At 70.7% G+C, this 42,929-nt stretch carries 35 protein-coding genes and 2 pseudogenes (1 of these 37 only partly in view); 28 read left to right on the top strand and 9 right to left on the bottom strand.

Features of this window, described 5'->3' with window-relative positions; translation table 11 throughout:
• The 3 genes from BKH32_RS01675 to ppdK all read left to right on the top strand — a co-directional run.
• Nucleotides 1-17: the end of an MFS transporter gene (locus BKH32_RS01675; protein ID WP_075248335.1), read on the top strand. It extends 1,396 nt beyond the left edge of the window; the window shows 17 of its 1,413 coding nt (coding positions 1,397-1,413); its start codon lies off the left edge, out of view; its stop codon occupies nt 15-17.
• Between the two features lie 28 nt (nt 18-45).
• On the top strand, nt 46-501 hold the full coding sequence (locus tag BKH32_RS01680) for a universal stress protein (protein WP_034472004.1): 456 nt from the start codon (nt 46-48) through the stop codon (nt 499-501).
• A 706-nt stretch (nt 502-1,207) separates the two neighbouring features.
• The gene (gene ppdK, locus BKH32_RS01685) at nt 1,208-3,913 is read left to right on the top strand and encodes a pyruvate, phosphate dikinase (protein ID WP_075248336.1); all 2,706 of its coding nucleotides are present in this window, start codon (nt 1,208-1,210) and stop codon (nt 3,911-3,913) included.
• Between the two features lie 66 nt (nt 3,914-3,979).
• Here ppdK and BKH32_RS01690 read toward each other — a convergent pair whose 3' ends face one another.
• Together BKH32_RS01690 and BKH32_RS01695 are read right to left on the bottom strand one after the other, a co-directional pair.
• Nucleotides 3,980-5,452, bottom strand: a complete 1,473-nt coding sequence (locus BKH32_RS01690) for an alpha/beta hydrolase (protein ID WP_075248337.1) — start codon at nt 5,450-5,452, stop codon at nt 3,980-3,982.
• Nucleotides 5,445-7,955, bottom strand: coding sequence for a bifunctional lysylphosphatidylglycerol flippase/synthetase MprF (locus BKH32_RS01695; protein WP_075248338.1), 2,511 nt, complete (start codon nt 7,953-7,955; stop codon nt 5,445-5,447). The genes BKH32_RS01690 and BKH32_RS01695 overlap by 8 nt, the downstream gene beginning before the upstream one ends.
• A gap of 411 nt (nt 7,956-8,366) precedes the next feature.
• Here BKH32_RS01695 and BKH32_RS01700 point away from each other — a divergent pair, with 411 nt between their 5' ends.
• Nucleotides 8,367-10,388 carry a hypothetical protein gene (locus tag BKH32_RS01700; protein ID WP_075248339.1) on the top strand — a complete coding sequence of 674 codons (2,022 nt, stop codon included), beginning with the start codon at nt 8,367-8,369 and terminating at the stop codon, nt 10,386-10,388.
• Between the two features lie 34 nt (nt 10,389-10,422).
• On the opposite strand, the gene BKH32_RS01705 is transcribed toward BKH32_RS01700, so the two are convergent.
• Nucleotides 10,423-11,493, bottom strand: a complete 1,071-nt coding sequence (locus tag BKH32_RS01705; RefSeq protein WP_075248340.1) for an alpha/beta hydrolase — start codon at nt 11,491-11,493, stop codon at nt 10,423-10,425.
• Nucleotides 11,494-11,659: 166 nt separating this feature from the next.
• On the bottom strand, nt 11,660-12,619 hold the full coding sequence (locus BKH32_RS01710) for an alpha/beta fold hydrolase (RefSeq protein WP_075248341.1): 960 nt from the start codon (nt 12,617-12,619) through the stop codon (nt 11,660-11,662).
• Between the two features lie 222 nt (nt 12,620-12,841).
• Between BKH32_RS01710 and BKH32_RS01715 the strand changes: the two genes are divergently transcribed.
• From BKH32_RS01715 to BKH32_RS01760, 10 genes and pseudogenes are all read left to right on the top strand, one after another.
• Nucleotides 12,842-13,081, top strand: a complete 240-nt coding sequence (locus BKH32_RS01715) for a hypothetical protein (RefSeq protein WP_075248342.1) — start codon at nt 12,842-12,844, stop codon at nt 13,079-13,081.
• Nucleotides 13,082-13,229: 148 nt separating this feature from the next.
• Nucleotides 13,230-13,313 (top strand): annotated as a pseudogene (locus BKH32_RS14675) (HigA family addiction module antitoxin); the annotation flags it as partial.
• A 142-nt stretch (nt 13,314-13,455) separates the two neighbouring features.
• Nucleotides 13,456-14,280 (top strand): class I SAM-dependent methyltransferase, encoded by an 825-nt coding sequence (locus BKH32_RS01725; protein WP_075248343.1) that lies wholly within the window; start codon nt 13,456-13,458, stop codon nt 14,278-14,280.
• Nucleotides 14,281-14,334: 54 nt separating this feature from the next.
• On the top strand, nt 14,335-14,784 hold the full coding sequence (locus tag BKH32_RS01730; protein ID WP_075248344.1) for an RpiB/LacA/LacB family sugar-phosphate isomerase: 450 nt from the start codon (nt 14,335-14,337) through the stop codon (nt 14,782-14,784).
• 177 nt (nt 14,785-14,961) lie between these two features.
• Complete coding sequence (locus BKH32_RS01735) at nt 14,962-15,348, top strand: VOC family protein (RefSeq protein ID WP_075248345.1); 387 nt, start codon at nt 14,962-14,964, stop codon at nt 15,346-15,348.
• A 275-nt stretch (nt 15,349-15,623) separates the two neighbouring features.
• Entirely contained in the window at nt 15,624-16,280 is a 657-nt protein-coding gene (locus tag BKH32_RS01740) for a TetR/AcrR family transcriptional regulator (protein ID WP_075248346.1), read from the top strand.
• Between the two features lie 96 nt (nt 16,281-16,376).
• The gene (locus BKH32_RS01745; protein ID WP_075248347.1) at nt 16,377-18,041 is read left to right on the top strand and encodes an MDR family MFS transporter; all 1,665 of its coding nucleotides are present in this window, start codon (nt 16,377-16,379) and stop codon (nt 18,039-18,041) included.
• A gap of 19 nt (nt 18,042-18,060) precedes the next feature.
• Nucleotides 18,061-18,555 (top strand): methyltransferase family protein, encoded by a 495-nt coding sequence (locus BKH32_RS01750; protein ID WP_075248368.1) that lies wholly within the window; start codon nt 18,061-18,063, stop codon nt 18,553-18,555.
• A gap of 83 nt (nt 18,556-18,638) precedes the next feature.
• Nucleotides 18,639-19,706 carry an LLM class flavin-dependent oxidoreductase gene (locus BKH32_RS01755; RefSeq protein WP_075248348.1) on the top strand — a complete coding sequence of 356 codons (1,068 nt, stop codon included), beginning with the start codon at nt 18,639-18,641 and terminating at the stop codon, nt 19,704-19,706.
• Between the two features lie 846 nt (nt 19,707-20,552).
• Complete coding sequence (locus BKH32_RS01760) at nt 20,553-21,911, top strand: PAS domain-containing protein (protein WP_075248349.1); 1,359 nt, start codon at nt 20,553-20,555, stop codon at nt 21,909-21,911.
• A 95-nt stretch (nt 21,912-22,006) separates the two neighbouring features.
• On the opposite strand, the gene BKH32_RS01765 is transcribed toward BKH32_RS01760, so the two are convergent.
• On the bottom strand, nt 22,007-23,287 hold the full coding sequence (locus BKH32_RS01765; protein WP_075248350.1) for a M48 family metallopeptidase: 1,281 nt from the start codon (nt 23,285-23,287) through the stop codon (nt 22,007-22,009).
• A 362-nt stretch (nt 23,288-23,649) separates the two neighbouring features.
• Between BKH32_RS01765 and BKH32_RS01770 the strand changes: the two genes are divergently transcribed.
• On the top strand, nt 23,650-24,369 hold the full coding sequence (locus tag BKH32_RS01770; RefSeq protein WP_075248351.1) for a peptidyl-tRNA hydrolase: 720 nt from the start codon (nt 23,650-23,652) through the stop codon (nt 24,367-24,369).
• Nucleotides 24,370-24,627: 258 nt separating this feature from the next.
• On the opposite strand, the gene BKH32_RS01775 is transcribed toward BKH32_RS01770, so the two are convergent.
• Both BKH32_RS01775 and BKH32_RS01780 read right to left on the bottom strand, forming a co-directional pair.
• Nucleotides 24,628-25,191 carry a GtrA family protein gene (locus BKH32_RS01775; protein ID WP_075248352.1) on the bottom strand — a complete coding sequence of 188 codons (564 nt, stop codon included), beginning with the start codon at nt 25,189-25,191 and terminating at the stop codon, nt 24,628-24,630.
• 96 nt (nt 25,192-25,287) lie between these two features.
• Entirely contained in the window at nt 25,288-25,941 is a 654-nt protein-coding gene (locus BKH32_RS01780) for an HAD-IA family hydrolase (RefSeq protein ID WP_075248353.1), read from the bottom strand.
• A gap of 82 nt (nt 25,942-26,023) precedes the next feature.
• On the opposite strand from BKH32_RS01780, the gene BKH32_RS01785 reads away from it, so the two are divergent.
• On the top strand, nt 26,024-27,409 hold the full coding sequence (locus tag BKH32_RS01785; protein ID WP_178384527.1) for a M18 family aminopeptidase: 1,386 nt from the start codon (nt 26,024-26,026) through the stop codon (nt 27,407-27,409).
• 2 nt (nt 27,410-27,411) lie between these two features.
• The gene (locus BKH32_RS01790; protein WP_075248354.1) at nt 27,412-27,867 is read left to right on the top strand and encodes a YchJ family protein; all 456 of its coding nucleotides are present in this window, start codon (nt 27,412-27,414) and stop codon (nt 27,865-27,867) included.
• A gap of 30 nt (nt 27,868-27,897) precedes the next feature.
• Here BKH32_RS01790 and BKH32_RS01795 read toward each other — a convergent pair whose 3' ends face one another.
• A complete protein-coding gene (locus BKH32_RS01795) occupies nt 27,898-29,004 on the bottom strand; it encodes an NADH:flavin oxidoreductase/NADH oxidase (RefSeq protein WP_075248355.1) in 1,107 nt (368 codons plus the stop codon).
• A 117-nt stretch (nt 29,005-29,121) separates the two neighbouring features.
• Between BKH32_RS01795 and BKH32_RS01800 the strand changes: the two genes are divergently transcribed.
• A complete protein-coding gene (locus BKH32_RS01800) occupies nt 29,122-30,114 on the top strand; it encodes a patatin-like phospholipase family protein (protein ID WP_075248356.1) in 993 nt (330 codons plus the stop codon).
• Here BKH32_RS01800 and BKH32_RS01805 read toward each other — a convergent pair.
• Nucleotides 30,090-30,656 (bottom strand): NUDIX hydrolase, encoded by a 567-nt coding sequence (locus BKH32_RS01805; protein WP_075248357.1) that lies wholly within the window; start codon nt 30,654-30,656, stop codon nt 30,090-30,092. The two genes, BKH32_RS01800 and BKH32_RS01805, sit on opposite strands and share 25 nt — an antisense overlap.
• Before the next feature lie 388 nt (nt 30,657-31,044).
• On the opposite strand from BKH32_RS01805, the gene BKH32_RS01810 reads away from it, so the two are divergent.
• From BKH32_RS01810 to BKH32_RS01855, 10 genes and pseudogenes are all read left to right on the top strand, one after another.
• Nucleotides 31,045-32,070 carry an alpha/beta hydrolase gene (locus BKH32_RS01810; RefSeq protein ID WP_075248358.1) on the top strand — a complete coding sequence of 342 codons (1,026 nt, stop codon included), beginning with the start codon at nt 31,045-31,047 and terminating at the stop codon, nt 32,068-32,070.
• A 131-nt stretch (nt 32,071-32,201) separates the two neighbouring features.
• The gene (locus BKH32_RS01815; protein ID WP_075248359.1) at nt 32,202-32,786 is read left to right on the top strand and encodes a biotin transporter BioY; all 585 of its coding nucleotides are present in this window, start codon (nt 32,202-32,204) and stop codon (nt 32,784-32,786) included.
• 116 nt (nt 32,787-32,902) lie between these two features.
• Complete coding sequence (locus tag BKH32_RS01820) at nt 32,903-34,018, top strand: LLM class flavin-dependent oxidoreductase (RefSeq protein ID WP_075248360.1); 1,116 nt, start codon at nt 32,903-32,905, stop codon at nt 34,016-34,018.
• Nucleotides 34,019-34,182: 164 nt separating this feature from the next.
• Nucleotides 34,183-35,829, top strand: coding sequence for an ABC transporter substrate-binding protein (locus BKH32_RS01825; RefSeq protein ID WP_256690415.1), 1,647 nt, complete (start codon nt 34,183-34,185; stop codon nt 35,827-35,829).
• Nucleotides 35,822-36,751 carry an ABC transporter permease gene (locus BKH32_RS01830; protein WP_075248361.1) on the top strand — a complete coding sequence of 310 codons (930 nt, stop codon included), beginning with the start codon at nt 35,822-35,824 and terminating at the stop codon, nt 36,749-36,751. Before BKH32_RS01825 ends, BKH32_RS01830 begins: the two co-directional genes overlap by 8 nt.
• Complete coding sequence (locus tag BKH32_RS01835) at nt 36,744-37,733, top strand: ABC transporter permease (RefSeq protein WP_075248362.1); 990 nt, start codon at nt 36,744-36,746, stop codon at nt 37,731-37,733. The genes BKH32_RS01830 and BKH32_RS01835 overlap by 8 nt, the downstream gene beginning before the upstream one ends.
• The gene (locus BKH32_RS01840) at nt 37,730-39,598 is read left to right on the top strand and encodes a dipeptide ABC transporter ATP-binding protein (RefSeq protein WP_075248363.1); all 1,869 of its coding nucleotides are present in this window, start codon (nt 37,730-37,732) and stop codon (nt 39,596-39,598) included. Before BKH32_RS01835 ends, BKH32_RS01840 begins: the two co-directional genes overlap by 4 nt.
• 32 nt (nt 39,599-39,630) lie before the next feature.
• Nucleotides 39,631-40,326 carry a hypothetical protein gene (locus tag BKH32_RS01845; RefSeq protein ID WP_256690416.1) on the top strand — a complete coding sequence of 232 codons (696 nt, stop codon included), beginning with the start codon at nt 39,631-39,633 and terminating at the stop codon, nt 40,324-40,326.
• Between the two features lie 168 nt (nt 40,327-40,494).
• Entirely contained in the window at nt 40,495-42,417 is a 1,923-nt protein-coding gene (gene typA / locus BKH32_RS01850; protein WP_075248364.1) for a translational GTPase TypA, read from the top strand.
• A gap of 15 nt (nt 42,418-42,432) precedes the next feature.
• Nucleotides 42,433-42,929, top strand: a pseudogene (locus BKH32_RS01855) (VanW family protein); the annotation flags it as partial.

The following is a 42,929-nucleotide window of genomic DNA, read 5'->3' on the forward strand; positions in this document are numbered from 1 at the left end:
AGACTGCCGTGGCCTGACCGGGTGCCCCACGAAAGGATGTCATCCGTGACCTATACCACCATTGTCGCCGGAGTCGGCGATGTCGAGGCGAACACCCACGTCATCGATCGCGCCTGCGAGATGGCTCGCCTGTGCGACGCCGCTCTTCTCCTCGTCGCCGGCTTCGACCCCGTCTCGGCGCGGGACAAGGCTCGCATCAACGAGTTCGCCCCCGTCGCCGATGTGCGGGTCGTCGAGGCTCGGCTCACCGAGGACCAGGCCTACGCCGTCGTCGAGAAGGCGCGTGATACCGCCGTTGAGCGCGGCGTCGCCCTCGCCCAGGGCGTCGTCGTCGAGGGCACGGCGGTCGATGCCGTCACCCTCGTCACCTTGGAGACCGAGGCGGACCTCGTCATCGTCGGATCCAAAGGCGTCGATTCGCTGTTCGGCCGCATCTTCGGAGCCGTCTCCGTCCAGGTGCTCCGCAAGTCGAAGTGCGACGTCCTCGTCGTCGTTCCCTAGTCGCCGGATAGACGTCGGACGCACGCGTCGGATCCTGCGCGATCGGACCGGCGGCGGATGCCCGCCACGCGGAAGTGTGGCGGGCATCCGCCGCTATGTTTTGAGGTTCTTCGTGTGTGAGGGCGTGGTCGGGGTGAGCGGGTGCCGGTGGTTCGGCGTCTCGGGGTCCTGCGCGGTCGTACTCGGCGTCGCGCGGTCGTACCTTAGAGGGGCTCTAAGGTACGACCGCGCGGTTTTACGTACGACCGCGTGCGCTGGGGGTACGACCACGCGGTTTTACGTACGACCGGGTGGGATCGCGTACGACCACGTACCCCGAGACCCCGACGAGGAAAGCCCCGCACAACCCCATCCCCACGACACGAAGAACCCGTTTTGAGCAGTTGTCGTAACTCCTGTGATACGTGGGGCCGGGCTGGGCGCATGGTGGCGCTGCGTCTGCCCGGGTGGCCCCGCGCCCCGACCCGCTCCGGGACGCGGCGCTCGGCGTTCCCTGAATCTCCTCCCCTCGACGTCGGCCGCCCATGCCGCCGAGCCCCGCGGCGTCGGCGGGCGCGCCGGGAGGAGGCGCGCTGGAGTCGGCGTGTTTGGTCTAGGACTGAAGTCACACTAGAGTCATATCGTGAACGACGCGTCGCCGCGTCACGCCTGCATCAGGACGATCTGAGGCAGACCCGAGAACGACCCGAATCAGAAAGGGGCATCGATGCCCAGGTACGTGTACCGCTTCAGCGAGGGTGACAAGGACCAGAAGGAGCTCCTGGGAGGCAAGGGAGCGAACCTGGCGGAGATGACCCGCCTGGGTCTCCCCGTTCCCCCCGGCTTCACCATCACCACCGACGCCTGCCGCGCCTACCTGGCCAGCGGCGAGGTCCCCGAGGAGCTCTCGGTCCAGGTCACCACGGCCCTGCGCGGCGTGGAGGAGGAGCTGGGGCGCGAGCTCGGCGCCGCCGAGGACCCCCTGCTCGTCTCGGTGCGAAGCGGCGCCAAGTTCTCCATGCCCGGCATGATGGAGACCGTCCTCAACATCGGTCTCAACGACGTCTCCGTCAAGGGCCTGGCCGCCGCCAGCTCCGATGAGCGCTTCGCCTGGGACTCCTACCGTCGCCTCATCCAGATGTTCGGCAAGACCGTCCTGGACATCGACGGCGACCACTTCTCCGACGCCCTGGACGCCAAGAAGGCCGCGCGGGGCGTGTCCATGGACTACGAGATCCCCGTCGACGCCCTCCAGGAGCTGGTCGAGGAGTACAAGGCCATCGTCAAGGACCACGCGGGCATCGACTTCCCGCAGGACCCCCGATCCCAGCTGGACATGGCCACCGAGGCCGTCTTCCGCTCCTGGAACACCGAGCGCGCCCACATCTACCGCCGCCGCGAGAAGATCCCCCACGACCTGGGCACCGCGGTCAACGTGTGCACCATGGTGTTCGGCAACATGGGGGAGACCTCCGGCACCGGCGTGTGCTTCACCCGCGACCCCTCCACCGGGCGCACCGGCGTCTACGGCGACTACCTGGTCAACGCCCAGGGCGAGGACGTCGTCGCCGGCATCCGCAACACCCTGTCCCTGGCGGACCTCGAGCGCCTGGACAAGGCCTCCTACGACGAGCTGCGCTCCATCATGCACCGCCTGGAGACCCACTACCGCGACCTGTGCGACATCGAGTTCACCATCGAGCGCGGCAAGCTGTGGATGCTCCAGACCCGCGTGGGCAAGCGCACCGCCGCGGCCGCCTTCCGGGTGGCCACCCAGCTCGTCGACGAGAAGCTCATCACCATGGACGAGGCCCTCACGCGCGTCTCCGGTGAGCAGCTCACCCAGCTGATGTTCCCCCAGTTCGACGACGACTCCAGCCGCGACCTGCTCACCCGTGCCATGCCCGCCTCCCCGGGTGCCGCCGTGGGCCACATCGCCTTCGACAACGACGAGGCGGTCTCGCGCGCCGAGAAGGGCGACTCCGTCATCCTCGTGCGCCGTGAGACCAACCCCGACGACCTGCCCGGCATGGTCGCGGCCGCCGGCGTGCTCACGGCCCGCGGCGGCAAGACTAGCCACGCCGCCGTCGTCGCCCGCGGCATGGGCAAGACCTGCGTGTGCGGCGCCGAGGCCCTCGAGGTCGACGCCGCCGCCAAGACCCTGCGCATCGCGGGGCGCGAGGAGATCCTCACCAGTGAGGACATCATCGCCATCGACGGTACCACCGGCGAGGTCTTCCTCGGCGAGGTCGGCGTCGTCGACTCCCCGGTCATGACCTACCTGCGCCGCGGCCTGAGCGATGCGCTCGAGGCGGCCGGCGACGACGACACCCGCGAGCTCGTCACCGCCGTGGACCGCCTCATGGGCCACGCCGATGAGGTCCGCCGCCTCCAGGTGCGCGCCAACGCCGACACCCCCGACGACGCCCGCCACGCCATCCACCGCGGCGCCCAGGGCGTGGGCCTGTGCCGCACCGAGCACATGTTCCTGGGCGAGCGCAAGCAGCTCGTCCAGAACCTCATCCTGGCCTCCTCCGACGCCGAGCGCGAGGCCGCCCTGGCCGCCCTCCTGCCGCTGCAGAAGGGCGACTTCATCCAGATGTTCGAGACGATGAACGGCAAGCCCATGACGGTGCGCCTCATCGACCCGCCCCTGCACGAGTTCCTGCCGGACCTGACCGAGCTGAGCATCAAGGTGGCCGTCGACCGCGAGCGCGGCGAGCTGGACCCGGCCGACGAGGAGCTCCTGGCCGTGGTGCGCAAGAACCACGAGGCCAACCCGATGCTCGGCCTGCGCGGGGTCCGCCTGCTGCTGACCATGCCGGGCCTCATCGAGCTCCAGGTGCGCGCCATCGCCGAGGCCGCCGTCGAGCGCCTCAAGGCCGGCGGCGACCCGCACCCCGAGATCATGATCCCGCTCATCGGATCGGTGCGTGAGCTCCAGCTGGCGCGCGAGCGCGTGGAGCACGTGCTGCAGGAGGTCTCCCAGGCCTCCGGCTACGCGCTCGACTTCCCGGTGGGCTGCATGATCGAGCTGCCGCGCGCGGCCGTCACCGCCGCCCACATCGCCGAGGAGGCCGACTTCTTCTCCTTCGGCACCAACGACCTGACCCAGACCACGTGGGGCTTCTCGCGTGACGACGTCGAGGGCTCCTTCGTGGGCCGCTACATCGACGACGGCATCTTCGGGGTCTCCCCCTTCGAGACCATCGACGCCGACGGCGTGGGCGGCACGGTGCGCCTGGGCGTCGAGGGCGGTCGCTCCACCAAGCCGACGATGAAGATGGGCGTGTGCGGCGAGCACGGCGGGGATCCCGAGTCCATCGGCTTCTTCCACCGGGTGGGCCTGAACTACGTCTCCTGCTCGCCCTTCCGGGTGCCGGTGGCCCGCCTGGAGGCCGGGCGCGCGGCCGTCGAGGACAAGGCCGAGTAACCGAGTAACCGGGTAACCGAATAGCGAGGTCCGCGGACCAACGGCGTCGTGGGGGCCGGGCTGGGATCAGGAGACCGGCGACGGCGAGGCGATACCCAGGCGCCCGCCCAGCCAGTCGAGCTGGTCGGCCAGCGCCGGCCCCCACACGGCCCAGGTGTGGGCGCCGTCGTACTGGCGGGTGCTCACCGTCATGCCGGACTTCGTGGCGGCCTCGGCCAGGACGGGCACGGCCCCGCGGTAGCCCTTGTCCTGGCGGCCCACCGACAAGATGCCGGCGATGCCGTCGTAGCGGCCGGGTGGGGCGGTGGACATCAGGGAGATCGGGTCGTTGGCCTCGTAGGCGGCACGGTCCCCGCCGAAGCCCTCGGAGATGGTGCGTTCCACGCCGCCCAGCGTGGGGTGCTCCTCGGCACTGATAGCCAGGAAGGTGCGGTAGACGCCCGGTGAGCGGGTGACGACCTGCATCGCGCAGGTGCCCCCGTTGGACAGGCCGGCCACCGCCCAGTGGGTGGGGTCGTCGTCGACCTGCAGGTTCGCCCTGATCCAGGCCGGGACGTCCTTCTCCAGGTAGGTGGCCGCCTTGCCGCCCGCCTCGGTGTCGGAGCACAGGGGATTGACGTACGGGCTGCCCAGGAGGTCGGCGACGACGACCACCGGGGCCAGGCCGTGGTGGTCGGCCGCGTAGGCGTCCATCGTGTCCTTCAGGTTCCCCAGCTCGAACCAGTCCGACGGGCTTCCCGGCTGCCCGGTGAGCAGGACGAGGACCGGAAGGGCCGGGCGCTGTGAGCCCAGGTAGGCCGGCGGCAGGTAGATGAAGGCCCCTCGCGGTGCGAAGCCCTTCGTCCCGGACTGGTCACCGGCCGGGATGTCGGCGGTGACCGCCTCACCGCGCACGGGCATGTCCGACGGCGGCCTCCAGGTCTCCTCCAGCGTCCCGCGTCCGCGTCCGCGTACGGGTGCCGGTGACCGGGCCGCGGCGCCCTGCAGGCGGTTGAGCGGCGTGGTCGCCACCCCGCAGCCCAGGACCGATGCCAGGGTGGGGTAGGAGGCGAAGAAGGTGTTGATCGCCAGCAGGCAGGAGGCCACCACGGCTACGAGGCTGGAGGCGGACTCAGTGGCGCGCACCAGGCGGCGGTTGCGTGAACGCACCGCCTGGTGACGCCCCTCGGTGCGGTTGCCGGTGACCAGCTGGGCGATGACGAGGCCGATGACTCCCACCCAGGTCCACACGAACCAGCCGACGCCGTCGGCGATGGGATGCCAGATGACGTCCACGGCCAGCCAGAAGGTCACCGCGCTCACTGCTGCGGCAGCGGGTACGACGAGCTGCCGAGGCCAGGGCAGGTGGCGGGTGCGCCGCCACCACAGCCAGGCGATGACCACCACGGCGACGACCGCGCAGGCCGTCCCCAACCAGGGCTGGAGGATGTGGACGGCCTTGAGAGCGCCCACGACGCCGCCCGAGGCCTGCACGTCGGCGGTGCTGCCGGCAGTGACGGCGTCGGCGGTGGGCGCGCCAGCACCGCTGATCTCAGTCACGGCTCATCAGCACTTGGGCGAAGCGCGCCGTCTGGGAGGGCTTCAGACCGGGCAGGTAGGCCCGGGCGATGGCGATCCCCACCGTGGGCAGGTCCACCAGGTCGGGAACGGCCAGGTACATGGGCACCGCCCGCGGCTTGAACTTGCGCTTGTAGGCGTGCAGGGAGCTGAATCCGTAGGCCGGCTCCAGCACGGAGGCCAGCAGGTTCAGGAGGCGGTCGAAGGGGGAGGAGGCGCCGCCGTCGGCCGGTGCGGAGCGGGTCAGCGGCGCCCCGGACAGGGAGAGGATCTCCAGGCCCTCGGCCTGGGCGTCCTGGGCGGCGCGCCCGATGAGGTACTCCATGACGGGGCGGAAACCGCCCTCGCGGCGTCGCATGAAGTCCAGGGTCAGGCCGATGATGCGCCCGTCGCGGTAGACCGGCAGCCAGGAGGTGACGCCCTGGACGGTGCCGTCGGCGTCGATGGCCAGCAGCAGGCGCGTCTCGGCGTCGTCGAGCTCGGCCAGGCCACCCAGGGTGAAGCCCATCTCCGGCAGCGGCTTGTCACTGGCCCAGGCCTGGGAGATGGCCCGGATCTGGTCGCGCCGACCGGCCGGGCAGTCGCGGAAGGTGGTCCACACCGCCTCAACGCCCTCCTTGTTGGCGTGGTTGAGGGCGGTGCGCACGTCCTGGTAGGCCTTGCCGCGGAAGGCCAGGTCCGGCAGGTCCAGGACGGCCTCCTCGGCCACCTGCAGGATCGTCCAGCCCATGGCACGGGCTGCCTCCATCGCCGGGGTGTGCACCGAGTACAGGGCCGGGATGAGTCCGGCGTCGGTGGCGAAGTCGGCGAAGTCGCGCACCGCCTGGGCCACGTCGGCGTCGTCGGCGGCGGGGTCCCCGACCGTCAGGGCGACGTCGCGGCTGGGCCGGTAGGAGAAGCCGGCCGTGCCCGCCTCGTTGACCCAGGCCTCGTTGCCCTGCCAGGTGAGCATCCACCCCAGGGTCCCGGCGCCGCGGCTGCGCACCAGGTCGACGAGCTCCTCGCGGTCGGAGACCCGGGTGCGGGCGGGAGCGGACTGCGCCAGCCACACCCACAGGATCGTCAGGAGCCACACCAGGACCGGCACCCACGCGGTGAGCAGGTAGGACAGGGGGGTCAGGGGCTCGACGATCAGGCTCATGATGCCGCCGGTGCTGATGGGCAGCAGGTAGGACACGTAGGTCTCCAGCAGGGCGGGCCAGGTCGCGTAGGGGGAGAAGTCATGAGACATGAGCAGGCCCCCGGCGACGGTCAGGACCGCCCCACCCAGGAGGGTCAGGATCCAGGCGACGACGGCGCGGCGAATGACGCCGGGGCGCGACCCCAGGGTGAAGCGCCTCCTGGTCCACACCACGAGGCTGATGACCACGATGTTGAGCAGCAGCGGCACCAGCAGGTGCCCCGAGCGCAGCCAGCTGTGCAGGAGCCGGGCCGTGGTGGGACCGGACTCGGGCAGCTGCTCGCCGATCTTCTCCACCAGGGCGAACAGGGCCGCGCACACCCCCAGGAACACCTGCAGGGCGATGGTGCCCTGGACCGCCGAGCGGCGCCCCCGGCGCAGACCATCGGCCAGGACCAGCTGCAGGAGCGCAGGCATACACATCAGGAGCTGCTCGACGGGGTAGATGACGGCGTCCTTGGGCAGGATGGCGGGGGTCAGCCCGTAGCGGGCGTCGGCCAGGGGGCCGGCGGCGTTACTCACCACCGCCAGGGCGCAGCTCACGGCCCAGCAGGCCACCAGGAAGGCCACGAGCTCGCGCTCCACGCGCCGGGGCAGCTCCTGGGAGGGGGCCGTCTGCTGCCCGCGCTCCAGGACGATGCCCATGATGAGGCCGATGAAGCCGGCTCCCAGGCGGGCCAGGGCACCCACGGTTCCGGTCACGGCGGCCGAGACGATGAGGACGGCGAACACCACCAGGCGCGTGCGTCGCCGCCAGGACGGGCGCATGACGCTGGTGGAGGCCGCCACCAGGCCGGCAGTGGGCAGGCTGATGCCCTGGATCGGGGCGTGGATGAGGTAGGGGGACCAGGCTTCCCACACGCGGCCGATGAGGGGGTAGAGCGCCTGGGCCAGGACGATGCCCCCGGCGGAGGAGACGGCGGCGGTGGCCAGCCACCGTCGTGTGCCCAGGAGCCGCTCCAGCAGCACGCCGACGGACAGCAGCATGAGGCTTCCGGTCACCGGCAGCAGGTGGCCGGGGACCGCCCAGGCGGTCATCAGGGTCCACACCCGCTGGGGCTGGTGGATGTAGGCGGACAGGACGATCTGCCCCTGGGGCCCCCAGGGCAGCAGGGCGATGCTGATGGCGAGGGTCAGTACGGCACAGGTGGTCGCGGCCGGCGCCGAGGCCAGCCAGGTGCGCGTGGCCCGCCAGGCCCGGCGCCCGTAAGCGCTCAGATGCGAGGGCCGCGATGCGGGGGCCGCAGGCGAGGGCGCGAGCTCGGGTGCGTCCGGGGGAGTCGTGGTGGACGAGTCCGACGGCATGAACGCTCCTCAGACGGTAGGTGATGGGAAGGCTGGTGATGCGAAGGGGGTGGAAGGGCTCCCCGTCGGGAGCCGACCAGCCGACATTCTTATCCACTTCCCAGCCATCCTCATCCACCTCGAGGCGGATGTGACCATGAGACCGGTCTCTCCAAGATTCAGGGACAGCCCTAGGAGATAACCTCGATCTGGCCGTGTTATCGCGGTTTTCTCACTGCGTGCGGGCCGATGCCATGGGGTGGCGGCCCACTCCTTGTAGCCGTCATGAGATAGTCTGCCGTGTGCTGGTGGTCGTGACAGGATGGCTGGGCGCTGTGTTCGTGGGTGACTCGACTGTGAGCCGTCCATGCGCGCGCCCACCCGTGCTGGGGCCATCGCGGAGCAGGACGACGAGGAAAGGCGGCCCCATCCATGGCCATGTACGAGCTCGACGGCAACCACCTCCTGCCCGTGCGCCTGGGTCGCTCCGCTGACGCCATCACCCTGTCTCACAGCCTGGTCGCCATCCAGCGCCAGATCGTCGACGTCCTGCGCCGTCCGCTCTTCCCCCTGTCATGGGAGGAGCTCGAGACCGGAGCGAGCCTGACCGCCCTGGACGCCACCGGGCAGGTCGTCGTCGTCGAGGTCCTGGAGAGCGTCGACTCCACGGGACTGCTGGCCGCCATGTCGCGCCTGACCCAGGCCGCCACGGCGGGCCGCCGCGAGATCGCCAGCAGGTACGCCGGCGGGCTGGGGGCCTTCAGCCAGGACTGGAACGAGTTCCGCGAGGCGATGCCCGCCCAGGTCGAGGCCGGACCGAGGCTGACGATCCTGAGCGCCTCCCTGGAGCCGGACGTCGTCGGAGGGCTGGGAGTACTGGCCTCCTCCGGGCTGGAGATCCACGAGGTGGACGTGCGCATCGTGGACGAGTCGCGCATCGTCGTCGTGGTGGAGAAGATCTCCGGGATGGACGTGGCCGCCGGGGGACCGCTGCTCGTGGCCCGTGCGCCCCGCCCGGCCCTGGCCGGTTCCGCCTCCGCCGGTTCGAACGGCTCGCGGGCCGTTGACGCCACTGAGCAGGCCGAGCACATGAGCCCGGTCACCGGCCCCATCGAGATCGTCATGCCCTCCGAGCCGGTGCACGCCCCCGACGCCGAGGACACCGATGACGCCGGCGCCGCCATCCCGGCGGGAGCCTTCGCCGCGACGGGTGCCGCCGACGCGCTCTCCGATCTGTTCGAGCCGGTGGCGGTCACCACCGACCAGCCCCAGGTACATGCCCTCTCCGCCCAGGGCGGGGACGAGACCTCGCCCGAGGACCCCGACGAGGCCGGCGCCGCCCAGCCTGCCGGGCAGACCTCGCCCGAACCGGATGAAGACGCCGACGCCCCTGCCGACGACGCCCACGTCTCCGCCCCCGCACAGGGCCCGACCCCGGACGCCGCCGATGCTGTCACCGATGCAGCCACCGATGAGGCCGCGGCCGATGCCGTCCGCGGTGCCGAGGCCGAGCACGAGGCCCCGCAGAGCCGGCCCGAGCCGGACCCGGAGAGCTCCGCCGGCGCCGCAGGCAGTGTCGGCGGCGCCAGTCAGGAGCCGGCCGACATCCTCAGCGGGGACGCCGCGACCGTTCCCGTCGTCGTCGACCTGGGTGAGGAGCCCTCTGCCGACGACGCCGGCCACGGGGACCGACCCGGCTCCACCGATGACTCCAGCGCCGAGGAACGGGCCATCGCCGCCCTGGCCGGAGGCGTGGACATCCTCGGCGGGAGCAGCCTGTCCGGGGGAAGCGGCTCAGCGGCGTCGGCCGGATCGGCGCCTTTCGATGCTCCGCTCGGTGCCGTAGGAGCACTGCAGGGTGGCGATGCCCCGAGTGAGGCCGGTTCGCGCACCCGCATGGGGCGCCGCTCGCGGGCGGCGCACTCTGGGCATGACGCCTCCTCGGCCGCATCCGCCTCGCAGTCCGGCGCCTCGCGCGTCTCCCCGGAGGACGGGCACGGCGGACACTCAGTGCGGGCCGCGCAGGCCTGGTCCACCGTCGCCCCCAACGAGACCCGTCTGGAGGCGCCCACCGGTGCGGTGCCGCTCGTGTCCTGGGAGCCGCTGCGCGGGTCGGCCGACGCGCTCGACCCGGTGGCCGAGGCGCTGGGAGGGGACCCCTCGAAGTCCCTCCTGGTCCAGGAGACCGCCGAGCTGGCGGCCGTGGCGGCCTCGCTCGGCAAACCGACCCAGCTCATCTGGCAGCGGCTGCGTCGGGGCATCTACCACGAGGCGATCCTGTCGGTGGAGGGCGTCATCACCCTGTCCGACGGGCGCTCCTTCACTGACCCGACGTCGGCCGCCAACGCCGCCCAGGCCGTCACCGACGCCGACGGCTGGCGTGTGTGGCGCGTGGGGGTGCACGGCGCCCACCTGGGGGACCTGCGCGACGACCTGGCCGACCGCAGCTTCTGAAGCCCCCTGGCCTGAGCCGTCGGCCGAGCCAGGATCAGCGCAGCACGTAGGCGGACATCCAGCGGCGCAGGGCGGAGAAGACCTGCTCGCGCACGGGAGGCTCGGACAGGGTGAGGTCGTGGACACCGCCGGGGAAGCGGGCGATGGTTACCAGCTTGCCGAGCATGACGGCGCGACGGGCGGTGGCATCGGCGTCGATGATCGTGTCCGCGCTCCTGGACTCCGGCATCCACGTCACCCCGAGTCGAGTGGTGGCCGACCCCATTGACAGCACCGGGCAGCGGATGTCCAGACCCTGGGCGACGCGGTTGTGGCCCTCCATGACGGCCTGGAGCCAGCCCACGCGCACGGGTGCGGAGGGCTTGATCGACCAGGCCGGGTTGATGTCCCAGCCGGTCACGTAGGGGTCGTCGGCCCAGGCGGGATCGGGCAGCTCGCCGTCGCGCTCGGGCACCCAGCCGTCGGTGATGGAGAAGACGCGAGCCTGGTCGACCCAGCCGTCCAGAATCGACATGTGCGGGTCGCGCAGCGCCAGGGTGCGCAGCACCGGGTCGCCGACGGTGCGCACGAGCTCGGAGCCCTGGAGCGAGAGCCAGGCGGAGTTGAGGACCAGGGCGCGCAGGGCCCCCGGGTGGCGGTCGGCCCACAGGGAGGCGACGAGCCCGCCCGTGGAGTGACCGGACAGGACGACCTCGGTCTCCCAGCCCTGGTCGGCGCGGATGGTGGACAGGGCCAGGCCCAGATCCTCGTCGTAGTCGGCCAGCGAGGTGCACCAGCCCAGCATCTGGCCCTCGCGCCAGGAGCGGCCGTAGCGACGCAGGTCCAGGGCGTAGAAGGCCCCGCCCAGGCGGGAGATCTCGCGGGCCAGGTGGGTCTGGAAGAAGTAGTCGTTCCAGCCGTGCAGGTAGAGGTGGATGAAGGAGGGGGAGGAGGGGGTGCCCGGCAGGGCGCCGGGGTCGAGGGCCGGCAGGTGGCGCACCAGGGTGGCGACGGCGCCGTCGTCCTCGTCGTCGGGCAGCAGCTCCAGGGTGCGGGCCTCGAAGCCCGGGCCCAGGAAGTCCGGTCCCCAGGCGTCCACCGGTGCGTGCTCGGTCGTTGCGTTCACACTCCCATGATGGCACCGCGAGTCGGAACGGGGCGCCTCGACGGAATTCTCACTCCCCAACCAGAACTTCACAAACGACCCGGAGCCGCGTCGTTTGTGAAGTTCTGGTCGAAGTGAGGCCCGGGGCGACGTGAGGCCCCGTTGCCCCCCCCCGACGCGACCGGTGTCAGTCGGCGTGCTGGCCGATGAAGCGGAGGATCGCGTCCTCGACCTGGTGGCCGTGGCCGACGATGAGGTGACCGCCGGTGGGGAAGAGCGACGTCGTCAGGTCCGGGTAGCGGTGCATGGAGGACTGTACGTGCCCCGCCGGTGGAGCGAAGGGCGCTACTCGGTCGTCCCGGGCGTGCAGGAGCAGGACGGGCGGCTTGAGCTCCTCGATCGGATAGTCCTCGAAGTGCACCGCCATGTCCCGGTTCGTGATCGAGGCGTCGATGTCTGCCCCTGTCCTGCGCTCGGACAGGGGGAGCATGCCGTGGACGGTCTGGGGATCCATGCCCAGGACGGGCCCGAGGAATGGCGAGAGCAGCCACATGATCCAGTCGTGGTTCATGATCGCCGGTGGCCCCATGCGGCCGGGCGGCGTCGCGGGTCGAGACGGCCAGGGCGCGGCCGAGCTCAAGAGAATGAGCCCTGTGACGCGCTCGGGGTGGTTCAGGGCGAAGCGGATGGCGGGGGTCCCGCCGGCCGACGCTCCCAGGAGGAATGTCCGCTCGATCCCCAGGCGGTCGAGCAGCTCGGTGAAGACGGCCGCCTGGTCAGCCGGTGAGCCGTCACCCCGCACGGCGCTGCCGGGGTAGCCGAAGCGTGACGGCGCGAGAATCCTGCAGTGCTCGGGCAGGCTCCCGACGTTCTCGAGCGCCTGGTCGTATCCGCCGTACAGCCCGTGAACCGACAGGATCGTCTCGCAGCCGGAGCCGGAACCTGGACCGGTGCCGCCTCCCGAGGGCTGCGGCCCGCAGTCGATGTAGGCGACGTCGCCGTGACTGAGCGCCATCCTTCGCACCGGATGGGCTGCCAGCCGAGCTCGGGCGGCGGCGCGGGCTCGGCTGAGGCCGAGGGCCTGGGCTGCGCCGTAGGTGGCGATCCCGGCGCCGATAAGTCCCACGGCGGGCAGTGCGCGTCTCATGCCGGCCTCCTCAGACCTCCACCGGCGTGTGTGCTGTCACTGTGTTCACACCCCCATGATTCCACCGCTTGCTGGAAGGGGGCGCCACGACGCTTCTCTCACTCACCAACCAAAACTTCACAAACGACCCGGAGCCGCGTCTTTTGTGAAGTTCTTGTCGAAGTGAGGCGGAGTAGGGCGGGGAGAGACTGGAGGCACGGACCGAAGAAGGTGCACCATCCCATGACCACCACAGCCTCCCCGGGCCTCAAGGTCTCCTCCTCGGGCAGGCGGCCCAGTCCGCAGGCCCGTTCCACCGACGGCCGGCCGGGGCGCAACTATCTGTGCGCCGGATGCGGGGCCTTCTACTCCCACATCACTGCCGATCTGCTCGCCATGGTCAGGCTCCTGGGGGAGGGGCGCCCACCGGCCGACATCATGGACCCGGGCACCAGGCGCGCCCTGAGGCCCGAGGAGGAGTAGAGGAACGTGGCTGCGCTCGCGTGCCAGGGAGACGAGCCTGGTCTGTATGACGGCATGCGTCAACACTGCTTATGTGATGGGAACCGGGTCGGCGCTTGCCGCTGAGACGAGCAGCAAGTTCGCCCCTGTTCATCCGGGGGAGGTCCTCATGGAGGACTTCATTGAGGGATTCGGTATCACCCAGAACAAGCTGGCCGTCGCCATGGCCGCAGGCGTCCCCATCCGCCGGCTGTGTCATGCCGTGTCCGCCACCCCGCCTCTGGCGAGATCCGGTTGTGACTCATTGAGCGCCGCACCGGCGAGGCCTTCCACCAACAATAATGAATGTGATTGTCAGTATCGACATCTGTGGTGCCGTCTCCTAGGGTGGGGCCATGGTCGACGCAGGGGTTCAGGAGACTCTCTTCTTCCCGCTTCTGGGGCGGGCTCGTGCTGCGCGAAGCTGGCCGAGCTGCTTCCAAGACTCCTGGTCCGAGCGCCTGGTCTCGATGGTCTCCGCCCTCCGCCCCGGCGTCCAGGACATGGATATGGGCGAGATGCCCGCCGCCATCTACGCCTTGCGCCACCTTGCCGCCGTGACGGAGATTCGGCGCTATCTGGATGCCCGACCCGAGGCCGCCGTCGTCGACCTTGGCTGCGGACTGGATCGTCTCGTTGACGAGGTCGACAACGGTCGGGCGCTGATCTACAACCTGGACTTCCCCGACGTTCTCGAGTCCAGACGCACCTGGGCCGAGCCCCATGAACGAGAGCGGGAACTTCCCTTCTCCTTAACCGATCATCGCTGGATGGATGAGGTCGACGCCGGTGGCGGACTGATCGCCGTGGCCTCCGGGGTCTTCTACTTCCTGGAGAGCGGCTCGGTTCAGAATCTTGTCGACGCGATGGCCCGCCGCTTTCCCGGTGGCCGTCTGGTCTACGACGCCGAGTCCCCGGAGATGGTCGCGATGAGCGAGCAGGCCGTGCGGGATCGAGGAATCGATGCGGTCCCCATGCCCTTCCGAGCCGCCGACCCCTGCGCCGCACACACCTGGAGCTCCCACGTCTCCCAGGTCAGGGTGAACTTCGACCTGTCCTCCTACGCTACCGATCCCGCGGCCCTTCCTGCACAGGTACTCGATGGCTTCGCCCAGATGAGGGAGGGCCGGGCCCTCTATGAGGTCATCGCCGATTTTGCCGTCGCAGGGGAACCCCGCTGACACATTGACCGGGGCGAACTCGCCTTCCGCGACGAGGCCTGAGAGACTGGGCGCATGCGAATCGCCATCGGTGCCCCGGGCAATGGAGCCCTCCTGAAGGACGCTCTTGAGGAACGACTGGCCGAGGACGGGCGCGTGAGCGACGTCGTCGACCTGTCCACACCGGACATCACCTACCCGGAGGTCTCCTTCCAGGTCGCCGGGGCAGTCGCCGAGGGGCGGGTCGACCGCGGGCTTCTCATCTGCGGCACCGGCGTGGGAACCGCCATCGCCGCCAACAAGGTGCCCGGGGTGCGCGCGGCGACCGCACACGACCTGCTCACCGTGCGCGGCTCGGTGGAGAACTACGACGCCCAGATCCTGTGCATGGGGCAGAACGTCATCGCGGCCCCGGCCGCCTGGGCGCTCGTCGACATCTGGCTCGACCTGCGCCACGACTCCACCGGCAGCTACGGCCCCAAGGTCGGCGAGATCGCCGCCTACGAGGCGCGCCTCCACTCCTGACGGCGGCCCCGCGCGAGCCTCCTAACGCGGCGCGGGCCGCGCCGGAACTGTGCGCGCCGGCGCAGAGGCTCTGGTGTCGAAGCGTGTGCTGGCCAGACGGCGCTCCACAATCACTCGCCCCTCGGTAAGGAGGAGGCCCGCTGCGGTCAGTCCCAGAGGGTTTGGGACAATTGCTCGGTGCGTATCACTGGCATCGACCACATCGTTCTGACGGTCCGCTCCATCGAGACAAGCGTCGACTTCTATTCGCGGGTTCTGGGCATAGGGGTCATCACCTTCGGGCACGGGAGAACGGCCTTGCGTTTCGGGGACCAGAAGATCAACCTCCATGCCGCGGACGATCCGATTGCTCCGCATGCCACGCAGCCCATCCCTGGGAGCGCGGACCTGTGTCTGGTTGCTGACGGCACGATCGACGAGATTCGTGAGCATCTTGCTGCCAAGGCGGTCCCTGTGGAGCTCGGCCCCGTCAAGCGGACAGGCGCCCGTGGTGCCATCCGCAGCCTCTACGTGCGCGACCCCGATCGGAACCTCATCGAGATCGCTGTCTACGAGAGTGCCTGAGAACCGCCCAGGTGCCGCAAGAGGCATCCGTGTCCAAATCGGATATAAAGGAGTCCGAGGCCTGACATAGTCGCTGACTGAACCGCGGAATCGCGCGGTTTCTTTCTGCGCATCCGAACTGCGGGCGAGCCTTTGTGTCCGATTTGGACACCGCCCAACACATCGTGGCCGGTCGCGCTGTGCGTGGGGCCGCGATGTCCGGTGCACGACCTGCGTGAGGAACCTCGCGTCGAGCTGCATTGAGTGCAATGATGCACTGAGTGCAAGATGGGCGTGTGACCGGAGCCGACCTGCGCGCAACCCAGGCGCGACGCACTCGCGCCGCCATCCGCGCCGCCGCGCTCACCCTGACCCGGGAGCGCGGCTACGCCGCGATGACGGTTGATGACGTCGCCGCCCTGGCCGGAGTCTCCCGGCGCACCGTCTTCAACCACTTCTCCTCCAAGGCCGACCTCCTCGTCGTCGGTCTGGAGCCCCCGGCGCCCGCGGTTGTCGAGGCCTTCGTCAACGGCTCCGGAAGCCTTCTGGAGGACCTCGGCGCCCTGCTCGCCTCCGGCGCCGAGGCCGTCGAGTCCGAGCGCGGCTGGCTCCTGTCCTTCCCGGAGATCGTGCGGGACAACCCGGAGGTGGAGCGCGCCGTCCACGAGCGGCTGCGCATCGTCGCCCAGTCCTTGGCGGAGGCCGCCGGCCGCCGCCTGGGAGCCGAGCCCGACGACCCGCGCACCCGCGCCGTCGTCGCCTTGGCCATGGCCATCCAGCGCAGCTCCCTGGACCTGTGGTGCGGGCGCTCCCACCCCTGGGAGGAGGCCCGCCTGGTCGACGCCGTCCGCGCCATGGTCGAGGCGATCTCCGAGGTGGTCTCCCCGCTCCGCCCCGAAGCCGCGGCCTCCGCCGCTGCCGGCGACCCGACGTCGTCGAGCTCGCCGGGCTAGTCGCACGGGAGGCTCTCCCCGTCCTTCTCGCAACTGACTGAACCGACTGTTTCCGTCCTTCTCCATCCTTCGCCCTCAACCGACAAGGCCACACTGATGACTCAACGCACCTCGACGTCGGCCTCCGCCGGCCCCGCCCTCCACGAACCGGGGGCGGAGTTCCACCCCGACCGCCGCTTCTGGGCGGTCTACGCCTCGCTCCTGATCGTCATGTTCCTGTCCGCCATGGACCAGACGATCGTCGGCACGGCCCTGCCCACCATCGTGGGTGACCTCGGCGGCGCCGTCCACATGGCCTGGATCCTGACCGCCTACACCCTGGCCATCACCGTGGCCATGCCGGTCTACGGCAAGCTCGGTGACCTCGTGGGGCGCAAGAACCTCTTCCTGGTGGCCATCGCCCTGTTCCTGATCGGCTCGGCCCTGTGCGGCACCGCCGACTCCATGACTCAGCTCATCATCTACCGCTTCATCCAGGGGCTGGGCGGCGGTGGCCTCATGATCTCCTCCCAGGCGATCACCGGCGACCTCATCCCGCCGCGCGTGCGCGGCACCTACATGGCCCCCATGGGAGCCATGTTCGGTGTCGCCTCCATCCTGGGGCCCATCATCGGCGGCTGGCTGACCGACTCGGTCTCCTGGCGGTGGACCTTCTGGATCAACCTGCCGCTGGGCGTTCTGGCCTTCATCGCCATCCTCCTGGTGCTGCGCCTGCCCTCCGGGCGTCTGACCAGCCCCATTGACTGGTGTGGGCTCGCGTTCATGAACGCCGGCGCCATCGCCATCGTCCTCATGGCCACCTGGGGCGGCAACCAGTATGCGTGGACCGGCCCGGTCATCATCGGCCTGGGCGTCGCCGGAATGGTCTGCTGGGGGCTGTTCGGCTTCGTCGAGACGCGCGCCGCCGACCCCATCCTGCCCTGGACGATCCTCACCAGCCGCACCTTCCTCGTCTCCACGCTCGTCGGCATGCTCGCAATGGGCGGCATGATCGGCGTCATGAGCTACCTGCCCACCTACCTCCAGATGGTCTACGGCTACTCGGCCACCACCTCCGGCCTGCTCCTGGTACCCATCACCATCGGGATGCTCGTCTCCTCGATCCTCTCCGGCGTGCTCGTCTCGCGCACCGACCGCTACAAGATCTACCCGGTCGCGGGACCCCTGATCGCCGCCGGCGCCGCCTTCTGGCTCTCCCGCCTGACGACGACGTCGCCCGTCTGGCAGATCTCCGCGGCCACCTTCCTCATGGGGTCGGGCATCGGGCTGTTCTTCCAGCTCCTGGTCACCGTGGTGCAGAACGCGCTGCCGGCCAAGCACCTGGGCACGGCCACCAGCGGCAACAACTTCTTCCGCGAGGTCGGCGTCTCCCTGGGCGCCTCGCTCATCGGCGCGGCCTTCTCCTCCGGCCTGACCTCCAACCTCACGGATCGGATCGGCGCGCTGGCCCGCAGCGCGGACCCGGCCGTCCTGGGGGCGCTGGCCCAGTTCAAGGACGCCGACACCTCCTCGCTCACGCCCGCCCTGGTCAACCAGCTGCCTACCGTCCTGCACGACGCCGTGGCAAGCTCCTACGCCGACGCCCTCCTGCCGATCTTCGGCTGGATGATCCCGCTGTTCGTCGCGACCTCCGTCGTCGCCGTCTTCCTGCCCGAGGTGCCCCTGTCCCAGAAGACCGCGCTGGAGCAGGTCGCCGAGGCCGAGGGCGCGGCCGAAACCGAGGCCGGCGAGCCGACGGCGCTGAGGGGCGAGGCGCAGTAGGTGAGAGGATGGCCTGGTGATGGAACAGATCTTCAGACGACCGCCCCCCGCAGTGCTGCTGGCGATGGCGGGCGCGGCGCAGAGCGCCATGACTCGTGGTCGGACAGTGACACCGTCGTCGATGGCGGCGGCCGCTCCCGTTGTCGGGGGCTCGCTGTGCCTGCTCGCCGGAAGCGCGGGCAGCTTTCTTCGCCACCGCACCACGGTTGACCCGGTGAGGGTCGAGCGTGCCCAGCACCTCGTTGTGGACGGCCCCAACCGGCTGACGCGCAACCCCATGTACCTGGGCCTGGCGGGGCTGCTGCTCTCGCACGCGATCGCGCGCAGGAGCCCGTCCGCGCTGATCCCACTGGTCGGCTTCGTCTGGCTCCTCGACCGCCACCAGATCCCGGCCGAGGAGAAGGCCCTGGAGGAGAGGTTCGGGCAGGACTACCTCGACTACACGGAGGCCGTTCCCCGCTGGCTGGGCGTGCCGGGCGCTCGAGGATGCTGCCGAGCTCGCCGTCGGCGCTGACGGCGTGTGGCGCCTGAGGGCGGGGTGGCCCGGATCGCGCGGGCGGACGGAATGGTCCGACGGCGCCCGTAGTTGAAGGCTGCATGAAAGCATTCGGGTTCCTCAGCTTCGGACACTACGGACACGGTCGCGGCCCTGGCGACCCCGACGCCGGCCAGGCGCTCAAGGAGGCCGTTGAGATCGCCGTCGGCGCCGACGAGATCGGCGTCAACGGCGCCTACTGGCGCGTCCACCACTACGCCCGCCAGGCCGCGGCCCCCATCCCGCTGCTCTCCGCGGCCGGCGCCCGCACCCAGCGCATCGAGGTCGGCACCGGCGTCATCGACATGCGCTACGAGAACCCTCTCTATCTGGCCGAGGAAGTCGCCGCCCTCGACCTGCTCACCGACCAGCGCATCGCCATCGGCATCTCCCGAGGCTCACCGGAGCAGGCCCGCCGGGGCTGGGAGAGCTTCGGCTACACCGGCGGCACCGACCCGCGCGGAGCCGACGTCGCTCACGCCCACACCGCTCAGTTCCTCGACGCCGTCCGGGGCGTCCCGCAAGCGGACCTCGACGCCAGCAGCGCCATGGCGTCCGGCGCGAGCTCCCGCCTGCGCATCGAGCCGCACGCCCCCGGAGTGGACCGCCGCCTGTGGTGGGGCGCCGGCTCACGGGAGACCGCCGAGTGGACCGCCCGCCAGGGCCTGAACCTCATGAGCTCGACCCTTCTGACCGAGGCCACCGGGGAGGGCTTCTCCCACCTCCAGGCCGAGCAGATCCGCCGCTACCGCGAGGCGTGGCTGGAGGCCGGCCACGACTGGACCCCGCGCGTGAGCGTCTCGCGCTCCATCCTCCCAATCGTCTCCGAGGCCGACCGGAGGTTCTTCGCCCTGCGCGGCGAGGACTCCCGCGATCAGATCGGCGTCATCGACGGCCTGCAGTCAACCTTCGGGCGTACCTACGCCGCCGAGCCCGACGTCCTCATCGAGCAGCTCGCCCGGGATGAGGCGCTCCACGCCGCCGACACCGTCATGCTCACCATCCCCAGCCAGCTCGGCGTCGACTTCAACCTCCACATCCTGCAGGCATTCGCCGAGCACGTCGCCCCGGCGCTGGGCTGGCGGCCCAACACTGCCGGGCCGGTGACGGGCTACTCCCTGGAGGCGTAGGCGCTCGCCGCGGCCACAGCCCCCATCCGGCCTCCGGCTCGCACTCCACGAGGGTGGGGGTGCGCTGGCCGGGGCGGTGCGTACTGCACGAGCCCCCGGCCCCCGTGGAGTACACCCGAGCCTCATTCAGTAGCACCCCGCCCTCGTGGAATAGGTCTGGTGAGTTGACCTCGCCGTCATCGTGATCGGCGTCGGCCTTCTTCTCAGGCTTCACCGATAATCCGGAACCGGCGCTTTATCGAGATACCGGTGTGATGGGCAAGAGTGGAAATACTTTCTGCTCGGTGCCGGGATGTCGTGAGGAGAAGGGGGCATCAATAACGACGCGGCCTGTGGGGCTCGGAGATCTCCGAGCCCCACAGGCCCCTGTCGTTGAGGGCGCCATCGCCTCTGGATCCCATATTCCAGAGGGGACTCACCCTCCTTCGCCAGAGCGGCTCGTGCCGAGCTCCCTATCAGCTCGGGCGACCTCGAAAGCCGATCGGTCATCAGGCTCCCCAACCCTCGCGACCGGTTTCCGTCCGGCGGCGGTCACCATGTAACCCACTGCTCCTGAGGGAGCACTTCAATATACCTGAGAGTTGTCTGGGAATCTGTTCTCGGGATTTCTTCTGTTTTTCTGAGGCTGAATACTCTCTATTTCTGAAGGGGGTTAATGGCACTGATTTCTAGTGCATTTTAAACGTATAAGCAGCCCTATTGTGTTGATCTCCTTCGGGTCTTGTCCTGGAAACTGGGTGTACTGTTCAGCCGTCCAACCGTCGATCAACGGGCGGAAGGTGATGGTTGTCCGGCTCTGGGCGCCGGATGCCGCCGACCCTTGATCTCTCCAAGGAGCAGTTGCCTATGCCGCAGGTCACCGGAGCCGTTCATGAGGTGGGTGTCGACCAGCTCTTCTTCTCCACCACAGACGCGCGTGGCGTCATCCGCCACTCGAACAACGTCTTCATCGAGCTCTCGCGCTACCGGCGTGACGAGCTCTCCGGCGCCCCGCACAACATCGTCCGTCACCCGGAGATGCCCGGTGGCGCCTTCAAGGCCATGTGGGACACCCTTAAGACCGGCAGCCCCTTCGCCGCCTACATGCGCAACCTCGCCGCCGACGGCAGTGAGTACGACGTCTTCGCCACTGTCACCCCACTGTCCGACGGCGGCTACCTCTCGGTGCGCACCCGGCCGGTGTGCTCCGACCTGTTCGACACGGTCTGGGCCATCTACCGCGACGCTCGCGCCATTGAGGACCGGGCCATCAATGCCGGGGCCAACCGTCGGGCGGCGGCGGAGGAGGGGCTCGGCCGCATCGCCGAGCTGCTGACCGGGGCGGGACTGTCCTCCTACGAGGAGTTCCAGAACACGGCCCTGCCTGCGGAGGTGGTGCGTCGTGAGGAGCTCTCCGACGGCGTCCCGGTGCGCCCCGACGCCACCGGGGATCTGCGCGTCATGCTCGATTCGGTCACCAGGATCGCCGCTGGGCTCGACTCGTGGATGTCCGGCCAGCAGCAGCTCGCCGAGCTCTCCTCCTCCCTCAAGGCCGCGGGCAAGGGACTGACCCGGACTCTGGAGGACCCTCGCCTGAGCGCCGAGCACATCGCAGCCCTGGACCGCTCCGACCCCCGGGTCAAGCCCCTGGCCGACCTGCTGGACCTGTGGGCCCAGATGCAGGGCCTGGTCAGCCCCCTGGTAGCGCGGCTCGTCGACACCCTGGCTCAGCTCGACACCAATGGCGCCCGCACCCGCTTCCGCATCGCCCTGGCCCGTCTGCACGCCACCATCACCTCGCTGTTCACCGTCGAGCTCATCGACGGCGCCGGCGACCCGCAGTACTCGGCGCGGGCCATCCCCGACCTCGTCGAGTCGCTCCGTGACGGCATCGCCGAGATGGAGCGTCAGGCCCAGGCTCACAGAGCGCTCGCAGCCCAGACGGTCGCCTACATCGGCGAGGCCAGTCGCATGATGACGATCCCGCACCAGCTCCTCATGCTGTGGACCGGCTCCCCCGCGTCGAGCGACCCGGCGCTGCCCGCCACGGCCGCGGAGCTCTCCCGTGCGGCCTCCGGCGTGGCCGAGTCCGTGGGCTGTCGCCTGACCGAGCTCGACGAGCTCGCCGCCCGCTGCCGGGACACTCTTGTCACCGACAACGTCGCGGACCTGCGGGAGGCCCTCGAGTCCTTCACGACGGCGGCCAGTGCCGTCGCCCCGAGCTGAGACGGTTTGGCGCCGGTCGGCGAACGCATCCGTTCGCCGACCGGCGCCACTGCGCTGACCAAGTGCTGTCGGGGACGTCGAGACCCCGGCGGGTCTCAGTCCTGGTCGGGCCCGTCGCCCGGCCACTGCGGAGCCGAGGTGTTGGGGCCGGCTGTGTCGGAGACTCCCGTGGGCCCACTCACAGTGTCCGCGGACGGGGTGTATCCGTAGGGGTCGGGCTGCTGCGACCCGAAGGAGCCGGCCGCGTTCGGGGGCGCTGTGAAGGCTGCCTGCCCGAGAGCTGCGGTTCCCACCGGAACGGGAACGAGGGAGGCCCAGCGCAGCTCATTGCGGGGCGGCTCATAGGCCACGCCGGGGTAGCGGCCGAACTGCTCCTCGCTGGGCACGGCCGAGGAGGTGGAGTCCAGCGCCGCGAGCATCTGCTCCGGCGTCGGCCAGGAACCGGACCACCCGCTGCCGCTGGGAGCCGACGGCGGGAACCAGGCAGTGGACTCCGGCGGACGGATCATGATCCGTCCCGGGCGGCTGCGGTCGCGCAGGGCGTGGGCGCGCCAGGTGACGACCGGGTGCGTGGAGCGCCAGACGGACACGTGCAGCCACAGCCCCTTCTCCCGCGTGGCCCGATCTGCCAGGGCGTGGGTGTTGACCTCGGCCCCCAGGTACTTGCCGCCGGAGAGCACCCCCATGACCCCGGGCACGCCCTCAGGGGCGTAGGCGTAGCCGTGGTTGTCCGCCGTGTACTCCTGGGCCCGGCTCAGCGCGTTGCCCAGAAGCGGAACACTGCGGCCGAGGGTGACGAACAGCAGGCGCAGGAGGGAGATGTGGCCTGCGGCGAGGTGCCCGACCTCGTGCCCGATCACGAAGCGCAGCGCCTCGGGGTCGCGGGCCTGGCCGCCGATCTCGAACATGTCGGAGTGGACGGCCACGAAACGCCGGTAGCCGTGGCCGGAGGCGAAGGCGTTGATCCGACCGTTGCCCATGGTCACGTAGGCATCGGGAACCCGACGCAGGCCGAACTGCTGGGCCGCCTCGACGACCATCCGGTAGCCCTCCGGGAACTGGGTGGGACTCATCTGGACCGCGGTCGCGCGGAGCTTGGCGTACAGCATCGCGCGCACCACCCACAGGATGATCGGGATGATGGGGACCAGCAGGAGGAACTGCACGCCGCTGCTCTTCTCGCTGAGGAAGAAGTCGCGAACCTGAGCCCCCGGACCGGTCGGTTCGGGCACGGCGACCAGCCAGATCACCAGGGCGATCCACAGCAGATAGGCCAGTGCCGTCGCCACGCTGGTCGCGATCAGGAGCGGGATCTCGGCAGGGTGACGCAGCTCGCGGATTCCTCTGAAGCCGTGAACGGTCGCGCCGTTGAACATCCTCGGGCGGGAGGGCGGCACGGCCGACGGCGTCGTGCCAGAAGAACCGGGGACGGTGGATGGAACAGGTGGTCGCATGGCGGTAACCTAAAGGACTCGCCGCTGGAATCATCTCCTGCCCCAGGAGGATCTTCGCCTCCGACTTATCCGCCACCTGGTGGGAGATAGTGGCGGTCGATCATGCCCCCGAACGCTCCTGCGCCTCCAGCATCCCGGCAGGGGCCGGGGGAGCGGGCGGGACCTGACGGCGTCGATCGCGACCCCGTAGGCTCCTGCCCGTGCCGCACTCCGCATCGCCGTTCCTGCCGTCATCGCCTCTGCCCTCCCTGTCCGGGAACCCGGACCACACCGTGCCCTGGGGCATGCAGATCGCCGTGCGCTACGACAAGGTCCACCCGCCCCGGCGCATCGACGTCGCCGAGGCCGCCGCCCGCGCCGTCGTCTCCCTCCTGGCCTCACCTGCCGCCGCCCCCGGCGGGCCGTGGAGCTCGGCCGTCGGCTATTGGCGCGACGGGCGCATCCGCAAGCTCGTGCGCCGAGCCCGGGGCAAGCGCTGGGAGGAGGTCCAGGGCATCGACGGCGTCACCGTCACCCAGGAGGGCCCCACCGGCTGGGGGCAGGCGGCCGCCCGCGCCTTCGTCCCCGGACCGGTGCGCCCCCTGCCCGGGGCCCTGGCCAAGACCCAGGTGGAGGGCACCCACTTCCCGCCCGGTGACGAGATGCCCCCGCCGCCCGCCGAGATCACCGCGCGCGCCGCCAAAGACCCGGCCGCGGCCGAGGAGATCGCGCTCACGGCGGCGTCGGCCTCCGCCGGGGCCCTCGTGACGATCGAGGCCACGCCCCTGCACGAGATGACCTCGGGCAAGCTGGCCGCCCAGTGCGGCCACGCCGCTCAGCTGGCCTGGGAGAGCAGCGCCATGCCGCCCGCCCTGAGGCGGGCCTGGGCCGACGACGGCTACCGGGTGCGCGTCGTCGTACCCAGCCGGGAGCAGTGGGAGACCACCACCCGGCCCGTCAGCGTCACCGACGCCGGCTTCACCGAGCTCGACGGCCCCACCGAGACGACCCGCGCCTCCTGGTGAGGGCGCGGCGTCTGAGTGTCCCTCCGCAGAGGGGCACCGGCGACCCGCCAGGCCTCCTCCGTCAGCCCGCCATCGCCGCCGGGACGACCGGTCCCCGGACTCCCGCCCGAGCGAGCGTCTCAGAAGCCATGACACTCTGAATCGGGAACTGCGTTTCCCGTCCAGGACGTACTTCTCCTACAGATGACTGAGGTCGGACCCCAGTCATCTGGGGGACAACGCAGTCCTCGTCGGAGAAGTACGTCCCCGATCGGGTGCCTACTGGTGCTGCTCCTCGGGCTCCGGCACCCCGCGGAACACCAACAGACGGATGAACACGTAGAGGTAGATGCCCTCGCAGCAGGCCGAGATGACGCGCGCCAGCTCGGCATTGACCCCGAACCAGTGCAGCAGCGAGGACAGGCCCAGGATGAAGATGACGTACTGGCTGATGACCCCGGCCATGTAGCCCGCCCCCTGCTGGACGACGTGCCCGTGGGCCTGGAAGTTCAGCCACCGGTTGAGCAGGAAGGAGTAGACGGCCGCGATGACGTAGCCGACCGTGACCGCCACCGGGTAGAACCAGTGGAGGCGGTTGTAGAACACCCACAGGCAGGTGATGTCCAGGAAGAAGGCGGAGCCGTTGATGATCGCGTAGCCGATGAAGGTCACCGGCAGCCGACGGCGCACGAAGCCCGGCAGGATGGAGTGGATCGCCGTGATGAGGCGCAGGAAGACCTCCGGGGCGCGGCGGGCCGTGGGGGCGGAGGACTCGACGGTGGACGCAGCGGCTTCAGCGGTGGCGGTCCCGGGGGCCCGGTCGTCCGTCGCGGTTCCTGCCATGAGGTGTCCTTCCCGGTGATGGCTCCTGTCAGAGGGAGTCTTCCCCGACCGCGCCGGTTGGGCAAGTTCCGAAAGGAGGAACAGCGGCCCGCCGGCTCATCCTTGCGGCGGAGGGGCGGCCTGCGTCAAGACCTGGGCGACCTCGCGGCGCAGCAGCTCGCCGCCGGCGTCGGCCGGGTGGTGGATAGTGCGCAAGCCCACCTCGCGGGCCGCGGCGATGTTGGTGGCGCTGTCATCGACGAACAGGGCCTGGTCCGCCTCCACCCCTGCGAGCTCCAGCAGCCGGTGGAAGTAGGCGGCATCCGGCTTGGCCACCCCCAGCGTGCAGGAGTAGCCGTCGATGTCGCACAGGCCGTCATAGCCCAGCTCCTCGCGCATCCAGGCTCGACGCTCCCACTGCTGATTGGTGGCCAGGACTGTGGTGTAACCGGCCTCGCGCAGGTCCCCCGCCAGCTGCCAGGCCAGAGGGTCGGGCGTGGCCCGGTGCCACATCTCCAACAGGTCCGATGCGCGCAGCTCCAGCCCCAGGCTGCTCACCACCCGCTCCAGCAGCTCGGTCAGGGTCTCCCGGCCCGCCAGGGCGTCGGTCTCACCATCGATCATGGCCTGGGCGAAGGCGGGTCCGCCGCCTCGGGTCAGCGCCTCGCCCCACGGGGTGCCGATGAGCTGAAGAACGCCGTCGGCATCGAGCAGGACGGCGCGCACGGGTGTGGACGAGGCGGGCGGGATGACCGGCTGAGAGATGCTCATGCCCCGATTCTGCCCTACCTCACGGTGGGTTTCGGTCGGGAGACAGACCGGGCATGGGGCGCACCGGTGGAAGACTGGGACCATGACTGATCCCGCCAGCACACCCGCCACTGCCTCGCCCAGCCCCTGTTCCGGTGCCCTCGCCGCCACCGAGGCCACCACCGACGCCGCCGCGATCCTGCACGACGACGACGCCTACACCGACTCGCTCATCGACTTCGTCACCGCCTCGCCCAGCTCCTACCACGCCGCAGCCGAGGTCGCCCGCCGCCTGGAGGGGGCCGGCTTCACCCGCGCCGAGGAGACCGTCACCTGGGAGGAGGACCTGCCGCGCCGCGGCTACGTCATCCGCGACGGCGCCATCGCCGCCTGGGCGCTGCCCGAGGCACTCACCCCGGGGACGGGCCTGCGCGTCGTCGGCGCCCACACCGACTCCCCGGCCCTCAAGTTCAAGCCCGCCGCCGCCCTCGTCCGCTCCGGCTGGCAGCTCATCAACGCCGAGGTCTACGGAGGCCCCCTGCTCGCCTCCTTCCTCGACCGCGAGCTGGGCCTGGCCGGACGCCTGACCACCCGCGACGGCACCGTCCACCTCGTGCGCACCGGCCCCATCGCCCGCGTGTCCCAGATCGCCCCGCACCTGGACCGCAGCGTCAACGACACCCTCCACCTGGACCGCCAGACCCACCTGCTGCCCCTGTGGTCACTGGCCGCCCCCGACGCCGCCCCCGACGCCGTCGAGACCCACCTGTGCGAGATCGCAGGCATCGACCCGGCCGAGCTCGCCGGCCACGACGTCCTGACCTACCCCACCCAGGCGCCCGCCCGCTTCGGCCGAGACGGAGAGTTCCTGGCCTCCTCCCGCCTGGACAACCTCTCCTCCGTCCACGCCGGACTGGTCGCCCTCGAGGCGCTCGCGGCCGCCGGGACCGAGCCCGCCGAACCCGTCATCCTGGTCGCCTTCGACCACGAGGAGGTCGGCTCGGACACCCGCTCCGGGGCGGGCGGACCCTTCCTCGAGACGCTCCTGCGGCGCCTGGCCCGAGCCCTGAGGGTCAGCGGTGACGGCCTCGATGCCCTCCTGGCCCGCTCGACCTGCGTGAGCGCCGACGCCGGACACTCCGTCCACCCCTCCTACGCCCACCTGCACGACCCGGCCGTCCAGCCGCTCATCAACCACGGCCCCCTGCTCAAGATCAACGCCCAGCAGCGCTACGCCACCGACGCCGCGGGCGCCGCGATCTGGGCGCGGGCCTGCGCCGCCGCGGGCGTGCCCAGCCAGGACTTCGTCTCCAACAACGCCGTGCCCTGCGGGTCCACCATCGGCCCCATCACCGCCACCCGCCTCGGCATCACCACGGTCGACGTCGGCGTGCCCCTGCTGAGCATGCACTCGGCCCGCGAGATGTGCGGCGTCCAGGACGGCCCCTGGCTCGCCCAGGCCCTGCACGCCTACTGGCAGGGGGCCTGAGCATGGCGGGGGAGCGGGCGGGCCGCGGGGCCCAGCCGGACTCGCCGATCCGCGCCGCCGGCGTGCACGGCGCCGACCCCTGCCCCTGCGGCGGCGGGCGCACCTACGCCCAGTGTTGCGAGCCGCTCCACGACGGCGCCCCGGCGCCCACCGCCCAGGCCCTCATGCGCTCGCGCTACACGGCCTTCGTCGTCGGCGACGAGGACTACCTCTTCCGCACCTGGCACCCGCGCACCCGCCCCGAGGGGCCCTACTGCCACCCCGGGACCCGGTGGACGGGACTGACCATCCACGAGACCGTCGACGGCGGGGCGGATGACGAGACCGGCATCGTGGAGTTCACCGCCACCTACCGCAGTGGCGACGGGCGCGGGGGAGTGGTGGACGACGCCCTGCGCGAGCGCTCCCGCTTCACTCGCCGCGCCGGCCGCTGGCTCTACCTCGACGCCGTCGGATAGGGCCGGCGGCCCCGGGCGGACGGGGACCGCTCAGCTCCAGGTGCCGCGCCAGTACTGGATGGGCCAGGGGGCCTCGTCCCAGGAACGCGCCCCCAGGTCCGCCGCCCAGCGCAGCGGCAGGTACGGATCGCGCATTGCGGCCCGGCCCACGGCGATCGCGTCGGCCTGCCCGGCGATGAGCGCCTGCTCGGCCTGGGCCGCCTCCTCGATGAGTCCCACGCCCACCACCGGGACGTCGCTGCCGGCCACGGCCCGCCTGACCTGCTCGGCCAGCGGCAGCTGGTAGCCGGGCCCCACCGGGACCGCGGCCGGGACGTTGCCGCCGCTGGAGACGTGCAGGACGTCGACGCCGGCCTCCACCAGCTCGCGGCTGAAGGCGGCGGTCTCCTCACCGGTGACGCCGCCCTCGGCCCAGTCCGAGGCCGACAGGCGGATATCGAGCACCGTCTCCGGCCCGATGGCCTCGCGCACGGCCCGCACCACCTCAAGGGGGAGGCGCTGCCGGTTCTCGACGCTGCCGCCGTAGGAGTCGGTGCGCTGGTTGGACAGGGCGGAGCGGAACTCGTGGATGAGGTAGCCGTGGGCGCCATGGACCTCGACGACGTCGTAGCCGGCCTCGACGGCGCGCCGCGCGGCCGCCGCGAAGGCCTCCACGATCCGACCGATCCCGGCCTCGTCCAGCTCGGTGGGAACCGCGTGCTTGGGGAAGGGGATCGCACTGGGGGCCAGCAGCTCCCAGCCCTCCAGGGTGCCGGTGCGCGCGCCCTCCACCTTGGGGCGCCACGGGGCGGTCCCCGCCTTGCGCCCGCCGTGCCCGATCTGGATGCCGGCCAGGGCGCCGCCGGCGTGGATCGCCTCCACCAGGCGGTGCTGGCCGGCGACCTGCTCATCCGACCACAGCCCCAGGTCGTAGGGGGACAGGCGCCCCTCCGGGGTGACCGCCGTGGCCTCCACGATGATCGTGCCGAAACCGCCCACCGCGCGGCTGGCGTAGTGGACCACGTGCCAGTCGGTGACGACGCCGTCCTGCGCCTCGACCGAGTACATGCACATCGGCGGCAGCCACAGGCGGTTGCGGGCGGTCAGCCCGCGCATGGTCATCGGCTCAAGAATGCGCAGCGCGCTGGAGGTCGTCATGGCCTCACGCTACTCTCCCGACCACTCAGCAGGCACCCGACCGCTCAACAGATATGGGGCGGGAATCACCCGTGCGATCACACCATGGAACTCAATGGAACTCATAGGCTCCCGGGCGTGAGCTCGCGTCCTGCCCCCGTCACCGACCCTGTCCAACGGCCCGTCCCCGTCACCGACCCTGAGCACCGGCCCGCACCCGTCACCCACGGCCCCGACGACGTCGCCCTCGTCTTCGAGAGCGGCGGCATGCGCGGGGCCTACACGGCCGGCCTCGTGCGCGTCATGCTGGAGGCCGGGCTCTCCTTCCCCTGGGTCGGGGGCATCTCGGCGGGCTGCACCAACACCTGCAACTTCGTCTCCCGGGACACCTGGCGCACCCGCGAGGCCTACCTGGGGCTGACCACCGACCCCAAGGCCGGCGGCTGGGGCAGCTTCGTGACTGGCAAGGGCTACTTCAACTCCGAGCACATCTACCTGCACACCTCCGCACCCGACGAGTCCATCCCCTTCGACTGGGAGACCTTCGCCGCATCGCCCACGACAGTGCGCCTGGGCGCCTTCCGCTGCGACACCGGCGAGGAGGTCTACTGGGGCCTGGAGGACATGCCCACCATGGAGGACCTGCTGGTGCGGGCCCGGGCGTCGTCGTCGATGCCGGTGCTCATGCCCATGGTCGAGGTCGACGGCGCCCCCTACGTGGACGGCGCCGTCGGGCCCACCGGTGGCTTCGCCATCGACGCCGCCCGCGCCGACGGCTACGACAAGCTGCTCGTGGTCATGACCCGCCCCGAGGGCTACCGCAAACCGCCCATGCGACGTCACGAGATCGAGGTCCTCCAGCGGCTCTACGCCCGCTACCCGGCCCTGGTCCAGGCCGTCGTCGACCGCCCCGAGAACTACAACCGAACCATCGAGGAGCTGGAGCACCTGCGCAGCCAGGGGCGCGCCTACCTCTTCCGGCCCGAGCGCATGCCCATCGCCAACGGCGAGCTGCGCTACGACCGCATCGTCACCGCCTTCGAGGCCGGCCTGGCCCAGGCCCGCCGCGAGCTGCCCGCCATCGAGGACTTCCTGGCGGGCCGAGCTCAGTGCGGCAGGGCGACGCCGTAGCGGGCGATGTCCTGGCCCTCATCGAATCCGAAGGTGATGACCGGGGGGACCGGCTCCCCGCCGGCGAGGGAGGCGGCCAGCATCTCCAGGACGTGGCGCTCGTGCGGCGGAACGGCCTCGGGCAGATCGGTCAGGGGGAACCAGCGCAGACCCGCGTTCTTGGCCGGCTCACGCACGCTCGGCGTGCCCGCCCAGGTCCGCAGCGTGAAGAACAGGTCGATGCGCTGCTCCAGAGCCGCACCGCCCAGGTCATTGGTGCGGTGCATCGCCGTCAGCGCCGTCAGGTCCTCCGCCTCGACGCCGATCCCCAGCTCCTCATCGGTCTCACGCAGAGCCGCCTCCAGGACGCTCTCGGCGGCCTCGACATGACCCGAGGCGCCGCAGGCCCAGTGCCCGTCCATGTAGCCGGTGCCCCGCCGCAGCTGGAGGAGCACCTGGGTCGCGCTGCTCGCCGCCACGGCGTCCCGGTCCACGGCGCCCGGATCGGGACGCAGGAGGTAGACGTAGACGGCGGGAACGAGAGTGAAGGAGTGGGCGGCCATGGCGACCACCGTAGACCAGGTGGCGGAGCGGGGCCGGGCGGGCAGGGCGAGTGGGGAGAACTGTCGGGATACGGGCGACCGGAACTCATGAAACCATCAGGAATGTAGGCGATGCTCCGGTTCAGTCAGTCATCAGTGGCCGTCTGCAGCAGCTCAGCAGCGTGCCCGTCCTGAGGCATCTGAGAATCGCCTCGGCGGTAACGCTGCCGGCTCGACGTCGGACAACTAGGATTCACCCTGGGGTGACGGGAGAGCCCGGGCCCAGCCCGCGACCCCGACGTCACTGCCGACCATCAGCCGTCGACACGATCAATGATGACCAATGCCGACCCGAGCCCGACCGACGCCCCGTTGACGTCGATTGACGACGCTGCCTGAGGAGGACTTGATGCAGACCAGCCTTACTCGGCTCACGGCCGACGACGGAACGCGCCTGGTCGTGCACATCTGGCTCCCCGAGTGGCTCATCGACGGCTCCCTCCAGGTAACCGACGCTCCCGAGGCCGGCGCCCAAGCGCGTACCCCGGCCGCGCTGCGCCCGCAGGTGCCCGGCGCCGCCCGCCCCCGGGGCATCATCGTCATCGCCCATGGCATGGCCGAGCACGCCTCGCGCTACGCCCGCTTCGCCGCCTCCGCCGTGGAGGAGGGCTATGCGGTCCTGGCCGAGGACCATCGAGGCCACGGGGCCACCGCCGCACCGGGTGGCTTCGGCTTCATCGCTGAGCGAGACGGGTGGGACAGGGTCATGGCCGACATGGGCACCGTGCTGGACGCGGCCCGGCGGGCCTGGCCCGATGTTCCGGTCTTCCTCATGGGCCACTCCTGGGGCTCCTTCCTGGCCCGCGACCTGGCCGCGCGCCGCGGCGGCGAGCTGGCCGGCCTCATCCTGCTGGGGACCGGTGCGGGGATCGGCGCATTGGCCGGCCCCGCCGCAGCGATCTGCGCCGGTGAGTCCCGGCTGCGCGGCCCGCGCCGCCCCTCCCGGCTGCTCAACGCGCTCGCCTTCGGTCCCTACCAGCGGTACTTCGCCCCCAACCGTACCGAGGCCGACTGGATCAGCCGGGACGTTCACGAGGTCGACCGCTATGTCGCCGACCCCTGGTGCGGATTCGTGTGCACCTCCAGCTTCTTCCGCGACCTGGTGGCCGGGCAGGGCGCCGTCAACACGGCCTCCCACGCCACGGCGGTGCCCGCGGGGCTGCCCATGCTCCTGGCCTCCGGTGACCGGGACCCGGTCGGGGCTATGGGGCGGGGCGTCCAGCGGGCCGCCACCCTCTACCGCCGCGCCGGTGTGCGGGAGGTCTGCGTCATCCTCTACCCGGGCGGGCGCCACGAGCTGCTCAACGAGACCAACCGGGACCAGGTCACCGGCGACATCCTCACCTGGATCGACGGACACCTGCCCGAACTGTGAGAATCACCGGGTAATCGCGGATTTCAAGGCAGTTAACCGCGTCATCCTTGTAGGAAACCTACAAGCTGCGCGGTGGCTCTTCGGTGGGAACCGGTCGTTCGTCCTGTCGGCGATCCCCGTAGGGTGGAGCCATGGTCACCAAACCCTCCACGTCAGCCGTCGGTAGCCTCGCCCACAGTCCTGCACTCGCCCACGTCCGTGAGGCCGGGCTGGTCCTGGTTGGAACGCTCGCCCTGGCTCTCATCGGCCAGATCTCGATCCCCCTGCCCTTCACTCCTGTGCCGATCACCCTGGGCACCTTCGCAGCCCTGGGTGTCGGTGCCGTGCTCGGCTCGCGCCGCGGCGCCCTGTCCGCGCTGCTCCTCGGCGCCCTGGCCGCTGTCGGGGCCCCGGTCCTGGCCGGCTGGAGCGGCGGTACGGTCGTGACCTTCGGCTACGTCGTCGGCTACGTCCTCATCGCCGTCATCGCCGGACGCGCCGCCACCGTGTGGTCGCGCCACTCCGGCTCCGCGACCGCCCGGGTCGCCACCGGCACCGCCCTCATGCTGCTGGCCTCGGCCTCGGTCTACGTCCCGGGCCTCATCTGGCTGAAGGTCGCCACCGGCGCTGGCTGGAGCACTGCCCTGACCCTGGGTCTGGTGCCCTTCATCGTGGGAGACATCCTCAAGTCCGTGGTCGCCACCGGCCTGCTGCCCGTGCGCAGCCGACTTCGCTGACCGCCCTGACCGTAGGGGTCTGACTCTCCCGTGTGCCCAGCCGAGCTCCGTGCTCGGCGGGGCACACGGGTCTCAAGGCCCGCTTCGGGGCGGTCGGAGGGGGTTAGAGTGCCCGCATGAGTCAGCCCGAAAGGCGGGCCGTACCCGTCCTGTCCGTCATGGACATGGTCCCCGTCAGCGCCGGGCGCAGCCGCACCGACGCCCTCACCGACATGATCGCCCTCGCTCGAGCCGCCGACGCCGCCGGCTACGAGCGCTACTGGCTGGCCGAGCACCACGGCTCCACCACCTACTTGTCCTCGGCGACCATCGTCCTCATGGGGCAGGTCCTGGCCGCCACCGAGCGCCTGGGTGTCGCCTCCGGCGGGATCATGCTGCCCAACCACGCCCCGCTCGTCGTCGCCGAGCAGATCGGAACCCTGGCCACCCTCTACCCCGGCCGGGTCGACCTGGGGCTGGGACGGGCCCCGGGAACCGACCGGCGCACGGCCGCCGCCCTGCGCCGAGGGGCCTCCGACCCGGGGCGCTTCGCCGAGGAGATCCTGGAGATCCTCACCTACCTCGGTGACGCGCCCGGGCCGGAACGGGTCCCCGGTTCCCTCCTCCTGGGCGCCCCCGGAGCTCCTGACCACGCCCTCCACGCCCCAGAGTCCGGCGGCCCCCGAGTGCGGGCCATCCCGGGGGAGGGCACCCACCCCGACGTGTGGGTGCTCGGTTCCTCGGTCAACGGCGCCCGCGTGGCGGGCAGGCTCGGACTGCCCTTCGCCGTGGCCTCGCACTTCGCCCCGGTCCAGGCCGACGCGGCGATCGCCACCTACCGCTCCGTCCTGGAGTCCCGAACGGCAGACGCCCCAGACCTCCAAGGCGCGCCGGACGTTCCGCGGGTCGCGGCCGCCGTCAATGCCATGGTGGCTCCCAGCCGGGAGGAGGCTCGCCTGCTGTTCAGCACCGCCATGGCCGCCGCCGCCCGCATCGTCGGCAACCGGCCCGGGCCACTGGACCCGCCCAGCCAGGACCCCCAGGCCTGGCGCACCTACGCGCCCGGCAAGGAGAGAGCCGTCGAGGCGGCCATGTTCCTGTCCTTCGTCGGGACGGCCGACGACGTCGCCGCCCGCCTGCGTGAGCAGGCCGCCCGGTGGGACCTCGACGAGATCCTCGTGGTCACCTACGCCCACGACCCGGCCCTGCGGCGCCGCTCCTACGAGCTGCTCGCCCAGGCCTGGAACGCCTGAGCGTGCCAGTTTCTCACGGTTTGACACCTGTTCCACGTGTCGATTCTGTTTCCTCGGCGGACGTAGTATGCCCGCCTATGGGCGGCGCCTGAGCCCCTCAGCGCGCCGGAAACCCTCTGTCCCAGTGACGAATCCCAGTCGGTTCCATGCCCCATGGAGGTCGCATGAACAACGCCCTGACAGTGTCGCGCCGTGGCTTCGGGCTCGGCGCGGCCGCCTTCGGCCTGCTCCTGGTCTCAGGATGCTCGCGCGGATCGAGCTCCGGTGGAGACGGTTTGGGCAGCGGCAGCGGCAAGCTGACCCTGGCCTACAACTCCGATGGCCCCCACAAGACCTGGGCCGAGGCGGTGTGCCACTCGGTGTCCAACGTCCTGGGCATCACCATGGAGCCCCTGCCGGTGGCCCAGTTCTCCGAGATGCGCACCGCCATCACCAAGCACACCCTCCTGGGCGCCTTCCGCAGCGGCTGGTCGGCCGACTACCCCTCGCTGGAGAACTTCCTCAACGCCACCTTCCAGACCGGTGCCGGCGCGAACGACTCCCAGTACTCCTCGAAGACCTTCGACGACCTCCTGGCCAAGGCGGCAGCGGCCACCGACCCCCAGACCGCCTACGGCTACTTCCGCCAGGCCCAGTCCCAGCTCTTCGCCGACCTGCCCGGCATCCCGCTGTGGTACCAGAACGGGTTCGGCGGCTACTCCCGCAACGCCTCCAACGTCGACTTCAACTGGACCGGCATCCCGGTCTACGAGGAGGTCCGCTCCAGCGCCAACGGCGGCGTCATCCTGGCCAATCTCTCCGAGCCGCAGAACTCGCTGCTGCCCACCAACACCAACGAGGCCAACGGCGGGCGGATCCTCGACCTGATCTACGCCGGCCTGATCCGCTACGACAAGGACGGCAACGTCGTCAACGAGGTGGCCTCCTCCATTGAGACGACGGACAACCAGCACTACACGATCACCCTCAAACCGGGCTGGACCTTCTCCGACGGCAGCCCGGTGACCGCCGACTCCTTCATCAAGTCTTGGAAGTTCGGCGCCCTGCTGTCCAACGCCCAGCTCGGCTCCTCCTTCTTCGAGCGGATCAAGGGCTTCTCCTACGACGAGGACTCCGAGCTGACCGGGCTGACCAAGGTCAATGACCTCACCTTCACGGTCGAGCTGAACGCCCCGGCGTCGGACTTCAAGATCAGCCTGGGGCACTACGCCTACTACCCGATGCCGGACTCCGCCTTCAAGGACATCAAGGCCTACGGCATCAAACCCGTGGGCAACGGCCCCTACCGGCTCGTCTCCTGGGACCACGACAGCCGGATGGTCCTGGAGCCCAACCCCGCCTACGCCGGCGGGCGCACCGTGGCGAACAAGGGCATCACCTTCAAGCTGTACACGAGCTACGACTCGGTCTACAACGACCTGCTGGCAGGCGCCATCGACATCGCCGACTCCGTCCCCGACGCCTTCCTGCCCATCTTCCAGAAGCAGCTGGGCGAGCGCGCCATCAACAAGCCCGCCGCCTTCTTCCAAGGACTCGCCATCGACGTCACCCACGAGCACTGGAAGATGGACGAGGAGGGGCGCGCCCGCCGCGCCGCCATCTGCCGGGCCATCGACCGCAAGCTCATCTGCGACAAGCTCTACTACGGCACCCGCACGCCCGCCAAGGACTTCACCGCCCCACCGTCGTGGGCTGGACCGCCGATGTCCCGGGCAACGAGGTCCTCACCTACGACCCGGACGAGGCCAGACGCCTGTGGGCGCGGGCCGAGGCCATCTCCAAGTTCTGAGGGAGGAAGAAGACATGCTTGACTACGTTGGACGCAGACTGCTGCAGATGATCCCGGTGTTCTTCGGGGCCACGCTGCTCATCTACGCCATGGTCTTCGCCCTGCCGGGCGACCCGATCGCCGCGCTCGGGGGCCAGCGCTCGCTCAGCCCCGAGGTGATCGCCCAGATCAAGGCCAGCTACCACCTCGACAAGCCCTTCATCGTCCAGTACCTGCTCTACCTCAAGGGACTGTTCACCCTGGACCTGGGCCAGTCGCTGCGGGGGACCGAGTCCGTCCTCGACGTGCTGGTGCGGGCCTACCCGATCACCATCAAGCTCTCCCTCATGGCCCTGGCCTTCGAGGCCATCGCGGGCATCGGCTTCGGCCTCATCGCCGGGGTGAGGAAGGGCGGCTGGTTCGACGCCACCGTCCTGGTGCTCTCCCTGGTGGTCATCGCCGTGCCCACCTTCGTCATCGGCTTCGTCCTGCAGTTCATCGTCGGGGTACGCCTGGGCTGGCTGCCGGTCACCGCCGGTGAGAGCCCCGGTTTCACCGAGCTGCTCATGCCCGCGGTCGTGCTGGGCGCCGTCTCCTTCGCCTACGTGCTGCGCCTGACCCGTACCGAGGTGGCCGAGAACCTCACCGCCGACCACGTGCGCACCGCCCGGGCCAAGGGCCTGAGCGGGGCCCGCGTCATGATCGTCCACGTCCTGCGCAACTCCCTGGTCCCGGTCGTCACCTTCCTGGGCGCGGACCTGGGAGCCCTCATGGGTGGGGCCATCGTCACCGAGGGCATCTTCAACATCAAGGGCGTGGGGGGCACCCTCTACTCCGCCATCATCCGCGGCGACGGCCCCATGGTCGTGTCCTTCACCACCGTGCTCGTGCTCGTCTTCATCATCTCCAACCTCCTGGTGGACCTGCTCTACGCCGCCCTGGACCCGAGGATCCGCTATGCCTGAGAACACCGAGAACCCCGAGAACGCTGTGTCTGCCACGCCCTCGCCCGCCGTGCGTCCGGGCCAGGAGCGCTTCGTCATCGCCGACGACGAGATCGGCCTGGGCGCCGTCGACGCCGTCGCCGACGAGTCCGCTCCGGCCTCCGTGTGGGTCGATGCCTGGAGGCAGCTGCGCCGTCGCCCCATCTTCTGGGCGGCCTCGGTGCTCATCGCCGTGGCCGTGGCCTTCTCCCTCGTGCCCGGGCTCATCGCCCCGCGCGACCCCGGCTACTGCACGCTGGTCAACTCCTACCAGGGGCCCTCCTGGGCCCACCCCTTCGGATTCGACATCCAGGGCTGCGACATCTTCGCCCGCACCGTCCACGGGGCCCGGGCCTCGGTGAGCGTGGGCGTCTTCACCACCCTCGTCGTGGTCCTCGTCGGCTCGGCCGTCGGGGCCCTGGCCGGCTTCTTCGGCGGCTTCTTCGACGCGCTGCTCTCGCGCGTCACCGACATCTTCTTCGCCGTGCCCTTCGTCCTGGCGGCCATCGTCGTCATGCAGATGTTCCGCAACGACCGCTCGATCCTCACCGTCATCCTGGTCCTGGCCCTGTTCGGCTGGCCCCAGATCGCCCGCATCACGCGGGGGTCGGTCATGAGCGTCAAGAACGAGGACTACGTGACCGCCTCGCGGGCACTGGGCTCGGGACGCCTGGCCATGCTGCTGCGCCACGTCATGCCCAACGCGGCCGCCCCCATCATCGTGACGGCCACCGTCGAGCTCGGCGTCTTCATCGTCTCGGAGGCCACCTTGAGCTTCCTGGGCATCGGCCTGCCCTCCTCGGTCGTCTCCTGGGGCGCGGACATCGCGGCCGCCAAGGACGCCCTCAACAGCCACCCCAGCGTCCTGCTCTTCCCCGCCGGCGCACTGGCCCTGACCGTGCTCGGCTTCATCATGCTCGGCGACGTCGTCCGCGACGCCCTGGACCCGAAGGCCCGCAAGTGACACCCTCCAACGCATCCACCACCGCCTCAGGCGCCTCCGACAAGACCTTCGCCCCCGCGGCCTCCTGGAACGCCGAGAAGGACCCCCTCCTGGAGATCACCGGCCTGGAGGTCGCCTTCCGCTCCTCGACCGGGCTCGTGCCGGCCGTGCGCAAGGCGAACCTGACCCTCTACCCCGGCCAGTCGGTCGCCATCGTGGGGGAGTCGGGCTCGGGCAAGTCCACCCTGGCCCACGCCGTCATCGGGCTGCTGCCCGGAACCGGCCGGGTCACCGGCGGCACGATCCGCTTCCAGGGCCGCGACATCACCCACCTGCGCACCCAGGAGCTCACCGCCCTGCGCGGCTCCTCCATCGGCCTGGTGCCCCAGGACCCCATGTCCAACCTCAACCCGGTGTGGTCCATCGGCTTCCAGGTCAAGGAGGCGCTGCGGGCCAACGGCCTGGCCGGCGTCGCCGACGACCGCCTCGCCCACCTCATGGCCGAGCACACCGAGGGCGCCGACCAGCCCGCCCCCGCCGCCGGCGGGCGCATCGACGTCAACGAGCAGGTGGCCCTCCTGCTGGAGCAGGCCGGCCTGCCCGAGGCCTCCCGGCGAGCCAGCCAGTACCCCCACGAGTTCTCCGGCGGCATGCGCCAGCGCGCCCTCATCGCCATCGGCCTGGCCGCCCGCCCCGACCTGCTCATCGCCGATGAGCCCACCAGCGCCCTGGACGTCACCGTCCAGCGACGCATCCTCGACCACCTCCAGACCCTCGTGCGCGAGCTGGGCACCGCGATGCTCTTCATCACCCACGACCTGGGGCTGGCCGCCGAGAGGGCCGAGCACATCATCGTCATGCACCGCGGCCGGGTCGTCGAGTCCGGCCCCAGCCTCGAGGTGCTCCAGGAGCCCCGCCACCCCTACACCCAGCGCCTGGTCAAGGCGGCCCCCTCCCTGGCCTCCCGGCGCATCGAGTCCGCCCACGCCCGCGGCATCCAGGTCACCGAGGACGAGCTCCTGGGCGCCAGCCTCGGATCGAGCTCCACCGAGGAGATCCTGCGCGTGGAGCACCTCACCAAGGTCTTCAAGGTGCGCGGCCCCATCGGCGAGGACAACACCCTCACCGCCGTCGACGACGTCAGCTTCGGTATCCGCAAGGGCACGACGACGGCGCTCGTGGGGGAGTCGGGCTCGGGCAAGTCCACGGTCGCCAACATCATCCTCAACCTCATCGACCCCACCTCCGGCAAGGTGTTCCACGACGGGGTGGACCTGTCCACCCTGGGACCCAAGGAGCTCTTCGCCCTGCGGCGCATCATGCAGCCGGTCTTCCAGAACCCCTACGGGTCCCTGGACCCGATGTACTCGATCTTCCGCGTCGTCGAGGAGCCGCTGCGGGTCCACGGGATCGGCACCGCCAAGGAGCGCGAGGAGCGCGTCGCCGAGCTGCTCGACATGGTCTCCCTGCCGCGCTCGGTCATGCGCCGCTACCCCCACGAGCTCTCCGGCGGCCAGCGCCAGCGCGTCGCCATCGCCCGCGCCCTGGCCCTCAAGCCGGAGATCGTCGTCCTCGACGAGGCGGTCTCCGCCCTGGACGTGCTGGTCCAGGCCCAGATCCTGCGCCTGCTGTCCGACCTGCAGGCCGAGCTGGAGCTGACCTACCTGTTCATCACCCACGACCTGGCCGTCGTGCGCCAGATCGCCGACGACGTCGTCGTCATGGAGCACGGGCGGATCGTGGAGTCCGGGGCGGCCGATGAGCTCTTCGCCAATCCGCGCCAGGACTACACCCGAGAGCTCATCCGGGCCGTCCCCGGGGCGGGTATCGACCTCTACGGTGATGAGGCGGGAGATGAGACGGCGGGCAAGGCGGCCCAGGAGTGAGCGCCGGGCATGATGTGCCCGTGCAGGAAACCGTGCCCACCACTGTGCCGGCCGCCATGCCGGCCGCCATGCCGACCGTCGTCATCCGCTCCCTGCCGGCCCGCCTGGGCACCGCCCTCATCGGCCTGGCCGCGGCGGGGATGTCCCTGACGACCGGCCTGGCCGACGGAGCCGCCTACGGGCTGCGCACCACGGCCTGGGCGGGAGCGCTCACCTTCCTCACCTGGCTGTTGTGGTGGGCTCCGCAGATCACCCTGACCCCGCAGGCCCTCACCATCCGCAACGCCTGGCGTACCCACGTGCTGGGCTGGGACGCGGTCGAGCTGTGCCGCACCCGTTGGGGACTGTCGGTCATCACGCCCGACGACGTCGAGGTGCGCGCCTCGGCCGCTCCCCGCCGTGGCGGCATGGCCGAGTCCTTCCGACGCCGCCAGGAGCTGCGCGAGCAGCAGGAGCGGCGCGACGGCCTGCGAGGCCGCGATCCGGCCCCGGTGGTGCGCCCGGAGTACCTCACGGGGGAGGGGACTCACCGCACCAACCTCGACACCGGCGACGCCGGGTCCCTCATCGAGGCCTACGCCGAGCAGGCGCGCAGCCGTCCCGCTCGGGACTCCGACGATTCCGCGCCGGGCGCGGCCACCGGCGTGACCAGCAGCCTCAACCGTCCGGTCCTTCTGGCCGCCGGGCTGCTCGCCGTCGCGCTCGCGGCCGTGACCGTGCTCCTGTGACGTGGCCTCCCGGTGACCTGAGCGTGAGTGGGCGCACAGGGCGGGTGTTGGCCCTGCCATGGCAGGTCACGACCGGCGTCCTCTAATCTTTCCCTGTTTCTTGCCCTGTGGCTGGTGCCGTGAGCGGTACCTGGCCCGCGGCGTCCCCCACCGGAAGAAGTGCCCCCTATGAGCGTGCGCCAGGACCTGCGTAACGTCGCCATCGTCGCCCACGTCGACCACGGCAAGACCACTCTTGTCGACGCCATGCTCTGGGAGGCGGGGGCCTTCGGGGCCCGGGCCACCGAGGAGACCACCGGCGAGCGCGTCATGGACTCCGGCGAGCTGGAGCGCGAGAAGGGCATCACGATCCTCGCCAAGAACACGGCGGTCCACTACTCGGGGCCCTCCGCCGCGGACGCCGGCTGCCCCGAGGGCATCATCATCAACGTCATCGACACCCCCGGTCACGCCGACTTCGGCGGTGAGGTCGAGCGCGGGCTGTCCATGGTCGACGGCGTCGTCCTCCTCGTCGACGCCTCCGAGGGGCCCCTGCCCCAGACCCGCTTCGTGCTGCGCAAGGCCCTGGCCGCGAACCTGCCGGTCATCCTCGTGGTCAACAAGGTGGACCGCCCCGACTCCCGGCTCGACGAGGTCGTCTCCGAGTCCACCGACCTGCTGCTGTCCCTGGCCAGTGACCTGGCCGACGAGCACCCCGACATCGACCTCGACGCCGTCCTGGACGTGCCCGTCATCTACGCCTCCGCCAAGGCCCGCCGCGCCGACACCGAGGCCCCGGCCGACGGCGAGCTGCCGGCCAGTGAGAACCTCGAGCCGCTCTTCCGCACCATCATCGAGCGGATCCCCGGCCCCTCCTACGAGGAGGGCGCCCCCCTGCAGGCCCACGTCACCAACCTGGACGCCTCACCCTTCCTGGGGCGCCTGGCGCTGCTGCGCATCCACAACGGCACCCTGCGCAAGGGGCAGACGGTGGCCTGGGCCCGCCACGACGGCTCGCTGGCCTCCGCCCGAGTCTCCGAGCTCCTCGTCACCGAGGGCCTGGACCGCAAGCCCGCCGAGGAGGCGCACGCCGGTGACATCGTCGCCGTCGCCGGGATCGAGGACATCACCATCGGCGAGTCCCTCGTCGACCCCGAGGATCCGCGCCCCCTGCCGCTCATCACCGTGGACGACCCGGCCATCGCCATGACCATCGGCATCAACACCTCCCCGATGGCCGGGCGCACCAAGGGCGCCAAGGTCACCGCCCGCCAGGTCAAGGACCGCCTGGACCGCGAGCTCATCGGCAACGTGTCCCTGCGGGTCCTGCCCACCACCCGGCCCGACGCCTGGGAGGTCCAGGGACGCGGCGAGCTGGCGCTGGCGATCCTCGTGGAGCAGATGCGCCGCGAGGGATTCGAGCTGACCGTCGGCAAGCCGCAGGTGGTCACCCGCACCGTCGACGGCAAGCGCCACGAGCCCATCGAGCGCATGACCATTGACGTCCCCGAGGACTACCTGGGCGCCGTCACCCAGCTCATGGCCGCCCGCAAGGGCCAGATGGAGACCATGACCAACCACGGCACCGGCTGGATCCGCATGGAGTTCCTCGTGCCGGCCCGCGGCCTCATCGGCTTCCGCACCCAGTTCCTCACCGAGACCCGCGGCACCGGCATCGCCTCCTCCATCGCCGAGGGCTACGCCCCCTGGGCCGGGAAGATCGTCTCGCGCACCACCGGCTCCCTCGTCTCCGACCGCGCCGGGGCCGTGACCGCCTACGCGCTCATCCGCCTGCAGGACCGCGGCAGCTTCTTCGTCGAGCCCACCCAGGAGACCTACGAGGGGCAGGTCGTGGGGGAGAACCCCCGCGGCGAGGACATGGATGTCAACGTGGTCCGCGAGAAGCAGCAGACCAACATGCGCTCCTCGACCGCGGACACCTTCGAGGCCCTTGTGCCGCCGCGCCGCCTCACCCTGGAGGAGGCCCTCGAGTTCGCCGCCGACGACGAGTGCGTCGAGGTCACCCCGGAGGCCGTGCGCATCCGCAAGGTCATCCTCAACTCCCAGGAGCGTTTCCGCGAGAACGCCCGCCGTCGTCGTGCCGAGGCCTGAGAGGAACCGCCGCCCATGAGCCAGTCCGTCAACCGCGGGGAGAAGCCTGCCGCCTCCGAGGCAGCAGCCGACGCCGTTGAGGCTGCTGAGCCGGCTGAGCCGGCCGGGTCCGTCGAGGAGCCTGAGGCGGCCCCGGCCGCCGAGCAGCCTGAGGGGAGGGCCGCCGATGGCGACTCCGCGGAGGGCCCGGACGCTGATGACACCCCGACCCTCAACCTCGGCGACGAGGCTCAGGACGAGCCGGCTGGGTCCGTCGAGCAGTCCGAGCAGGCTGAGGAGTCCGGCGGCGAGGCCCAGGAGAAGCAGGAGCCCGCTGAGGATGCCGAGGTCGTGAAGCTCGCTGAGGCGGCTGAATCGGCCCAGCCCGCTGTACCTGTCGAGTCTGTTGAGTCGACCGAGTCCGTCGAGCAGCTCGAGGAGCCTGAGCAGTCTGAGGAGCCTGAGGAGGCTCCGGTCGTCGTCGAGGAGTCCGAGGAGAAGGCCCCCGCTGCTGAGGACGCCGGCGAGGTCGC

The organism is Actinomyces oris, from assembly GCF_001929375.1.
Classification (GTDB): Bacteria; Actinomycetota; Actinomycetes; order Actinomycetales; family Actinomycetaceae; genus Actinomyces; species Actinomyces oris_B.

Bases quoted from the DNA above. Each gene is read 5' to 3' on its own strand.
- BKH32_RS01700 (WP_075248339.1), top strand. From the start codon at position 8,367: ATGGCCATGTACGAGCTCGACGGCAACCACCTCCTGCCCGTGCGCCTG.
- BKH32_RS01825 (WP_256690415.1), top strand. From the start codon at position 34,183: ATGAACAACGCCCTGACAGTGTCGCGCCGTGGCTTCGGGCTCGGCGCG.
- BKH32_RS01815 (WP_075248359.1), top strand. From the start codon at position 32,202: ATGGTCACCAAACCCTCCACGTCAGCCGTCGGTAGCCTCGCCCACAGT.
- BKH32_RS01760 (WP_075248349.1), top strand. From the start codon at position 20,553: ATGCCGCAGGTCACCGGAGCCGTTCATGAGGTGGGTGTCGACCAGCTC.
- ppdK (WP_075248336.1), top strand. From the start codon at position 1,208: ATGCCCAGGTACGTGTACCGCTTCAGCGAGGGTGACAAGGACCAGAAG.
- BKH32_RS01730 (WP_075248344.1), top strand. From the start codon at position 14,335: ATGCGAATCGCCATCGGTGCCCCGGGCAATGGAGCCCTCCTGAAGGAC.
- BKH32_RS01765 (WP_075248350.1), bottom strand. From the start codon at position 23,287: ATGTTCAACGGCGCGACCGTTCACGGCTTCAGAGGAATCCGCGAGCTG.
- BKH32_RS01715 (WP_075248342.1), top strand. From the start codon at position 12,842: ATGACCACCACAGCCTCCCCGGGCCTCAAGGTCTCCTCCTCGGGCAGG.
- BKH32_RS01785 (WP_178384527.1), top strand. From the start codon at position 26,024: ATGACTGATCCCGCCAGCACACCCGCCACTGCCTCGCCCAGCCCCTGT.
- BKH32_RS01790 (WP_075248354.1), top strand. From the start codon at position 27,412: ATGGCGGGGGAGCGGGCGGGCCGCGGGGCCCAGCCGGACTCGCCGATC.
- BKH32_RS01795 (WP_075248355.1), bottom strand. From the start codon at position 29,004: ATGACGACCTCCAGCGCGCTGCGCATTCTTGAGCCGATGACCATGCGC.
- BKH32_RS01835 (WP_075248362.1), top strand. From the start codon at position 36,744: ATGCCTGAGAACACCGAGAACCCCGAGAACGCTGTGTCTGCCACGCCC.
- BKH32_RS01805 (WP_075248357.1), bottom strand. From the start codon at position 30,656: ATGGCCGCCCACTCCTTCACTCTCGTTCCCGCCGTCTACGTCTACCTC.
- BKH32_RS01775 (WP_075248352.1), bottom strand. From the start codon at position 25,191: ATGGCAGGAACCGCGACGGACGACCGGGCCCCCGGGACCGCCACCGCT.
- BKH32_RS01770 (WP_075248351.1), top strand. From the start codon at position 23,650: ATGCAGATCGCCGTGCGCTACGACAAGGTCCACCCGCCCCGGCGCATC.
- BKH32_RS01725 (WP_075248343.1), top strand. From the start codon at position 13,456: ATGGTCGACGCAGGGGTTCAGGAGACTCTCTTCTTCCCGCTTCTGGGG.
- BKH32_RS01750 (WP_075248368.1), top strand. From the start codon at position 18,061: ATGGAACAGATCTTCAGACGACCGCCCCCCGCAGTGCTGCTGGCGATG.
- BKH32_RS01710 (WP_075248341.1), bottom strand. From the start codon at position 12,619: ATGAGACGCGCACTGCCCGCCGTGGGACTTATCGGCGCCGGGATCGCC.
- BKH32_RS01820 (WP_075248360.1), top strand. From the start codon at position 32,903: ATGAGTCAGCCCGAAAGGCGGGCCGTACCCGTCCTGTCCGTCATGGAC.
- BKH32_RS01830 (WP_075248361.1), top strand. From the start codon at position 35,822: ATGCTTGACTACGTTGGACGCAGACTGCTGCAGATGATCCCGGTGTTC.
- BKH32_RS01780 (WP_075248353.1), bottom strand. From the start codon at position 25,941: ATGAGCATCTCTCAGCCGGTCATCCCGCCCGCCTCGTCCACACCCGTG.
- BKH32_RS01810 (WP_075248358.1), top strand. From the start codon at position 31,045: ATGCAGACCAGCCTTACTCGGCTCACGGCCGACGACGGAACGCGCCTG.
- BKH32_RS01755 (WP_075248348.1), top strand. From the start codon at position 18,639: ATGAAAGCATTCGGGTTCCTCAGCTTCGGACACTACGGACACGGTCGC.
- BKH32_RS01695 (WP_075248338.1), bottom strand. From the start codon at position 7,955: ATGCCGTCGGACTCGTCCACCACGACTCCCCCGGACGCACCCGAGCTC.
- typA (WP_075248364.1), top strand. From the start codon at position 40,495: ATGAGCGTGCGCCAGGACCTGCGTAACGTCGCCATCGTCGCCCACGTC.
- BKH32_RS01745 (WP_075248347.1), top strand. From the start codon at position 16,377: ATGACTCAACGCACCTCGACGTCGGCCTCCGCCGGCCCCGCCCTCCAC.